The 47,617-nt window shown below is 70.7% G+C and carries 34 protein-coding genes; 13 read left to right on the top strand and 21 right to left on the bottom strand.

Features of this window, described 5'->3' with window-relative positions; translation table 11 throughout:
- The first annotated feature begins 246 nt into the window (after nt 1-246).
- The 6 genes from ABZ930_RS33890 to dnaK all read left to right on the top strand — a co-directional run bounded on the left by ABZ930_RS33890 (nt 247) and on the right by dnaK (nt 7,675).
- Nucleotides 247-672, top strand: a complete 426-nt coding sequence (locus ABZ930_RS33890) for an OsmC family protein (protein WP_361556671.1) — start codon at nt 247-249, stop codon at nt 670-672.
- Between the two features lie 249 nt (nt 673-921).
- The gene (locus ABZ930_RS33885) at nt 922-1,890 is read left to right on the top strand and encodes an ABC transporter permease subunit (protein WP_361556677.1); all 969 of its coding nucleotides are present in this window, start codon (nt 922-924) and stop codon (nt 1,888-1,890) included.
- Complete coding sequence (locus ABZ930_RS33880; protein WP_361556668.1) at nt 1,887-2,813, top strand: carbohydrate ABC transporter permease; 927 nt, start codon at nt 1,887-1,889, stop codon at nt 2,811-2,813. The genes ABZ930_RS33885 and ABZ930_RS33880 overlap by 4 nt, the downstream gene beginning before the upstream one ends.
- Before the next feature lie 54 nt (nt 2,814-2,867).
- Complete coding sequence (locus tag ABZ930_RS33875) at nt 2,868-4,520, top strand: hypothetical protein (RefSeq protein ID WP_361556665.1); 1,653 nt, start codon at nt 2,868-2,870, stop codon at nt 4,518-4,520.
- The gene (locus ABZ930_RS33870; RefSeq protein ID WP_361556662.1) at nt 4,517-5,698 is read left to right on the top strand and encodes a Gfo/Idh/MocA family oxidoreductase; all 1,182 of its coding nucleotides are present in this window, start codon (nt 4,517-4,519) and stop codon (nt 5,696-5,698) included. The genes ABZ930_RS33875 and ABZ930_RS33870 overlap by 4 nt, the downstream gene beginning before the upstream one ends.
- Nucleotides 5,699-5,797: 99 nt before the next feature.
- Nucleotides 5,798-7,675, top strand: a complete 1,878-nt coding sequence (gene dnaK, locus ABZ930_RS33865; protein ID WP_361556659.1) for a molecular chaperone DnaK — start codon at nt 5,798-5,800, stop codon at nt 7,673-7,675.
- 4 nt (nt 7,676-7,679) lie between these two features.
- Here dnaK and ABZ930_RS33860 read toward each other — a convergent pair whose 3' ends face one another.
- From ABZ930_RS33860 to ABZ930_RS33835, 6 genes are all read right to left on the bottom strand, one after another.
- Nucleotides 7,680-8,543 (bottom strand): helix-turn-helix transcriptional regulator, encoded by an 864-nt coding sequence (locus tag ABZ930_RS33860; RefSeq protein ID WP_361556656.1) that lies wholly within the window; start codon nt 8,541-8,543, stop codon nt 7,680-7,682.
- Between the two features lie 28 nt (nt 8,544-8,571).
- Complete coding sequence (gene narI, locus ABZ930_RS33855; RefSeq protein ID WP_361556653.1) at nt 8,572-9,294, bottom strand: respiratory nitrate reductase subunit gamma; 723 nt, start codon at nt 9,292-9,294, stop codon at nt 8,572-8,574.
- On the bottom strand, nt 9,291-9,881 hold the full coding sequence (gene narJ, locus ABZ930_RS33850; protein WP_361556650.1) for a nitrate reductase molybdenum cofactor assembly chaperone: 591 nt from the start codon (nt 9,879-9,881) through the stop codon (nt 9,291-9,293). The genes narI and narJ overlap by 4 nt, the downstream gene beginning before the upstream one ends.
- Nucleotides 9,881-11,491: a nitrate reductase subunit beta gene (narH, locus tag ABZ930_RS33845; RefSeq protein WP_361556647.1), complete on the bottom strand. Its 1,611-nt coding sequence runs from the start codon at nt 11,489-11,491 to the stop codon at nt 9,881-9,883. The genes narJ and narH overlap by 1 nt, the downstream gene beginning before the upstream one ends.
- 4 nt (nt 11,492-11,495) lie before the next feature.
- Nucleotides 11,496-15,182 carry a nitrate reductase subunit alpha gene (locus tag ABZ930_RS33840; protein ID WP_361556644.1) on the bottom strand — a complete coding sequence of 1,229 codons (3,687 nt, stop codon included), beginning with the start codon at nt 15,180-15,182 and terminating at the stop codon, nt 11,496-11,498.
- Nucleotides 15,183-15,308: 126 nt separating this feature from the next.
- Nucleotides 15,309-16,130, bottom strand: coding sequence for a helix-turn-helix transcriptional regulator (locus ABZ930_RS33835; RefSeq protein WP_361556641.1), 822 nt, complete (start codon nt 16,128-16,130; stop codon nt 15,309-15,311).
- A 38-nt stretch (nt 16,131-16,168) separates the two neighbouring features.
- On the opposite strand from ABZ930_RS33835, the gene ABZ930_RS33830 reads away from it, so the two are divergent.
- Complete coding sequence (locus ABZ930_RS33830; RefSeq protein WP_361556638.1) at nt 16,169-16,474, top strand: 4a-hydroxytetrahydrobiopterin dehydratase; 306 nt, start codon at nt 16,169-16,171, stop codon at nt 16,472-16,474.
- A gap of 1 nt (nt 16,475) precedes the next feature.
- Here the strand turns inward: ABZ930_RS33830 and ABZ930_RS33825 are convergent, their stop codons facing one another.
- The 5 genes from ABZ930_RS33825 to ABZ930_RS33805 form a co-directional block, all read right to left on the bottom strand.
- Nucleotides 16,476-17,180, bottom strand: coding sequence for a TetR/AcrR family transcriptional regulator C-terminal domain-containing protein (locus tag ABZ930_RS33825; RefSeq protein WP_361556635.1), 705 nt, complete (start codon nt 17,178-17,180; stop codon nt 16,476-16,478).
- Between the two features lie 10 nt (nt 17,181-17,190).
- A complete protein-coding gene (locus ABZ930_RS33820; RefSeq protein ID WP_361556632.1) occupies nt 17,191-18,414 on the bottom strand; it encodes a serine hydrolase in 1,224 nt (407 codons plus the stop codon).
- Nucleotides 18,415-18,511: 97 nt separating this feature from the next.
- Nucleotides 18,512-19,495, bottom strand: coding sequence for an aldo/keto reductase (locus ABZ930_RS33815; protein ID WP_361556630.1), 984 nt, complete (start codon nt 19,493-19,495; stop codon nt 18,512-18,514).
- Nucleotides 19,496-19,580: 85 nt separating this feature from the next.
- Entirely contained in the window at nt 19,581-20,087 is a 507-nt protein-coding gene (locus ABZ930_RS33810) for a hypothetical protein (protein WP_361556628.1), read from the bottom strand.
- Nucleotides 20,084-20,572: a hypothetical protein gene (locus ABZ930_RS33805; RefSeq protein WP_361556626.1), complete on the bottom strand. Its 489-nt coding sequence runs from the start codon at nt 20,570-20,572 to the stop codon at nt 20,084-20,086. Before ABZ930_RS33805 ends, ABZ930_RS33810 begins: the two co-directional genes overlap by 4 nt.
- 39 nt (nt 20,573-20,611) lie before the next feature.
- Here ABZ930_RS33805 and ABZ930_RS33800 point away from each other — a divergent pair, with 39 nt between their 5' ends.
- Both ABZ930_RS33800 and ABZ930_RS33795 read left to right on the top strand, forming a co-directional pair.
- Nucleotides 20,612-21,580 carry a YafY family protein gene (locus tag ABZ930_RS33800; RefSeq protein ID WP_361556623.1) on the top strand — a complete coding sequence of 323 codons (969 nt, stop codon included), beginning with the start codon at nt 20,612-20,614 and terminating at the stop codon, nt 21,578-21,580.
- Between the two features lie 64 nt (nt 21,581-21,644).
- Complete coding sequence (locus ABZ930_RS33795) at nt 21,645-23,510, top strand: rhamnogalacturonan lyase (RefSeq protein WP_361556620.1); 1,866 nt, start codon at nt 21,645-21,647, stop codon at nt 23,508-23,510.
- Nucleotides 23,511-23,574: 64 nt separating this feature from the next.
- Here the strand turns inward: ABZ930_RS33795 and ABZ930_RS33790 are convergent, their stop codons facing one another.
- From ABZ930_RS33790 to ABZ930_RS33780, 3 genes are all read right to left on the bottom strand, one after another.
- Nucleotides 23,575-24,369, bottom strand: a complete 795-nt coding sequence (locus ABZ930_RS33790; protein ID WP_361556617.1) for a hypothetical protein — start codon at nt 24,367-24,369, stop codon at nt 23,575-23,577.
- Nucleotides 24,370-24,434: 65 nt separating this feature from the next.
- Nucleotides 24,435-27,086: a cellulose binding domain-containing protein gene (locus ABZ930_RS33785; protein ID WP_361556614.1), complete on the bottom strand. Its 2,652-nt coding sequence runs from the start codon at nt 27,084-27,086 to the stop codon at nt 24,435-24,437.
- Nucleotides 27,087-27,195: 109 nt separating this feature from the next.
- Nucleotides 27,196-30,099, bottom strand: a complete 2,904-nt coding sequence (locus ABZ930_RS33780; protein ID WP_361556611.1) for a glycoside hydrolase family 48 protein — start codon at nt 30,097-30,099, stop codon at nt 27,196-27,198.
- 245 nt (nt 30,100-30,344) lie between these two features.
- On the opposite strand from ABZ930_RS33780, the gene ABZ930_RS33775 reads away from it, so the two are divergent.
- The 3 genes from ABZ930_RS33775 to ABZ930_RS33765 all read left to right on the top strand — a co-directional run bounded on the left by ABZ930_RS33775 (nt 30,345) and on the right by ABZ930_RS33765 (nt 34,654).
- Nucleotides 30,345-31,820, top strand: coding sequence for a cellulose binding domain-containing protein (locus tag ABZ930_RS33775; protein WP_361556608.1), 1,476 nt, complete (start codon nt 30,345-30,347; stop codon nt 31,818-31,820).
- A 50-nt stretch (nt 31,821-31,870) separates the two neighbouring features.
- Nucleotides 31,871-33,622: a glycoside hydrolase family 6 protein gene (locus ABZ930_RS33770; RefSeq protein ID WP_361556605.1), complete on the top strand. Its 1,752-nt coding sequence runs from the start codon at nt 31,871-31,873 to the stop codon at nt 33,620-33,622.
- A 120-nt stretch (nt 33,623-33,742) separates the two neighbouring features.
- A complete protein-coding gene (locus ABZ930_RS33765) occupies nt 33,743-34,654 on the top strand; it encodes a class I SAM-dependent methyltransferase (RefSeq protein ID WP_361556602.1) in 912 nt (303 codons plus the stop codon).
- A 70-nt stretch (nt 34,655-34,724) separates the two neighbouring features.
- Here the strand turns inward: ABZ930_RS33765 and ABZ930_RS33760 are convergent, their stop codons facing one another.
- The 7 genes from ABZ930_RS33760 to ABZ930_RS33730 all read right to left on the bottom strand — a co-directional run bounded on the left by ABZ930_RS33760 (nt 34,725) and on the right by ABZ930_RS33730 (nt 46,337).
- The gene (locus ABZ930_RS33760) at nt 34,725-35,516 is read right to left on the bottom strand and encodes an aldo/keto reductase (RefSeq protein ID WP_361556674.1); all 792 of its coding nucleotides are present in this window, start codon (nt 35,514-35,516) and stop codon (nt 34,725-34,727) included.
- A gap of 94 nt (nt 35,517-35,610) precedes the next feature.
- Nucleotides 35,611-36,360: an ABC transporter ATP-binding protein gene (locus tag ABZ930_RS33755; RefSeq protein ID WP_361556599.1), complete on the bottom strand. Its 750-nt coding sequence runs from the start codon at nt 36,358-36,360 to the stop codon at nt 35,611-35,613.
- Nucleotides 36,357-39,023 carry an ATP-binding cassette domain-containing protein gene (locus tag ABZ930_RS33750; RefSeq protein ID WP_361556596.1) on the bottom strand — a complete coding sequence of 889 codons (2,667 nt, stop codon included), beginning with the start codon at nt 39,021-39,023 and terminating at the stop codon, nt 36,357-36,359. The genes ABZ930_RS33755 and ABZ930_RS33750 overlap by 4 nt, the downstream gene beginning before the upstream one ends.
- Before the next feature lie 22 nt (nt 39,024-39,045).
- On the bottom strand, nt 39,046-40,299 hold the full coding sequence (locus ABZ930_RS33745; protein ID WP_361556593.1) for an ABC transporter substrate-binding protein: 1,254 nt from the start codon (nt 40,297-40,299) through the stop codon (nt 39,046-39,048).
- Nucleotides 40,300-40,387: 88 nt separating this feature from the next.
- The gene (locus ABZ930_RS33740; RefSeq protein ID WP_361556591.1) at nt 40,388-42,694 is read right to left on the bottom strand and encodes an FdhF/YdeP family oxidoreductase; all 2,307 of its coding nucleotides are present in this window, start codon (nt 42,692-42,694) and stop codon (nt 40,388-40,390) included.
- A gap of 76 nt (nt 42,695-42,770) precedes the next feature.
- The gene (locus tag ABZ930_RS33735; protein ID WP_361556588.1) at nt 42,771-44,597 is read right to left on the bottom strand and encodes a long-chain fatty acid--CoA ligase; all 1,827 of its coding nucleotides are present in this window, start codon (nt 44,595-44,597) and stop codon (nt 42,771-42,773) included.
- A gap of 255 nt (nt 44,598-44,852) precedes the next feature.
- Nucleotides 44,853-46,337, bottom strand: coding sequence for an MFS transporter (locus tag ABZ930_RS33730; RefSeq protein WP_361556585.1), 1,485 nt, complete (start codon nt 46,335-46,337; stop codon nt 44,853-44,855).
- A 130-nt stretch (nt 46,338-46,467) separates the two neighbouring features.
- On the opposite strand from ABZ930_RS33730, the gene ABZ930_RS33725 reads away from it, so the two are divergent.
- The gene (locus tag ABZ930_RS33725; RefSeq protein ID WP_361556582.1) at nt 46,468-47,442 is read left to right on the top strand and encodes an Lrp/AsnC family transcriptional regulator; all 975 of its coding nucleotides are present in this window, start codon (nt 46,468-46,470) and stop codon (nt 47,440-47,442) included.
- Nucleotides 47,443-47,617 lie beyond the last annotated feature (175 nt).

Here is a 47,617-nt window from a genome sequence, read left to right as displayed (position 1 = left end):
TACAAGATCGCCAATCCGACAGTGCTGTCGCGGATGCCGCGCGACGAACTCGGCCCCTGGACGAGCGGAGCTCGTTTCAGGGGCGCGGGGAACTGCGCGACCAGCCCCCACCGGGCCGCAGCCGACCGGCAACCCGACAACGGCGCGGGGCAACTGCGTGACCAGCCACGACGGATGTACCAGGACGGCGCGGCCCGGATGTGGTCGGATGGGGGGGCACCAGAACAGACACCGAGAGGAACCAACGTGGCTACCACGCGCTCCGCGCACACCGTGTGGGAAGGCGACCTGCTCAAGGGCAGCGGCACCGTCACCTTCGACTCGTCCGGCATCGGCGACCAGCCGGTGTCGTGGCCGTCCCGCGCCGAGCAGGCGAACGGGAAGACCAGCCCCGAAGAGCTGATCGCGGCCGCGCACTCGTCCTGCTTCTCGATGGCGCTCTCGAACGGTCTGGCCGGCGCCGGCACCCCGCCCACCAAGCTGGTCACCTCGGCGGACGTGACGTTCCAGCCCGGCGAGGGCATCACCGGCATCCACCTCATCGTCGAGGGCACCGTCCCGGGCCTGGACGACCAGGGCTTCCAGGCCGCGGCCGAGGACGCCAAGAAGAACTGCCCGGTCAGCCAGGCGCTCACCGGCACGACGATCACCCTCACGGCGAAGCTGAGCTGAGCCGGCCCGCTCCGACACGCCCCGGACCCACCCCTCGGGTCCGGGGCGTCGTCATGCCCGGAGGAGACTTTGTGATTGAAGCTGCAAGATTCGAGCCTCTTTCAAGCACCTATTGTCACAGTCGGCTTGAGTGGTGCAAGATTCAGCCAGCCTCGCGGGCCGGTGTCGGAGCCCCGCGGCCCCACCCCGCCACCCTCGATGCCGGAGGTGTATGTGACGTCGCCCGCGACCACATCGCCCGGCCGCGCCATCCCCAGGCCGGCCGACCCACCAGACGCACGGCAGGACCCCGATACCGGGTCCGGCACGCGTAAGCCCACGGTGCGGCAGCGACTGCGGCGCGACAGGACGCTGCTGCTCCTGTGCGTGCCGGGCATCCTGTACTTCGCCGTCTTCTGCTACCTGCCGCTGGCCGGCAACATCACGGCCTTCCAGGACTACCAGCCGTACCTGGGCTTCATGCACAGCCTCTGGGTCGGCGTGGACAACTTCCAGGCCCTGGTCCAGGAACCCGAGTTCTGGACCGCGGTGTGGAACACCCTGGAGATCAGCGCCGTACAGCTGCTGCTCTACTTCCCCGCGCCGATCCTGCTCGCGCTGTTCCTGAACTCGCTGATCAGCAGCAAGACCCGGCGCCTGATGCAGACCATCGTCTACCTGCCGCACTTCCTGTCGTGGGTCGTCGTGGTCAGCTTCTTCCAGCAGATGTTCGGCGGCGTCGGCACCATCAGCAGCGTGCTGAACGACCACGGGGTGCCCGTCGGCAACATCATGAACAACCCCGACACGTTCATGCTGCTCCTGACCTCGGAGTCGATCTGGAAGGACGCGGGCTGGGGAGCGATCATCTTCCTGGCCGCGATGGCCTCCATCGACCCAGGGCTCTACGAATCGGCCGCCATGGACGGCGCCGGATGGCTGCGCCGCATGTGGCACGTGACCCTGCCGGGCATCCGCCCCGTGATGGTCATGCTGCTCATCCTGCGCCTCGGCGACATCCTCTCCGTCGGCTTCGAACAGGTGCTGCTCCAGCGGGACATGGTCGGCGCGGACGCGTCGGAAGTGCTCGACACCTACGTCTACTTCCACGGCGTCGTCGACGGCGACTGGGGCATGTCCACCGCCGCGGGACTGATGAAGGGCGTCATCGGATTCGTCCTCATCGTGATCGCCAACAAGGTGGCCCACCGACTCGGCGAGCAGGGGGTCTACCAGTGAGCACCACCTTCGCGCCGCGCTTCCCGCGCCGCCCCCGCCGTGCGGACCGGCCCGCCTGGATGGAGCGGCCGAGCCCCGCCGGACAGACCCTGAAGCTGATCGTCATCCTCGCCATGATCGTGGCGGTCGGCTACCCGTTCCTGCTCGCGATCGGCACCAGCCTCTCCACCAAGGCCGAACTCGCCGCGAACGGCGGCTACGTCCTCATCCCGCAGCACCCCACCCTGGAGGCGTACCGGGTGGTCCTGGCCGGCGGCGTCGTCACCCGGGCCGCACTCGTCAGCGTCGGCGTCACCGTCATCGGCACCGCCCTCAGCCTGCTGTGCACGATCTGCCTGGCGTACGGCCTGTCACGGCCGAAGACGTTCGGCGGCAAGCCGCTGCTGCTCGTGGTCGTCGGCACCTTCCTCTTCACGCCCGGCGTCATCCCCAGCTACCTGGTGGTCCAGGAGCTCGGCCTGATCGACTCCTACGGCGCCATGGTCCTGCCGATCATGCTCAACGCCTTCAACGTCATCGTCGTACGGGCCTTCTTCCAGGGCATCCCCGACGAACTCCACGAAGCGGCCCGGCTCGACGGCGCGGGAGAGCTCACGATCATGTGCCGGATCGTGCTGCCGCTGTCCAAGGCGGTCATCGCGGTGGTCGGCATGTTCTACGCGGTCACGTACTGGAACAGCTTCTTCAACGCGATGCTGTACATCAACGACTCCAACAAGCTGCCGCTGCAGGTCATCCTGCGCTCGTACGTCATCCAGGGCGACACCTTCAACGCCAAGGCGCTCGGCGTGAGCGTCCTGCCGGCCACCACGGCGCTGTCCATGGCGGTGCTCATCCTCGCCGTGCTGCCGATCGTCGCGGTCTACCCCTTCCTGCAGAAGTACTTCGTCAAGGGCGTGCTCACCGGCGCCGTCAAGGCCTGACGGTCTCTCACCCCGCGTTTCTCCCAACCCTGTTCACCGCACCTTAGGAGAACCATGCCTTCCCGCAATCTCGATCGCAGAGGGTTCCTCGGCGCCGCCGGTGCCGCCGGACTGACCGTCGCGGGCGGCGGCCTGCTCACCGCGTGCGGCGACGGCGGGGCGCAGGCGGGCGGGTCGGAGGCGTCCGCCAAGCTGAAACTCCCCACGTACGTACCGGCGAAGGTCCCCGCACCCGATCTCGCGGGCAACGCCGAGGGCCTCGACCCGGCCTATCTGCGCTATCCGAAGGACCTGGTCAAGAGCGTGGCCAAGGCGCCGGGCGACGGCGAGGCGATCACCTGTCTGACGGAGACCTTCACGACTCCGGCGCCCGCGATGAACCGGAACGCCTACTGGCAGGAGCTGAACAAGCGACTCGGCTCCGAACTGCGGCTGACCATCGTCAACGGCCTCGGCGCGGACAGCGTCTACCGCGAGAAGTTCAACGCCACCGTCGCGGGCGGCGACCTGCCGGACCTCATGTGGTTCCCGCCGAACCAGGGCCTGAAGAACGTCCCCGACCTGCTCCGCGCGAAGTTCCACGACCTGACGCCGTACCTCTCCGGCGACGCCGTCAAGAAGTACCCGAACCTCGCCAACATCCCCGAGTACGCCTGGAAGACCGCCGTCATCAACGGCCGGATCTGGGGCTACGCCGTGCCGTACGGCCGCATGGGCCAGGTGTACGTCGCCAACGAGGACTTCTGGAAGCCGGTCGGCGGACCGCGGTTCGACAGCGCGCAGGACTTCCTCGACAAGGCGAAGGACCTCCTGGACACCAGGCGCAAGAAGTACGTCCTGGAGCCCGCGTACGTGAACCACGCCCAGCAGTTCGCCTTCTGGCACGGCGCGCCCAACGGATGGCGCCTCGAAAGCGGCAAGCTGACCCACTCGTTCGAGACCGACGAGTTCATGGCCGGCATCGAGTTCGCCCTCACGTGCCGGCGGGCGCAGCTCTTCTGGCCGGACCCCAACCTCACCACCACCCTGGAGAAGATGGAGGGCGGCTTCCTCGGCCTGCACGTCCAGTCCTTCCCCGGCTTCCTCAACGACAGCGCCATGTACGACTGGCCGGAGAAGGTCGTCGTCCCCTTCGCCGCCGAGCAGGGCATCACGCCCACCTGGGGCTACGGCTACGGCTCCGTCGGCTTCACCGCGATCAACAACAACGTCCCCAAGTCCCGTATCCCCACGCTCCTCAAGGTGCTCGACTACCTCAGCGCCCCCATGGGCACCGAGGAGCGGCTCTTCCTCGACAACGGCCTGGAGGACGTCCACCACACCCGGTCCGCGAGCGGCGACGTGTCGCTGACCAAGAATGGCAACGCCGAGGTGCTCACCACCCGGCAGGCCATCACCTTCTTCGGCAACGCGCCGGAGAGCCTCTACCTGCCGAACAAGCCCGACGTCACGCGCTCCATCCACGAGGCGCAGACCGAGCTGATGAAGATAGCCAGGGCCAACCCGACCACCGGCTTCTTCTCCGACACCTTCGCGCAGAAGGGCGCGTCCGCGAGCGACGAGGTCAACACGGCCATCAAGGACATCGTCGCCGGCCGCAAGCCCCTCTCCTTCTTCCGCAAAGAAGTCCTGCCCAAGTGGCGGCGCACCGCGGGCGACGCCATGCGACACGAGTACGAGCAGGCCATATCGAAGGGCACCAAGTGAGCGACGACCTCCGCATCGGCGTCATCGGCCTCGGCCTGCGCCGCAACCTCGCGACAGCGGCCCACCGCCCCGGCCGGGGCTCGGTGGTGGCGGCCGCCGCCGACCTCGACCCGGCGGTCCGGGCCCAGGTCCCCGAGTGGTACGAGGGAGCCGTCGCGGTCGAGGACCACCGCAGCCTCCTCGACAGCCCCGACGTCGACGCCGTCATCGTCGCCACTCCCGACGACACCCACGAGGCCATCGCCTGCGAGGCGCTGCGCGCCGGCAAGCCCGTCTACGTGGAGAAGCCGCTCGGCATCTCCGTCGAGAGCTGCGACACCATCCTGCGCACCGCGTACGAGACCGGCACCCGCCTCTACGTGGGCCACAACATGCGCCACATGGGTGTCGTGCGCACCATGCGCGACATCATCGCGCGCGGCGACATCGGCGAACCGAAGACCGTCTGGGTCCGGCACTTCGTCAGTTACGGCGGCGACTACTACTTCAAGGACTGGCACGCCGACCGGCGCCGCACCACGGGCCTGCTGCTCCAGAAGGCCGCGCACGACATCGACGTCGTGCACTGGCTGGCCGGCGGCTACACCACCCGCGTCAACGCGCTGGGCGACCTGATGGTCTACGGCGACCTGCCGCGCCGGGCGCCGGACACCCCGCGCCCCGACGGCTGGCTCCGGGAGTTCGACTGGCCGCCCACCGCCCGCAAGGACCTGCACCACGTGGTGGACGTCGAGGACGTGTCGGTGATGAACATGCGCCTGGACAACGGCGTCATCGCCGCCTACCAGCAGTGCCACTTCAGCCCCGACTACTTCCGCAACTACACCGTCATCGGCACCGAGGGCCGCCTGGAGAACTTCGGCGACCGACCCGGCGACGAGGTGCGGGTCTGGAACACCGGCCCGAGCGGCTACCGCGCCGACGCCGACGTCGTCCACCGGGTGCCGGACGCCTCGGGCTCGCACGGCGGCGCCGACGAGAGCATCATCGGCGAGTTCTGCCGCTTCGCCCGCGACGGCGGCGTCACCGACACCGATCCGGTGGCGGCCCGCATGAGCGTCGCCGCCGGCGCTCTGGCCACCCGCTCGCTCCGCGACGGCGGCACCCCGTACGACGTGCCCCCGCTCGATCCGGGCCTGCGCGCCTACTTCGCGGGCGGGCAGGCCGCCCGAGCCTGACCGCCCGGGCCCTTGACGTAGGCCCGCTCACGTTTTGTGCTGAAGAGCAGGACTGTCGGAGCGACGTGAGCGGGCCACGCAGGGGACAGGAGGCGCGTCATGGGGCGTGCGGTCGGTATCGATCTCGGCACGACGAACTCGGTGGTGGCCGTACTGGAGGGCGGTGAGCCCACCGTCGTCGCCAACGCGGAAGGCGCTCGGACCACCCCCTCCGTGGTCGCCTTCGCCAGGACGTCCCACGCGGACGTGCTCGTGGGCGAGGTCGCCAAGCGGCAGGCCGTGACCAACGTCGAGCGCACCGCACGCTCCGTCAAGCGCCACATCGGAGACGGGAGCTGGCACTTCCCGGAGAGCGGCACCGTCGACGGACACCGGTACAGCGCCCAGGAACTCTCGGCCCGCGTCCTGCAGAAGCTCAAGCGGGACGCCGAGGCCTATCTCGGCGAGGACGTCACCGACGCCGTCATCACCGTGCCCGCCTACTTCGACGACGCCCAGCGCCAGGCCACCAAGGAAGCCGGTGAGATCGCCGGTCTGAAGGTGCTGCGCATCATCAACGAGCCGACCGCGGCCGCCCTCGCGTACGGCCTCGACAAGGGCGACGAGCAGACCGTCCTCGTCTTCGACCTCGGCGGCGGCACCTTCGACGTCTCCCTCCTGGAGATCGGCGAGGGCGTCATCGAGGTCAAGGCCACCAACGGCGACACCCGGCTGGGCGGCGACGACTGGGACCAGCGCGTCGTCGACCATCTCGTCCGGCAGTTCAAGAGCGCGCACGGCATCGACCTCGGCGGCGACAAGATGGCCGTGCAGCGACTGCGCGAGGGTGCCGAGAAGGCGAAGATCGAGCTGTCCTCGTCCAGCGAGACGACGGTGAACCTGCCCTACCTCACGGCGTCCGCTGACGGCCCCCTGCACCTCGACGAGAAGCTGACCCGCGCCCGGTTCCAGGAGCTCACCGCCGATCTGCTCGACCGGTGCAAGAAGCCCTTCCACCAGGCCGTGAAGGACGCGGGCGTCGAGCTGTCCGCCGTCGACCACGTGATCCTCGTCGGCGGCTCCACCCGGATGCCCGCCGTCACCGACCTGGTGCGGGAGCTGACCGGCAAGGACCCGCACAAGGGCGTCAACCCCGACGAGGTCGTCGCCCTCGGCGCCACGCTCCAGGCCGGCGTCATCCGCGGCGACGTCAAGGACGTCCTGCTCCTCGACGTGACCCCGCTGTCCCTCGGCATCGAGACCAAGGGCGGCGTCATGACCCGGCTCATCGAGCGCAACACGACCATTCCCACCCGCCGTTCGGAGACCTTCACCACCGCCGCCGACAACCAGCCCTCCGTCGGCATCCAGGTCTTCCAGGGCGAGCGCGACATCGCCGCCTACAACAAGAAGCTCGGCGTCTTCGACCTGACCGGACTGCCGCCCGCGCCGCGCGGTGTGCCGCAGATCGAGGTGACCTTCGACATCGACGCCGACGGGATCATGCACGTATCGGCCAAGGACCTCGCGACCGGGCGCGAGCAGAAGATGACCGTGACCGGGGGATCGGCCCTGCCCAAGGACGAGATCGACCGGATGATGCGGGAGGCGGAGGCGCACGCGGAGGAGGACCGCAGGCGGCGCGAGGCGGCGGAGACCCGCAACGAGGCCGAACAGCTCGTCTACCAGACGGAGCGGTTCCTGCGGGACAACGCCGACCGGATCCCTCCGGAGATCAGGGGAGAGGTCGATACGGCCGTCGAGGAGCTGAAGACCACCCTGGCCGCCGAACCGCCGGACACGCGCGCCCTCCAGGACGGGGTGCGCAAGCTGGCCACCGTCAGCCAGAAGGTCGGACAGGCCATGTACGCGCAGGCGTCCGGCGGTTCGCGGCAGGAAGAGGCGCCGGGGCAGGGGACCTCCGAGGACGTCGTCGATGCCGAGATCGTCGACGACGACACCTACGACAAAGGTGATGACAAGGGAGGTGCCGCCTGACGGCCTACAGCTCCGCGCGCATCTTCCGCAGGATCTCCAGCGTCCGCTCCGCGCTCGCCGACTGGGCCGCCAGGTGGTCCAGGACCTCCAGGTGCATGCCGACCTCCTCGCGGGCGTCCAGGTACAGGGCGCCGGTCACGTACTCGCTGTAGACCATGTCGGGCAGCTCGCGGACCGGGAAGCGGAACAGGGTGAACGGGCCGAACGTCGCCGGGTGCGGGCCCGTCGCGAACTCCGCTATCTGGAGCGTCACATGGGGGAGCGCGGCCGTCTCGATCAGGCGGTCCAGCTGGCCCCGGAGGAGCGCCGCGTCGCCGGGCGGCGGGCGGCGCAGCGCCGTCTCGTCCATCACGACCCACAGGTGCGGGGCGTCCTCGCGGGTCAGCAGCGACTGGCGGGCCATGCGCAGCGACACGTGCCGGTCGATGTCGGCCGGGGTGGAGCGGCCCACCGTGCCGGCGTCGAAGACCGCCCGCGCGTACTCCTCGGTCTGCAACAGGCCCGGCACGAAGTGCGGTTCGTAGGAGCGGATCATCTCGGCCGCGCCCTCGAGGCTGACGTACAGGCTGAACCAGTCGGGCAGGACGTCGTGGAAGCGCTGCCACCAGCCGGGCAGGTTCGCCTCCTCGGCGAGCGCGACGAACGCCTCGATCTCCTGCTCGGGAACCCCGTACAGCTCCAGCAGCATCTGTACGTACGGGATCTTCAGCGCGACCTCGGCGGTCTCCATCCGGCGGATGGTCGCCGCGGTGACCCGCAGCGCGTGGGCCGCCTCGTCCCGCTTGAGCCCCACCGCCTCGCGCAGGTCGCGCAGACGTCTGCCGAGGACGACCTGGCCCACGGTGGGAGCGGGCCGACGTTCACTCACCTCTCCACGCCCCCAAAGGAATCAGGAATCAGGAGCCGGTGCGCTCCCACCCCCGTCGCTCCGGCCTGGCGGTCAGGCGCCGCGGATCGCGGCTGCGATAGACCACGTACGGACGGAACAGGTACTGCACCGGCGCGCTGAACATATGCACGAGCCGCGTGAACGGTACCAGCGCAATCAGTGACATGCCCACTACCGCGTGAATCTGGTAGAGCACCGGCACCCCGTGCATCAGGTCGATGTCGGGATTGAGTGTGAACAGGCTGCGGGACCACGGGCCGATCGACTCGCGGTAGTTGTAGCCGTTGCCCGAGGCGTGGGTGAGCTTGGCGGTCATGCCGAGCACGATGGCGGCGAGCAGCACGAGGTACATGAGCTTGTCGTTGCGCGTGGTGGCCTTGAAAACCGGGGCCTTGAAGCGGCGCCGGAACAGCAGCATGAAGATCCCGCAGACCGTCAGAACGCCCGCGAACGTGCCGCCGATCAGCGAGAACATGTGGTACGTGTGCTCGCTGACCCCCACCTTCTCCGTCCACGACATCGGGACGAACAGCCCGACGAGATGGCCCGCGAGGACGAAGAGGATGCCGTAGTGGAAGACGGGCGAGGCGATGTTCAGCAGTTTCGACTCGTAGACCTGCGACGAGCGGGTCGTCCAGCCGAACTTGTCGTAGCGGTAGCGCCAGATCGTGCCCGCGATCAGCAGGACGACGGCGACATAGGGCAGGACGCCCCAGATGAGGGTGGTCACGGGGCGTGCTCCTTCACCATCAGCGGCAGGGTCGCGAAGGGTTCGAGGCCGACCTCCTCGCGGGGCGGACCCGAGCGGGCGAGCGCGAGCGCCGCCGCCCGGTCCTTGGGCGAGGCGCCCGGCAGCGCCCGGCACACGGCGTTCAGCACGGTCGCGTACGGGGTGCCGTGCTCGGTGAGGGCCAGCCGCAGCAGCTCGATGCCGCTGCGGTGCTCCTCCAGGAGGAACGAGCCGGCCTGGGCCGAGAATTCGAGCACCGCGGGCAGGTAGTCCGGCAGTTCCTCGCCGGTGAACTCCAGGCCGTGCTCGCGGTAGATCTCCTTCATCTCCACCAGCGACATCCCGCGCCTGCGGGTGTCGCCGTCGCGCCACCACGTCAGGTACAGGCTGTGCCGGTTCTTGAAGTCGAAGACCTGGACGTAGTGGGCGGCCAGTTCCTGCACCGCGGTGGCCTCGGCGTGGTCGACGAACGGCGCGAGCTCCGGCGCGGCGGCGCGCACCAGCGGCAGCCGCTCGTACAGCTCCTCGTCCGGGTACGTGAGACAGAGCGCCGCCGCCTGGAACAGCAGGGAGGTCCGGTCGGTCATCAGGTCTCCTCCGGGTCGTCGGCGGTCTGCCGGCGCTTGGTCAGATGGAAGCTCTCCACGGAGACGACGGGCAGCAGCCTGCGGCCACCGGTCGTGGAACCGGAGTCGGCGCCGAAGGGGCCCTCGCCGCCCATGCCGGGCCCGTCCTCGTACTCCAGCGAGCAGGAGTCCGGCAGCGCGGACTCCTCCAGGCGCTGCGCGTCGCCGATGGCCGCGGTCGGGATGACGTAGCGGTCCTCGTACTTGGCGATGGCGAGGAGCCGGTACATCTCCTCGATCTCCACGGCCGACATGCCCACCTGTTCGGAGATCGCGGAGTCGGGCCGGTCGCCGAGGTTGATGGCCCGCATGTGCGAGCGCATCGCCGCCAGCTTCTCCAGGGAGGAGCGCACGGGCTTCACATCGCCCGCGGTGAAGATCTCCGCCAGGTATTCGAGGGGGATGCGCAGGGTGTCGATGGCGCCGAACAGGTTCGCCACGTCCTCCCCGTCGTGGCCGGTCTCGGTGAGCGCGTCGACGACGGGGGAGAGTGGCGGGATGTACCAGACCATCGGCATCGTCCGGTACTCCGGGTGCAGCGGGAGCGCCACCTTGTACTTGCTGATGAGCGCGTGGACCGGCGAGCGGCGGGCCGCCTCGATCCAGTCGAAGGGGATGTCGGCCTGCTCGGCCGCGCGCCGCACCTCCGGATCCTCCGGATCGAGGAAGACGCCCAACTGCGCCTCGTACAGGGCGTGATCGTCCTTGGTCTGGGCCGCTTCGGTGACCTTGTCGGCGTCGTAGAGGATGACGCCGAGATAGCGCAGCCGGCCCACACAGGTCTCCGAGCACACGGTCGGCAGGCCGACCTCGAGGCGCGGGTAGCACATCGTGCACTTCTCGGCCTTGCCGGTGCGGTGGTTGAAGTAGACCTTCTTGTACGGGCAGCCCGTCACGCACATCCGCCAGCCGCGACAGCTGTCCTGGTCGACGAGGACGATGCCGTCCTCCTCGCGCTTGTACATCGCGCCCGAGGGGCAGGACGCCACGCACGACGGATTCAGGCAGTGCTCGCAGATCCGCGGAAGATAGAACATGAAGGTCTGCTCGAAGGCGAACTTGACCTTCTCCGCTGCCTGTTCACGGGTCTTCTCCACCATCGGGTCGAGATCGCCGTACTGCGTCGCGCCGCCCAGGTTGTCGTCCCAGTTCGACGACCACTCGATCTTCATCGGCTTGCCGGTGATCTGCGAGCGGGGCTGCGCCACCGGGTAGTCGTCGCCGAGCGGGGCGTCGGTGAGGTTCTTGTAGTCGTACGTCCAGGGCTCGTAGTAGTCCTTGATCTCCGGCAGCTTGGGGTTGGAGAAGATGCCGAGCAGCTTCTTGAAGCGGCCGCCGCCCTTCAGCTGCAGGGCGCCCTTCTTGTTCAGCTCCCAGCCGCCGCGCCACTTCTCCTGGTCCTCGTAGCGGCGCGGATAGCCCTGCCCCGGGCGGGTCTCGACGTTGTTGAACCAGACGTACTCCATGCCGTTGCGGTTGGTCCACGCCTGCTTGCAGGTGACCGAGCAGGTGTGGCAGCCGATGCACTTGTCGAGGTTCATGACCATCGCGATCTGAGCCATGATGCGCATGGGTTCAGTACTCCACCTTCTGCGAGCGGCGCCGGATGACGGTCACTTCGTCCCGCTGGTTGCCCGTCGGGCCGAGGTAGTTGAACGCCCAGCTCAACTGGGCGTATCCGCCGATGAGATGGGACGGCTTGAGGATCAGCCGGGTGAGCGAGTTGTGGATGCCGCCGCGCTTGCCGGTCGCCTCGGCCTTCGGCACGTTGACCGTGCGTTCCTGCGCGTGGTGCATGTAGACCGTGCCGGCCGGCATCCGGTGCGAGACGATCGCGCGGGCCACGACCACGCCGTTCCTGTTGACCGCCTCGATCCAGTCGTTGTCCTTGACGCCGATGGAGCCGGCGTCCTGCGGGGACATCCAGATCGACTGGCCGCCGCGGGACAGGGCGAGCATGAACAGGTTGTCCTGGTACTCGGAGTGGATCGACCACTTGTTGTGCGGCGTGAGGTAGCGGACCGTCACCTCCTTCTCGCCGTCCGGGCCGAGGTTCGGCTCGCCGAAGAGCCGGTTCATGTCCAGCGGCGGCCGGTAGACGGGCAGCGCCTCGCCCAGCTCGTGCATCCAGTCGTGGTCGATGAAGAAGTGCTGGCGGCCGGTGAGGGTGTGCCAGGGCTTCAGGTGCTCGGTGTTGAGGGTGAACGCGGTGTAGCGGCGCCCGCCCGACTCGCTGCCCGACCACTCCGGCGACGTGATCACCGGCACCGGGGCGGCCTGGGTGTCCGCGTACGTGACGCGCTTGCCCTCGTGCTCGGCGGCCAGGTGCGCCATGCCCTGTCCGGTCCGGGCCTCGAGGGTGTGGAAACCCTGGGTGGCAAGCCGTCCGTTGGTGGTGCCGGACAGGGCGAGGATGGTGTTCGCCGCCTTCACCGCCGTGTCGAGGAGGGGCCGCCCGTCGGCCGGCCCGCCGCGCACCACGCCGTTGCGCTCGCGCAGCTCCTCGACCTCCTGGTCGGGCTTGAGCATGATCCCCTTGGCGGGCAGGCCGAGCCGCTCGACGAGCGGGCCCAGCGAGCCGAACTTCGCGCCGATCGCCGTGTAGTCCCGCTCGACGACCACCAGGTTCGGCAGCGTCTTGCCGGGCACCGGCTCGCACTCGCCCTTGCGCCAGTCGAGGACCACACCGCCGGGCTGCGCGATCTCGCCCGGGGTGTCGTGCTGGAGCGGCGCCGCGACCAGGTCCTTGCGGGTGTCCAGATGGCCCGCGGCCAGCGTGCTCAGCTTCTCCGCGAGCGCCTTGAACGTGTCGAAGTCGGTGCGGGCCTGCCACGGCGGGTCCACGGCCGGGGTGAACGAGTGCACGTAGGGGTGCATGTCGGTCGACGACAGGTCGTGCTTCTCGTACCAGGTCGCGGCGGGCAGCACGACGTCGGACAGCAGGGTCGACGAGGTCTGGCGGAAGTCGAGGGAGAGCAGCAGGTCGAGCTTGCCCTCGGGGGCCTCGTCCCGCCAGGTCACCGTCGTGGGCCGCTCCTCGGGCGCGGCCTCCTCGGCCCGCAGGGAGGAGTGGGTGCCGAGGAGGTGCTTGGTGAAGTACTCGGCGCCCTTCGCGGAGGAGCCGAGCAGATTGGCCCGCCACAGGGTCAGCACGCGCGGCCAGTTCTCGGGCGCGTCCGGATCCTCGCAGGCGAACTTCAGGCTGCCCGCCTTGAGTTCGGCGACGGTGTCCTCGACGCTCTGCTCGCCGAGGTCGAGGGAGTTGCGGTCGAACGTCGGGTACGACGGCATCCAGCCCGTACGGGCCGACAGGGCGAGGCAGTCGGCGCCCGTCATGCCCTCGAAGGCGCCCTTGCCGAGCGGCGAGGCGAGCACGTCCGCGCCGAACTTGTCGTAGCGCCACTGGTCGGTGTTGGTGAACCAGTACGCGGCGCCGATCATCTGCCGGGGCGGCCGCGACCAGTCGTTGGCGGAGGCCAGCGAGGCCCAGCCGGTCACCGGGCGGCACTTCTCCTGCCCCACGTAGTGCGCCCAGCCGCCGCCGTTCCTGCCCTGGCAGCCGGTGAGCTGGAGCAGGGCGAGGAAACCGCGGTAGATGGTCTCGGAGTGGAACCAGTGGTTGGTGCCGGCGCCCATGAGGATCATGCAGCGGCCGCGTGACTTCTCCGCGGTCTGCGCGAACTCCCGGGCGATCTTCACGCACTTCGCGGCGGGCACCGAGGTGTGCGCCTCCTGCCAGCCGGGCGTGCCCGGGGTCTCCCCGTCCTCGTACGACGCCGGCCACTGGCCCGGCAGCCCGTCGCGGCCGACGCCGTACTGGGCGAGCAGCAGGTCGAAGACGGTGGTGACCAGCGGCCCTTCGGGGCCGCCGAGCCGGGTCGCGGGCACCCCGCGCCGCACGGTGTCGCCGCGGCCCTGCCCGTGGGTGCCGCCGTCGGTGTCGAAGCGCGGCAGCAGTACCTCGACGCCGCGGGCGACGTCACTGTCGTGCAGGCTCAACTGTGGCTTGATGTTGCCCAGTTCGAGGTTCCACTTGCCGGCGCCCGACTCGGTCCAGCGGAAGCCCAGCGAGCCGTTCGGGACGACGGGCAGACCGGTCGCCTCGTCGAGCACGGCCGTCTTCCACTCGGCGCCCTCGCCGCCCTGGCCGAGATCGGCGGCGCGCAGGAACTTCGACGGGACGTAGGCGCCGTCGCGCTCGTCCAGCGTCACGAGGAACGGCAGGTCGGTGAACTTCTTGACGTAGTCCGTGAAGAACGGTGTCTCACGGTCGACGAAGAACTCCTTGAGGATGACGTGCCCCATGGCGAGGGCGAGCGCCCCGTCGGTCCCCGGGTGCGGGTGCAGCCACTCGTCGGCGAACTTGGTGTTGTCCGCGTAGTCCGGCGACACGGCGACGACCTTCTGGCCGCGGTAGCGGGCCTCGGCCATCCAGTGCGCGTCCGGGGTCCGGGTGACCGGGACGTTCGAGCCCCACATCATCAGGTAGGCCGCGTCCCACCAGTCGCCCGACTCCGGCACGTCCGTCTGGTCGCCGAACACCTGCGGGGAGGCGACGGGCAGGTCCGCGTACCAGTCGTAGAACGACAGCATCGGCGCGCCGATCAGCGACATGAACCGGGCGCCCGCCGCGTGCGACACCATCGACATCGCGGGAATGGGCGAGAAGCCGGCGACGCGGTCGGGCCCGTACGTCTTGATGGTGTGGACGTGCGCGGCGGCGACGATCTCCACGGCCTCGTCCCAGGTGGCCCGCACCAGGCCGCCCTTGCCCCGCGCCTGCTGGTACCTCGTGCGCCGCTCGGGGTCACCCTGGATGTCCGCCCACGCGAGCACCGGGTCCTTCAGCCGCGCCTTCGCCTCCCGGTACAGCTCCAGGAGCACGCCCCTGATGTACGGGTAGCGCACCCGCGTCGGCGAGTACGTGTACCAGGAGAACGCCGCTCCGCGCGGACAGCCGCGCGGCTCGTACTCGGGACGGTCGGGGCCCACGCTCGGGTAGTCCGTCTGCTGGGTCTCCCACGTGATGATGCCGTCCTTGACGTACACCTTCCACCGGCACGAACCGGTGCAGTTCACGCCGTGCGTGGAGTTCACGACCTTGTCGTGGCTCCACCGGTCCCGGTAGAAGACGTCCCCGTCCCTGCCGCCCTTGATCCGCACGCTGTGCAGGTCCTCGGCGGCCTTCCCGCGCCGGAAGAACCGGCCGGCCTTCAACAGCGCCACGTCCGGCTCGGCCGGGGTGCCCGTCGTGTCAGTCACCGTCTGCTCCCTCGGTATCCGTCCTTCGCACGCTAGGCGCGGGGCGGCGGGAGCACATGCGGTGAGGGCCGTACGGGTTGCCGGGGTGGTCGGATTCGGGCCGGACGGACTACGGCGTGTCCGCTGTCAGCCCGCGTTCCTCCGGAGATACTTCACGGTCGCCGGGTCGGCCGGGAGCAGCGTCTCGACGGCCAGCTCGGCGACGGTCACGTCCATCGGGGTGTTGAACGTCGAGATCGACGACACGAACGACAGCACGTGCCCATCGTGCTCGATGACCATCGGCAGCGCGAAGTAAGGGACGTCGCCCGCCGGCCCGGGGTCCTCGTCCCGCTCCGGCACCGGATAGGCGGCCACCTCGTCGTACAGCGCGCGCAGCGCCGTGGACCGGGCCAGTGCGATCTGCCGCTCCATCTGCGCCAGGAGATGCCCGCGCCACGCGCGCAGGTTCCTGATCCGCGGCGCCAGGCCCTCCGGGTGGAGCGTGAGCCGCATCGCGTTCATCGGCTCGGCCGCCAGCAGATGGTCCGGCAGCGACTCCATCAGGAGCGCGACGCCGCGGTTGGCCGCGATCACGTCGTACGTCGCGTCCACGATCAGCGCCGGATAGGGCTCGTAGCCGCGCAGCAGCTGGTCGAGGCCCGCGCGCAGCGCGCCCAGCGACGGGTCGTCGAGGGAGGTCTCGGCGAAGCGCGGCGCGTACCCGGCCGCCAGCAGCAGCGCGTTCCGCTCCCGCACCGGTACATCCAGGTGCTCGGCGAGACGCAGCAGGAACTCCTCGCTGGGGCGCGAGCGGCCCGTCTCCACGAAACTGATGTGCCGCGCGGAGGAGTCGGCACGCAGCGCCAGGTCCAGCTGGCTGACCCGCCGCTCCTCCCGCCAGCCGCGCAGCAGCCGGCCCACCTCGGAGGTGTTCGCGCGCCTCGCGGATATCGCCCGGGTCGTCATGAGGAGACCGTAACCGCAAGTGGTGGCAGGCTGGAGGCATGCCTACAGAGCCGCTTTCCCAGAAGGAGATCGAGGACCGTCTCGCCGAGCTGCCCGGCTGGTCGCTCGACGGCGCCCGGATCACCCGCACCTACCGCCTGAGCAGCCACTTCGCGGCGACCGCCCTGGTCGTGCACATCGCCCAGACGCAGGAGGAGCTGAACCACCACTCCGACCTGACCCTCGGCTACAACACGGTCGCCCTCGCCGTGCACACCCACGACGCGGGCGGCGCCGTCACCGAGAAGGACTTCGAACTCGCCCGCAGGGTCGAGAAGTTGGCGCCCGGGCACGGCGCCTCCTGAGTCAGCGCCGCGCCGCCCGCAGCTCCACCGCGTCCAGGAGCAGCGCCAGCGTCGTCTCGAACTGGTCGTCCTCGTCGGCCGCGGCCAGGTGCGGGGCCACCGCGGCCAGATCCGGATAGCGGTCCGGGGAGACGGCCAGGTACTCGCGCCGCCACGCCAGCCGGTCGCCCTCGCGGGAGGCGCTGCCCAGCGCGACGACCGAGGCCTCGTACGCGGCCAGCGCGAGCGAGGTGTCGACCAGGGAGCGGTAGTAGCGGGCCGCGTCCCGGTCCCCGAAACCGGCCCGGCGCAGGGCGCCGACGACCACGTCCGCGCCGTGGAACTCGGCGTCGCGCCGCGCCACCCGGGTGGCGACGAGCACGGCCACCCGCGGATGCGCCAGACAGGCCGCCCGCATCCGGCGGGCCAGCGACTCCAGCGTGTGCCGCCAGCCGTCGGACGGGGCGAAGCCGTCCATCGCCTCCGCGATCAGCCGCTCGGCGAGGCCGAGCAGGATCTCGTCCTTGCCCGCGAAGTGCCGCAGCACCGCGGTGTGGTTGGCGCCCAGGTCCGCGCCGAGCCGGCGCAGCGTCAGGGCGTCGGGGCCCTCGCGGTCGACGAGTGCGAGCGCGGCGTCCAGGATCACGCCCTGGTTGAGCGAGGTGGACGGCGGGCGGCCGCGCCGGGCCGGGGCCTGCGGTGCGGCTTTCGCCCGGGACGCGCTCATGTCCGTCATCCTAACGACCGGCGCCCGCCTCCAGGCGGGCCACCAGAGCGGTGAGCGCGGCCACCGTCTCCGCGTCCTTGTCCTCGTCCTCCGCCGTGTTCCACGCGCTGGTCTTCACCACGACGACGTCGGCGTCCGGGTCGACCCACAGGTACTGCCCGTGGATCCCGATCCCGGTGAACGACCGGCGCTCGCCGTCCAGCGTCCACCACTGGTTCGCGTACCCGTAGTGCCGGGGCAGGTCCGCCCCCAGCGCCCCGGGCGCCAGGTGCGCGAGGCCGGCGCCGCGGCTGCGCGCGACCCACGCGGCGGGCACGATCCGCCGCCCGTCCAGCTCGCCGCCGCGCGCCATGACCAGGCCGACCCGGGCCATGTCCCGCACCGCCGCGTTGAGCGAGCCGCCGCCGAGCGCGGTGCGCGGACGGCTCCGGGTGAGGAAGTAGTACGCGTCCCGCTCCGTGCCGATCCGGCTCCACAGGCGGCTGTGCGCGTACTGCGCGAGGGTCGTGCCGGTCGCCGCTTCGAGGATCCAGCCGAGGACCTGGGAGTCCACGGTCGAGTAGTTGAAGGTGCCGCCGGGCTCGGCCGCGCGGGGCAGCGACCGCACCAGCCCGAGCAGCGAGCCGCCGCCGGACACCGCCCGCTCGAACCGGGCGAACGACGACTCGGGGTCGGCGTAGTCCTCCACGAACTCCACGCCGCTGCTCATGTGCAGCAGGTCCTCGACGGTCGGCCCGTCGTACGCGCTGCCCACCAGCTCCGGAAGGTACGAGACGACCTTGTCGTCCAGCGCCTTGACCGTCCCCTCCTCCAGGGCGATCCCGAGGAGCAGCGACGTCACCGACTTGGTCAGCGAGAACAGCTGGAACCTCGCCCTCGGCGAGGCGAACCGGCCCGGGTACTCCTCGTGCACCAGGGCGCCGCGGTGCAGCACGGCGAACCCGGTCGTGTGGGTGCGCGCGTGCAGCTCCGCCAGGGTGCGCCGCGCGCCCCGGTGCTCGTACGTGAAGCCGCGCAGGCCCGGCTCGAACGGCAGGGGCCGCGACGTCGACGCGCGCGGCACGGTCTCCGAGGGCAGCACCGCGGACATGTGCGTGAACGCCCACTCGTTGACCGGCCGGGAGAACGCGACGGCCGCCTGATTCCGCCACAGCCAGCTCGCCCCGGCGCCCAGTCCCGCGACCGCCGCGCCGATCGCGAGCGCGCCGCCCGCCCGCCTCGTGCCCGTTCCCATACGTCCTCCGTCGTGCCGCCCGGTCATTTCGGACCGATGGTGACACCGGAGGTCGGACGAGGACAAGGGCCGGGCGGGAGCGCCTGGTGGGCGGGGCTCAGGCCGCGTTCAGCCGCGCCCGCTCCTCCTCGGTCAGCTCCAGGTCCACCGCGCCCAGGCTCTCCTCCAGCTGCGCGACAGACGACGCGCCGACCAGCGGCACCGCCGGCACGTCGGCGCCCAGCATCCAGGCGAGGACGACCTGGTTGACCGTCGCGCCGGACGACTTGGCGACCTCGCGCAGCGCCGTGCGCCGGGCCTCCCGGCTGCCGTGGTCGTGGCCCGCGCCCAGCGGCTTGTCCTCCCGCACGTACGCGCCGGTCAGCAGCGGCGAATAGGCGACGAGCGTGAGATCCCGCTCCGCCCGCACCATGCTGAGCAGATTGCCGTCGGCGGTGGCGGACACCCCGTCCGGGGACAGCTCGCTGGGCAGGTCGGTGCGGTGCCGCAGATAGCTGTGCTGGTACTGCAGCACCTCGTACCCGGCCAGGCCCTCGGCGCGGGCGATCGCCCGCGCCCGCTCCACCTGCCAGGCCCAGTGGTTGGAGACCCCGAGCAGCCCGACCGTCCCCTCCTGCACGAGAGCGCCGAACTCCCGCACGGTCTCGGTGAGTTCGACCTTCGGGTCCGGGATGTGCGCGTACAGCAGATCGAGGCGCTCGACGCCGAGCCGCGCCCTGCTGCCCTCCACGGCCGAGCGGATCGCCGCCGCGGACAGCCCCTCAGGGTTGTCGATGTATCCGGTGCCCGGCGCCAGCGGAGCCGCGCCCAGCTTCGTGGCGATGACGATCTCGTCGCCAATGCCGCGGCTGCGCCGCCAGTTGCCGAGCAGCGTCTCGCTCTCGCCGCCGACCGTGCCGTCGACCCAGAACGCGTAGTTGTCGGACGTGTCGACGAACGTGCCGCCCGCCTCCACGTACCGGTCGAGAATCGCGAACGACGTCTTCTCGTCGGTGGCCGTGCCGAACAGCATGGCGCCGAGGCTGAACACGCTGACCTCGCGGCGGCGCGCCGGGTCGGCGCCGATCGTGCGGTACTTCATGGGAGATCCCCCCTGTCGGGCGGTCCGGTCGCTGGATGCGCGCCGGACCACGACAGGGAGTCAACGTCTTCAAGTGCACGCGAAGTCAAGCAAGTTCGACGGAATCCGCCTGCCCGGTGGCGCGCCGGGTGAAGTCCATCGACCAGTTCGACAGCCACGTCGCGCCCTCGTCCAGGGAGAACGCCTGCTCCCAGCGGGCCGTCGTCGCGCTGATCCCGGACCAGGTGAACCGTGCCCGCACCTCCTCCCCGTCGTGGGTGTCGTCGCCGGTGAACTCGCCGATGAGCGGACCGTGTTCGTCTCGCGTGAACCGTCCGGTCACGGGCGGGAAGAGGCGGCCCGTGCGGTCGGTCGACCAGTGCAGGGACCACAGCCGGGTCGCCGGATCGAACAGGCGCAGGGTGAGACCGGTCCAGCCCTGCGCGGGCACCGGCATCTCGTCGATGTTCGCCGCCCCGCCGAACAGCGGCCGGCACCTGCTCGTCGCGTCGAACTCCTCCCAGCCGCTGTCCGGGTCGAGGAAGGAGCGGCGCCGGCGGTGCGCGACATCCCATGCGCCGAAGAAGAAGTCGAAGTCGTGGGCGGTGCTCATGAGCGTCCTCCGGTGGTGCCCTCGGGCAGGCTGTCGTGCACGTAGGCGTCGAGCGCGGGCCGGTCGGGGGCCAGCATGTGCCGTACCCAGGCGTCCCGTTCGTGCAGGAGGGGCGGCAGCTCCCACACACAGCCGATCCACGGCCGTCGCGACGGTTCCGTCAGGACGAAGTGGGCCGGGTCGAGGTCCGGGCAATCGAGCGCCGGTTGCCCCGCGGCGGCGCCCCGGAAGTGCAGGACGTTGTCCCACACCCAGCTGTACGCGTTCAGGTACGCGCCGTCGTCGCCGCCCCGGTGCAGCACGACGAACGTGGCGGGCGGGGTGCCGTCCGGCTCCGGCAGCAGCGACGGCAGGATCGCGTACGCCGCCTTCTCGACATCGGGCTCGATGCCGCGCGGGTCGGTGGTCACGTGGTAGCGCTTGATGCGACGGCCCGCCACCTCGATGGGCGGAGGGACCGTCAGCAGCTTCTCCTCGAAGGTCATGGCGGGACGCTAAGGCCGCTTCACTGACATCCTGTGTCAGTGAAGTCCCGGCGTCTCGTCTCGATCCTGCTCCTGCTCCAGACGAGGGGGCTGATGACGGCCGCCCAGCTGGCCGCCGAACTGGAGGTCTCCGTCCGTACCGTCTACCGGGACGTCGAGGCGCTGCACGCGGCCGGGATCCCGCTGTACGGCGACTCCGGGCACGCGGGCGGCTACCGCCTGGTCGACGGCTACCGCACCCGGCTGACCGGCCTGACCGGCGAAGAGGCCGAGGCCCTCTTCCTCGCCGGGGCGCCGGGGCCCGCCGCCGACCTCGGGCTCGGACCGGTGCTCGCCGCCGCGCAGCTCAAGGTGCGGGCCGCGCTCCCCGCCGAGCTGCGGGCGCACGCCGACCGGATCAGCGCGCGCTTCCACCTGGACGCGCCCGGCTGGTACGCGCAGGAGGAGGCGACGGAGCATCTGCCGGCCGTGGCGTCCGCCGTGTGGGAGCGGCAGGTGCTGCGGGTCGTCTACCGCCGCTGGCGCGAACCCACGGAAGTGGAGCGGACGCTGGAGCCGTACGGGCTCGTCCTGAAGGCCGGCCGCTGGTACGTGGTGGCGTCCGCCGGAAGCGGCCCGCCGCGGACCTACCGCGTGGACCAGATCCTCGAACTCCACTCCACCGACAGGGAGTTCACGCCGCCCGATGACTTCGACCTGGCCGCGTACTGGACGGCGTACCAGGAGGACTTCCACCGGCGGCTGCACTCCGGCGAGGCCGTGGTGCGCCTGGCGCCCGGCGCGGCCGACCGCCTCACCGGCGCCGCCGCTCGGGCCGCCCGCACGACAGGTCGCACCGAGGGCGACGGCTGGACCCGTGCCGTGCTGCCCATCGAGTCGATCGCGCACGCCCACGACGAGTTCCTCCGGCTCGGCGCGGACATCGAGGTGGTCGAACCGGCCGAGCTGCGCGGGCGGATCGCGGCGACGGGGAAGAGGCTGGCCCAGCTGTACGCGAGCGGCAACTGATCTCCGTACAGCGGCGACTGACTGGGCGACAGCACCCGCACGTTCCTCCCCCAGGAGCCCACCTATGGCCCGCACCCACCGCAGACGCCCCCGCCTGCTGATCGCGACCGCCGCGGCCGCCGCCCTCGCCGCGGCCGGGATCACCTTCCTGCCCGGCGACGACGCCTCCGCCGCCACCGCGCGGCAGGCCGAGAAGCTGGACCGCGGACTGGTCAGCGTGCACACCGACGCCGGCAACCTGGTCAGCTGGCGCTGGCTCGGCACCGACCCCGACAGCGTGTCGTTCAACGTCTACCGGGCCGGTACGAAGGTGAACGCGACGCCGGTCACCGGCTCGACGAACTTCTTCCACTCCGGCGCCCCCAACTCCGCCGACTACACGGTCCGCGCGATCGTGAACGGCGTCGAGCAGGCCGACTCGGCGCACGCCGTCCAGTTCCGCACCGGCTACAAGGACGTCCCGATCACGCCACCGGCCGGCGGCACGACCCCCGACGGCGTCGCCTACACCTACGAGGCGAACGACGCCTCCGTGGGCGACCTCGACGGCGACGGCGTCCTGGAGTTCGTCCTCAAGTGGCAGCCCACGAACGCCAAGGACAACTCCCAGTCCGGCTACACCGGCAACACGATCGTCGACGCGGTGAAGCTCGACGGCACCCGGATGTGGCGGATCGACCTGGGCCGGAACATCCGCTCGGGCGCCCACTACACCCAGTTCCAGGTGTACGACTACGACGGCGACGGCAAGGCCGAGGTCGCCATGAAGTCGGCCGACGGCACGGTCGACGGCAAGGGCGCGGTTATCGGCAGCGCCTCCGCCGACCACCGCAATTCCAGCGGCTACGTCCTCTCCGGCCCCGAGTACCTGACGATGTTCAACGGGCAGACCGGCGCCGCGATGGGCTCCGTCGACTACGTCCCCGCGCGCGGCACCGTCTCCTCGTGGGGCGACTCGTACGGCAACCGCGTCGACCGCTTCCTCGCCGGCACGGCCTATCTGGACGGCTCCCGCCCCTCCCTCATCGAGGCCCGCGGCTACTACACGCGGACCGTGATCGCGGCCTGGGACTGGCGCGGCGGGCAGTTCACCCGTCGCTGGACCTTCGACACGAACTCCTCCACCAACTCCGGCAAGGGGTACGACGGTCAGGGCTCCCACAGTCTGTCCGTCGGCGACGTCGACGCGGACGGCAAGGACGAGATCGTCTACGGCGCGATGGCGGTCGACGACAACGGCAGCGGCCTGTGGACGACGAAGACCGGCCACGGCGACGCCCAGCACCTGGGCGACCTGGACCCGTCCTCGCCCGGACTCGAATACTTCAAGGTCTCGGAGTCCGCGTCGCAGCCGGCCGAGCTCTACATCGACCCGTCGAACGGCACGGTCAAGTGGAAGCTCGCCGCCTGCTGCGACAACGGGCGCGGTGTCGCGGGCGACATCTACGCGGGCAACGACGGCGCCGAGGTCTGGTCGGCGTCCGACACCTCCATCCGCGACGAGGCGGGCGCGACCAAGGGCCGCGAGCCGTCCTCCGTCAACTTCCTCTCCTGGTGGGACGGCGACACCACCCGTGAACTCCTCGACGGCACCCACATCGACAAGTACGGCACCTCGTCCGACACCCGCCTGCTGACCGCCTCGGGCGTCCACTCCAACAACTCCACGAAGGCCACCCCGTCGCTGTCCGGCGACATCCTCGGCGACTGGCGCGAGGAGGTCGTCTGGCCGACGACGGACAACACGGCCCTGCGCATCTACTCGACCCCGATCGAGACGAGCACCCGCATCACGACCCTGCTCCACGACACGATGTACCGCACGGGCCTGGCCTGGCAGAACACCGCCTACAACCAGCCTCCGCACCCGAGCTTCTTCATCGGCAACAAGATGCCGACGGCGCCGCGGCCGGTGATCACGACGCCGTGAGGCACCGGGCCGGGCAGGGCGCGGAGACCACCGGCCGTCGAAACGGCCGGTGGTCTCCGTGCCCTCACGCGTCGCCCTTGCGCGCCTCGGGTTCGTGGATCCGGTCCGCCCAGTCGCGGCCGAGCCGAGCGCCGAGGCCGCGCAGGGCGTCCTCGGTGCGGCCGTACGCGCTGAACATGAAGCCCCCGCTGCCGGGATCGAGGCACACGAGGGTGTCGGGACCGCCGAAGTACTCGGCGCGGGACGTCAGTTCGCGCCAGGGCAGCAGTCCCAGCGGCCGGAGAACCTCGCGCACCGCCGCCTCGGCCGGGCGGGAGATGCGGCTCTCGAAGGCGCCCCAGCCGAAGTGTGCGGGCAGCCGGGTGACGGCCAGCTGGAGGAAGAATTCCGAGACGGAGGGGCTCTGCAGCACCCAGCTCTCGTCGCCGTCCTCGTCCAGGGCGTCGACGACCACGGGCGGATCCGGCAGACCGGCGCGGGCCGCCGGATAGCCCCAGGTGTTGCCGTACTCGTACTCCGCCATGAAGACGCACACCCGCTGGTCCTCGTCCGCGCCGACGAACGGATTGCCGGGCGGCAGCGGGCCGTACTCGTCCGTGGGCGGCCACTCGTCCTCGGTCCAGTACAGCCGGGGCCGGTCGGCGAAGGAGTTGAACGGCAGGTCCCACCACTCCCGCAGCGCCGCCGGCACGGGAGACGCCGTGACCAGGTCGCCGGGCCTGGTCAGGGCGGGGCTGCCGGACGGCACATATCCCCACTCCTCCTGGAACCGGCGCAGCAGCTCCCAGCGGGCCGCCGTCCCCCCGGCGCGCGCCGCCTCCAGCCGGGTGTGGAAGTGGCCGTAGTCGATCTCCGTCATGCGCCGAGCCTAGGGGGCCCGCACCATCATCCGTGCGGGCCCCCAGGAGTCCGGCTCGGCCCACGTCAGGTCACCGCGCAGGTCTGCCCGTCCAGCGTGAACGCCGTAGGCTTCGCGTTCGCCGTCCCCGGGCGTGACCCCGTGAACCCGAACGCCGCCGAACTCCCGGCCGCCACCGTCCCGTTCCAGCTCGCGTTCTTGGCCGTCACCGTCGCGCCGGACTGGGTGTGCGACGCGTTCCACAGCTGGGAGACCTTCTGGCCGTCGGCGAACGACCAGGTGAGGGACCAGCCCGACCAGGGGGCCGTGCCCGTGTTGGTCAGGGTCACGTCCGCCTGGAAGCCGCCCGACCACTCGTTCGTCACCTTGTACGTGACCGCGCAGGCCGCCGTCGTGCCGGGCGGGCCGCCGCCGTCGCCGGGGACGTCGGCCGTGTCGCCGTAGACGACGCCCCGGCCGTTCGTCGACACGTACACCCGGCCATAGACGCGCGGGTCACCGGTGATCGCCGCGCCGGTCCAACCCCACTGGTGCGCGTCGTCGTTGACCCGCGTCCACGTGACGCCCGCGTCCGTCGAGCGGAAGATGCCGCGTACGCCGCCGATCTTCGCGCTCGCGTACAGCGTCTGGTAGGTCGCGCCGGGCGCGGCCTTGCCGAAGCCGATGGTGTCGGCCTGCTGCACGCCCGACAGCTTGGTGAACGTGGCGCCGCCGTCCGTCGAGTGCCACAGCCCGTACGCGCCCGACGCCGAGCCCCCGGCCAGCCAGATGTCCCCCTTGGTGCCCGGCACCGCCTTGAAACGGACCGGCCCGTCCGTCGGCAGCCCGCTCGACGCCTTCGCTGTGAAGGTCTTCCCGCCGTCCGAACTGGCATAGAAAGTGCCCGACTTGAAGGCGTAGAAGACCGAGGCGTCCGCGCGGTCCGACTCGACGACCGCGCCCGCCGGCACCCCGTCCGCCGCCGTCCACGACGCCCCCGTACCCGTCTGCACCCCCGCGCCGTCCGGGCTCCACACCAGCCGCCCGCCGTCCGCCGACACCGCGACCGTGCCGCCGCCGGTGACACCCGACGGATCGGTGCCGGCCGCGTACCAGTTGGCGCCGTTGTCCTGGGAGACGGCCACGTGCGCACCCGAGTCGACGTTCCCCGACCGCACCACCACGTCCGGCTTGCCCTCCGCGAAGTCCAGGCTCGTACTGGAGGTGAAGTTCGGGGAGGTGTACATCATCGACGGCACCTTGGTCAGGTCCGTGTGCCGGAAGCCGCCGATGTCACCGAGTGCGGACAGGAGCGGCGCGCCGGAGGGCGGCGAGACCAGATCGTTGACGGCCGTCTCCTCGAGCCCCTTGACCATGGGGGAGATCGTGAACGTACCGCCGCTGTCCCACTGGCCGAGGTCCTCGGTCCCGTAGACCGTCGCGCCCGTCCCGTACATCATCCGGTCCGAGTCGAACGGGTCGATCTCCAGCGCCTCCGTCATCCACCCCAGCTTCGGCGTCTGCTCGGGCGGGGACGGGTTCGCGCCCCACGTCAGCCAGGGCACCGACGACACGTCCATGGTGTAGCGGTTCGCGCGGTCGGGGTACGACGTGTAGTCCCACGCCTTCGTCCAGGTGCCGCCGCTGTCCGTGGAGCGGAAGATGAGCGTGTCCGGCCACCAGGAGCTGTACCCCGACACCATCACCGTGCCGGGGTGCTGCCGGTCGAGCGTGAGACCGCTGAAGCCGTAGTACGTGTCCGCCTCGGCGACGGGGCTGATGTCCTTCCACTCACCGGTCTTCGTCGCGTACCGCCACACCTGGCCCTTGCCGCCGTCGTAGGGCCCGCCCTTGTCGCTGTACGCGACGTACAGGTAGCCGTTCTCGGCGTCGAGGACGCTCTTGTGCGGGAGGTACCCGGTGGGCTGGCCGGCCACCCGCTCCCAGGTCGCGCCCGCGTCCGTCGAGCGGTAGACGGAGTTGTCCTGGTCGGCGACGCCGGCGTAGAGGGTCCTGGTGCGGTCCGAGCCCGTCGCCGACGACTCGTCGAACGTCACCCACACCACGCCCTGGTTGTCCGAGGCGTAGCCGGAGGTGTCCGACGGGTCCTGGCGGTACGTGCCCGGGTTGGGGAAGGACGCGACCTGCGACCAGGTCACCCCCGCGTCCGTCGACCGCCACAGGCCCTTGCCGCTGGGCGCGCCCAGGTAGAGGACCTTGTCGTCGTGCGGGTCGATCGCGAGCCGCTCGCCCATGCCGCGGCCCGGCATGTTGCCGCCGAGCTTGAAGGGCAGGTCCGTCTTCTTCCAGGTGGCGCCGCGGTCGGCCGAGCGCAGGACCGCGCCGTTGCCCGGATCCCAGTCGTTCGTGTACGTGCCGACGGCCGCGTACACCTTGTCCGGGTCGACGGAGTCGCTGGCGAGGGAGGCCACACCCGTGTGCCCCCAGTCGTCCCAGCCGACCGAGTCCAGGAGCGGGGTCCAGGACTTCGTGTCCTGGGTCCAGCGGTAGGCGCCGCCGATGTCCGTGCGGGCGTAGGCGAGGTTCTTCTCGGAGCGGTTGAAGACGATGCCGGGGACGAAGCCGCCGCCGTCGATGCGGGCGTTCTTCCAGGTGTAGGTGTCCGCGGCGAGACCGGCCCGCGGCTCGGCCGCAGTAGCTGCCTGAGTGCTCGTCAGCAGGCCTGCGGTGAGGGCGAGTACGGCGCTCAGGAGAAGACGTGTACGTGGTCGTGGCATGGAGGGTCCCGGGGGTGAGAGTGGGGAGAGGACGTGCGGTGGCCGGGCGGCCTCCGGGGAGGGAGGCCGCCCGGCTCCTCTGTGCACGGAGCCGCTGCCGGGCGGGGCGTTACTCGAGCAGCTCCGCGTACGAACCCATGGCGAGCGCGATGTCCGCCTGGGCCCAGAACCGGTGGTACGTGAACGTCGGTGCCGCGCCGCCGGCCAGATAGGCCTCGACCTTCGACCAGTTGGGGTCGTCCTGGTAGAAGGAGCGCAGCGAGGAGAAGGTCGACGAGGAGTTGATCGCATCGCCGTTCGGCATGGTGCCGGTCCAGCCGGACGGCACGTACACCGGGTCGTCGAACCGGCTGTAGTCGGCCCGCGTCTCGGGCACCGCGATGCCGAGCGCGTCCTGGTCGTGCTCCCACATGCCGTCGAGCAGCGCCTTCGCCGTCGACTTCGCCTCCGTGTCACCGGACCTGGCGGCGTAGTACGTCAGCGTCTTCGCGTACGCGGCCGCCACACCCACGTCGTTGGTGTAGTCGGCGACGGAGACGTGAAGTGACGCGTTCGCGCCGGGACTTGACGCGTTCCAGGTGTCGGGCTTGCCCGACCACGTGAGGGTGGAGGGGATCCGGAAGGTGCCGTCGGGGTTGACCGTCGTCTCGGACAGGGCCCAGTCGACCCACTTGTCCAGGACCGCCTTCGCGTCGGCGTCGCCCGACTGCTGGTAGTACTCGGCGACGCGCTCCATCGACCACGCCTGGAAGCCGAACCACTGGTTCGACGGCGGGTCGTGGTAGACCGGCGCCTCGTCGTAGTACATGCCGTAGAAGGTCGGCGTGCCGGACGGCGGCGTCGCGTACCGCCCCTGCCAGCTGTTCGTCGCACCACCGGCGATGGCGCCCTCGTCGGACTGCAGCCAGCGGTAGAACTCCAGCTGCCGGTCCAGCGACTTGGCCCAGTCCTGTTGCCCTGTCGCCGACTTGGGCTTCAGGTCGGCGGACGAGGAGAGGGCGTACGCGGCGAGCGGGTTCTGGTACCCGCCGTGCGTGTGGCTGGAGCCGATGCGCCAGGCCCAGCCCGCCGAGGTGTCGGTGGCGCCGCCCCACGCGTAGTACCAGGACAGCAGATAGTGCGAGGCGTCCTTGCCGGTGCCGGCCGGGCAGCTGCTCGCGCCGGCGCAGTCGCCCACCTTCTTGAAGTACTTGTCGTACATGGCGTAGCGCAGATAGTCGCCCATCTTCGCGGCCTTGCCGACGGTGGCCGACACCTCGGAGCTCTTGCCCTGCTCCTTGGCCCACACGTCCGCCCAGTACGCGGCCTGCACGGCACGCGCGTCGGCGTCCGGCGCGTTCGTGTACTTCCACTGCTTCGCGTACGAGGAGTCACCCGTGAAAAGGTCCAAGTACCCGTTCTTCCCGCCGTACTTGAAGGCGTCGCAGGTGGGCTGCGGAACCGTCTCCCACACCGACTCCTGCGCGCCGCGCTGGAAGGTGTTGATGTAGGACGGGCCGGTCGCCGTCGGGCCCGCCTCGCACTTTCCGGGCTCGTTGCCGAAGCCGTACGTGTTGTCGACGTCCTGGAGCCAGTGCATGCCGTAGACGTCGTCGGTGCCGTACGCGCTCTTCAGCTCGCCTGCGATCGGGTCCGTGCCGACGGGCACCGACGGGTCCAGCTTCGCCGGGTACTGCGACGGCAGATCCTCCTCCGGCGCGTACGTCGCGGGCTTGGACGCGTTGTAGAAGGAGTTCGTCGGCTGGTCCGCGTGCGTGGGGATCATGTACTTCTCCATGATCTCCCAGGCGCCGTTGAACTTGGACCAGTCGCCGCTGACCTTCCCGTACATGGCCTGGAGCCACAGCAGGTACGAGTACGCCTCGGAGGTCGTCTCATGGCCCTGGTCCGGCGCCTCGACGATCAGCGTCTCCACCGAGTGGTACGGGATGCCCTCCGGCGAGAAGTAGCCGTTCGCCGGGTCGGTGATCTTCCCGTAGAGGTCGAGGAAGCGCGTGTCGTACTCCGTGCCGGCCGCGAGCTGGGTGACCGTGACCGTCGCCTTGGCGTGCCCGGGCGCGCTGACCGTGAACGTGGCGGCGCCGGTACCGGAGGAGTCCGCCGCGACGGTCACCTTCTGCGCCGTGTCCCAGTTCGACGGCGTGAAGGTGAGGCTCGCGCCGGAGGAGACGGACAGGCCCGTGTTGCCGCCGGAGCGGGCCGTCGTGACGGTCGTGTTCGCCGCCGGTTTCGTGGACAGCTTCACGTCGAAGGTGCCGGACTTGCCCTGCTGGACGCCGAGTTGGGACGGCGTCGCCGTCACGGCGGGGCCCGCCGCGACCGTGATGCCGACCGGCGTCGACTCGCCGGACGCGCCCTGCCCGTCGTACGCCTTCGCGTAGAGCGAGTGCGTGCCGGCCGTCAGGGAGTCCGTGCCGAGCGCGTACGGGGACGTGGTGTCGGTGCCGAGCAGTGTCGTGTCGTCGTAGAACTCGACCTTGGCGATGTCCGCCCCGTCGGCCGCCGCCGCGGTTGCCGCGAGGGGCACCGTGTCACCGGCCGTGTAGACCGATCCGGCCTGGGGGCTGGTGAGCACCGTGACCGGTGGCTGATGGGCTCCGGCGCAGGTCGTGCCATTGATCGCGAAATTCGTGGGGGCTGAATTCGAGCCGCTGTACGTGAATTGCGCGCCGGTGCTCGCGGCGGCGCCCGCCGCGATCTTCCCGTTGTATCCGGCGTCCTTCACCGTGACGTTCCGGCCGGATTGCGACCAGGTGCCGTTCCAGCCATTGGTGAGTTTCTGGTCACCGGCGTAGGAGTAGGTGAGGGTCCAGCCGTCGATCGCCGCGGAACCGCGGTTCGTGATCGTCAGATCGGCCGTGAAGCCGGAGCCCCAGTCGTTGGTCTTGTAGTCGACGCTGCACTCAACTGCCGCTGCCTGAGCGGAGGTTGGGAGTGCTGCGAGGGTGGCGAGCGGTAGTGCGAGTGCCGCCGCGACAGCGGTCCATGGCCGCCGGGCCCGTCTCTTGGGCATGCCCTGGTCCTTCTCTTGGTGGGGGTGAACCTGTGAACCAGTGGGAGCGCTCCCAGGATGATGAGGAGTCAAATGGGGGTCAAGAGACTTGAAGAGTCGAATTAATTCGACAGTACTTTTCCGTAACGCCTCTGTTGCTTGACGGCAGTTCCTTCTCTACAGTCCACCCAGCAACCAGTGGGAGCGATTCCATCAGTCGACGCGCCGGCTTTCCGCCGTCGCGCCCGAGCTGCAAGGAGTCGCTCATGCGACACCCCCCGCGCTACGTGTCACTCTGGGCGTGCGCCGCACTAGCGGCGGCCGCGCTCGTTCCGCTGACCGGATCCGCGTCCGCGGCCGCACCCGCCTGCTCGGTGGAGTACTCCGTCACCTCGCAGTGGAACAGCGGCTTCCAGGGCGCCTTGAAGGTCATCAACAACGGTGCGGCGAAGGACAGTTGGAGCCTGTCCTTCGACTTCGCCGACGGACAGAAGGTCACCCAGGGCTGGAGTGCCAAATGGTCCCAGTCCGGCACGACGGTGACCGCGGCCAACGAGTCGTGGAACGGTGCGCTCGCCTCGGGCGGCAGCGTGTCGGCCGGATTCATCGGGTCGTGGTCGGGCGCCAACACGGTGCCCAAGGCCTTCAAGCTGAACGGCGTCACCTGCGACGAGGACATCACGGATCCGACCGATCCCACTGATCCCACGGACCCCGGTGACGGCACCGCCCCGGCCCTGAAGGCGTCGGGGAACAAGCTGGTCGACGCCACCAGCGGAGCCACCCGCCGGATCCTCGGCGTGAACCGCTCCGGCGGCGAGTTCATGTGCGTCCAGGGATACGGGATCTTCGACGGCCCCGTGGACGACGCGTCGGTGAAGGCCATCGCCGACTGGAAGGCGAACGCCGTCCGCATCCCGCTCAACGAGGAGTGCTGGCTCGGCCTCGACAACATCAAACCCGAGTACGGAGGTGCCAACTACCGAACCGCCGTCAAGGACCTGGTCACCAAGGTCAAGGCACACGGCATGACGCCGATCCTCGAACTGCACTGGTCCTACGGCCAGTACACCGGGAACTCGGCCGGCTGCTCCGACATCCACGCCACCTGCCAGAAGCCGATGCCGGACGCCCAGTACACGCCTGCCTTCTGGTCGTCGGTGGCCAGTGCCTACAAGGACGACCCGACGGTCGCCTTCGACCTGTTCAACGAGCCGTACCCGGACCGCGCCACCTCCACCCTGGACCAGGCATGGTCCTGCTGGAAGGACGGCGGCACCTGCCCCGGGATCGGCTACGAGGTCGCGGGCATGCAGGACCTCGTCGACGCCGTCCGCACGGCCGGAGCCGGCAACCTCATCCTGATCGGCGGCCTCGCCTACTCCAACGACCTGCGGCAGTGGCTCGCCCACAAGCCCACCGACCCGGCCGGCAATCTCGCCGCCGCCTACCACGTCTACAACTTCAACACCTGTGCCGGTGAGGCCTGCTGGGACGAGCAGCTCGCACCGGTGGCGGCCCAAGTGCCGCTGGTGGCGGGGGAGATCGGCGAGAACACCTGCTCCCACGCCTTCATCGACCGGGTCATGAAGTGGTTCGACGACCGCGAGCTGTCGTACCTCGGCTGGACCTGGAACACCTGGGACTGCGCCTCAGGGCCCTCACTGATCAGCGACTACGACGGCACACCGACCGCCTTCGGCGCCGGTCTGCGCGACCACCTGCAAGCCGTCAACGGCTGACCCGAGCCATCGACAGCCGAACCATGGGACAAGAAAGGGACACCCCCACCATGAGCCGTACCGTGAACAGCCGTACCAGACTGAGAGGCAGCACCGCGCTCGCCGCGGCGCTCGTCCTCTCCGGGGCCGCCTGCGTCGGCACCGCCGTCGCCGCCCCCGACAGCGCCGCCGCGGCCGCCTGCACCGTGGACTACAAGGTCCAGAACCAGTGGGACACCGGCTTCACCACCTCCGTCTCCGTCACCAACAACGGAGCCGCGGTGAGCAGTTGGAACCTCACCTGGTCCTTCGCGGGCAACCAGAAGGTCAGCAGTGGCTGGAACGCGGACATCTCCCAGTCCGGCACCGCCGTCACCGCCAAGAGCCTCTCCTACAACGGCACCCTCGCCACCGGCGGCTCCACCTCCTTCGGCTTCAACGGCACGTACAGCGGCACCAACGCCGTGCCCACCGCGTTCAAGCTGAACGGCGTCACCTGCAACGAGGGCTCCACCGACCCGACGGATCCGACGGACCCGACCGATCCCACGGACCCGACCGACCCGAGCGGCCGCGTCGACAACCCGTACGCGGGCGCCAAGGTCTACGTGAACCCCGAATGGAAGGCCAAGGCGGCCGCCGAGCCGGGCGGCAGCGCGATCGCGAACCAGCCCACCGGCGTCTGGCTCGACCGGATCGCCGCGATCGGCGGCGTCGGCGACGGCATGGGCCTGCGCGACCACCTGGACGCGGCCCTCGCCCAGAAGGGCAGCAACGAGGAAGTCGTCCAGCTCGTCGTCTACGACCTGCCCGGCCGCGACTGCGCCGCGCTCGCCTCCAACGGCGAACTCGGCCCGAACGACATCGACAAGTACAAGAGCGACTTCATCGACCCGATCGCCGCGATCCTCGCCGACTCCAAGTACGCGGGCCTGCGCATCGTCACGACCATCGAGATCGACTCGCTGCCCAACCTCGTCACCAACGTCAGCGGCCGCCCCACGGCCACCCCCAACTGCGACACCATGAAGGCCAACGGCAACTACCAGAAGGGCGTCGGCTACGCCCTCGACAAGCTGGGCGCCATCCCGAACGTCTACAACTACATCGACGCCGGCCACCACGGCTGGCTCGGCTGGGACGACAACTTCGGCGCCTCCGCCGAACTGTTCAAGACGACCGCCACCAGCAACGGCGCGCAGCTGTCCGACGTCCACGGCTTCATCGTGAACACAGCGAACTACAGCGCCCTCAAGGAGGACCACTTCGGCATCGACGACTCGGTCAACGGCGTCTCGGTCCGCCAGTCCAAGTGGGTCGACTGGAACCGCTACACCGACGAGCTGTCCTACGCCCAGGCCATGCGGACCAAGCTGGTCTCGCTCGGCTTCGACCAGAACCTCGGCATGCTGATCGACACCTCCCGCAACGGCTGGGGCGGCTCGGCCAGGCCCACCGCGGCGGGCGCCAAGACCGACGTGGACACGTACGTCGACGGGGGCCGCTACGACCGCCGCATCCACCTCGGCAACTGGTGCAACCAGTCCGGAGCCGGTCTCGGTGAACGTCCGCAGGCCGACCCCGCCACCGGCATCGACGCGTACGTGTGGATGAAGCCGCCGGGGGAGTCGGACGGTTCCAGCACCGCGATCGACAACGACGAGGGCAAGGGATTCGACCGGATGTGCGACCCGACGTACACCGGTAACCCGCGCAACAACAACCACATGTCCGGGGCGCTGCCGAACGCTCCGGTGTCCGGGCACTGGTTCTCCGCCCAGTTCCAGGAGCTGCTGAAGAACGCCTACCCGCCGGTCCAGTAGGCCGCGGCCCGCGGGCCCCGCTTTGCGCTTTCGGCAACTCGACTTGCCCGGCGCGGCGGGGCCCGCGCACGCTGGACGTACCACCGGCACCACAGCGGGACGAAGGGCGGCGACGCACACATGGCACACGGCCACGACCACGGGCACGAGCAGGGCCACGGGCACGGACACGGTCACGCGCACGAGCACGCGAAGGACATGGACTGGTCCCAGATGATCCCGCACCTGGAGCGCGGCGCGGAGGTCTACGCCCCCCTGTACACCGAGGCCCTGTCCTGGCTGCGCGCGTCGCGGCCCGGCGGCACCGGCCTGATCGTCGACGCGGGCGCGGGCCCCGGCGCGATCTCGCTGCAACTGGCGACGGCGTTCCCGGACGCGCGGATCATCGCAGCCGACCCGGAGGAGGCCCTGCTCGCCCGGGCCACCGAGCGGTTCGCCGCGGCCGGTCTCGCCGACCGCACGGGCACCCTGCGCGTGGAGCTGCCCGACACGGTGGACGAGCTGCCGGACGCCGACCTGATCTGGGCGGCGCGGTCCCTGCACCACGTCGGCGACCAGCGGGCCGCGATCGCCGCGCTCGCCGACCGCCTCAACCCCGGCGGCACCCTCGCCCTCGTCGAGGGCGGCCTGCCGCTGCGCAGCCTGCCCCGCGACTTCGGCTTCGGCCGGCCGGGCCTGGAGACACGGGCGGACGCCATCGAGGACGAGTGGTTCGACGCGATGCGCCGCTCCCTGCCCGGCGCCGAGCAGCACGTCGAGGACTGGCCGGCCCTGCTCACCGCCGCCGGCCTGAAGGGCGCGCGGTCCCGCACGTTCCTCCTCGACCTCCCGGCGCCTCTGTCGGCGGCCGGCCGCGAGATGCTGGTCGACATGTGGCAGCGCCGCCGCGGAGTCTTCGAGGAGGCACTGGCCGCCGACGACATCGCGGCCCTCGACCGGCTCCTCGACCCGGAGGACGAGCTGGGCCTGCACCGCCGCGAGGACGTGTTCCTGCTGGTGGCGCACACGGTGCACATCGCCGTGAAGGGCTGACACGACAGGGCCCCCGGTGCGGGCACACGAAGTGCTCGCGCCGGGGGCCCCGTGCGTCCACGGCGGGAGATCAGCTGACGTCGAACTCCGCCGGGTTCGCGCCGAGCCGCCGGTCCTCGTTGAGCGCCGAGATCGCGCCGAGGTCCTCGGTGTCCAGCTCGAAGCCGAACACGTCGATGTTCTCCGCGATGCGCGACGGCGTCACGGACTTCGGGATCACCACGTTGCCCAGCTGGACGTGCCAGCGCAGGACGACCTGGGCCGGTGTACGGCCGTGCTTCTGGGCGATCGCGACGATGGCCGGGACCTCCAGGAGACCCTTGCCCTGGCCGAGCGGGGACCAGGCCTCGGTCGCGATGCCCAGCTCCGCGTGCCGCTCGCGCGAGACGCGCTGCTGGAGGTGCGGGTGCAGCTCGATCTGGTTCACCGCGGGGATGACCGAGGTCTCGACGGTCAGCCGGTCCAGGTGCTCCGGCAGGAAGTTCGAGACGCCGATGGCCCTGGCGCGGCCGTCCGCGTAGATCTTCTCCAGCGCCTTGTACGTGTCCACGTACAGGTCCTTGGAGGGCAGCGGCCAGTGGATCAGGTACAGGTCCACGTGGTCGAGGCCCAGCCTGGCCAGGGACTGGTCGAAGGCGCGGAGCGTCGCGTCGTGGCCCTGGTCCGCGTTCCACAGCTTGGTGGTGACGAAGAGCTCCTCGCGGGGCACGCCCGACGCGGCGATCGCCCTGCCGGTGCCCTCTTCGTTGCCGTAGACCGCGGCGGTGTCGATGCTCCGGTACCCGGCCTGAAGCGCGGTCGCGACGGCCCGCTCGGCCTCGTCGTCCGGCACCTGCCACACGCCGAAGCCGAGCTGGGGCATCTCGACGCCGTTGTTCAGGATGATCGGGGGAACCTTGCTCACGAGGTGTCGTTCCTTCGGGTCGAGTCAACAGTCGTACGGCCATCGTCAACGATCACGGCCGTACGCGCATTCCTGAATCCCGCCGATTCTGCTCCGCTCCCAGGTACGCCTCACGCACCCTGCGGTCCGCCCGGACCGTCTCCGGGGCGCCCTCGGCGAGCACCGCCCCGAGGTCCAGGACCACGACCCGCGAGCACAGCTCCATCACGAACGCCACATTGTGCTCGACGAGCAGCACCGCGCACCCGGACTCCTCCGCGAGGCCGCGCACCACGGACGCGAGCAGCTCCCGCTCCCCGGCCGTCATGCCCGATGCGGGTTCGTCCAGGAGCAGCACCCGCGGGCGGTCGGCGGCGGCCCGCGCCAGTTCCACCATGCGGGCCCGGCCGACCGGCAGCGTGCCCGCCCAGGTGCCGGAGACGTCGGTGAGACCGCACGCCGCCAGCAGTCCGTCCGCGTGCCCGGCGTCCGCCCCGCCGCGCCGCCACTCCTGCGCGACGCGCAGATTGTCCGCGACGGTGAGCTGTCCGAACAGCTGCTGGCGCTGGAACGTGCGGCGCATTCCGTGCCGCGCCCGCCACACGGGGGAGCGGCGGGTGATGTCCGTGCCGTCGAGCAGCACCCGGCCCGCGTCGGGCCGCCGGATCCCCGAGACGACGTCGAAGAAGGTCGTCTTGCCCGCGCCGTTCGGGCCGATCAGACCGCACACCTCGCCGGCCGCGAGCCGCAGGTCCACGCCGTCGAGGGCGCGGACGCCGCCGAACCGCACGCCGACGCCCTCGACCTCCAGTGCGTGACTCATGAGCGCTCCGCCTCCCTGGCCGCGGCGATCCCGAGGTACGCGTCGGTGAGCCGCTCCGTCTCGACCTGGGCGCGCGGCCCGCACCAGGTGACCCGCCCCTGCGCGAGATACGCCACGGTGTCCGCGACGCCGAGGATCTCCGACGCCTTCTCCTCCACGAGCAGCAGTCCCGTGCCCGCGTCGCGGAGTTCGGCGAGCAGCCGGTACACCTCGTCGACGACGCGGGGCGCGAGCCCGAGCGACGGCTCGTCCGCGATCAGCACGCGCGGCGGGGCGTGCAGCAGCGGCGCCAGCGCGAGCAGCTGCTGTTCGCCGCCGGAGAGCGAACCGGCGGCCACCTCGCGCCGGTCGGCCAGCCCGGAGAAGCGGTCGTACACCGCCGACCGGTCCTTCCTGAGCGGCAGCCGCAGGGCGAGGTTCTCGTCGACCGTGAGGGACGGGAAGATGCCGCGGCCCTCCGGCGCCAGTACCACTCCGGCCCGCGCCCGGCGCACCGCCCCCTGCCGCCCGGCCGCGGCCCCGGCGACGTACACCTGTCCGTGCGCCGGTACCAGCAGGCCCGCCGCCACCTTGCACGTGGTCGACTTCCCGGAGCCGTTGGGCCCGAGCAGCGCCACGATCTCTCCCGGGCGCACGGTGAGGCCGACGCCCTGGAGGACCGGTGCGCCGTCGTATCCGGCCCGTACGTCGACGAGCTGGAGCGCGGCATCCGGATCCGGGCCGCCGCCGGAGACCGGCGCCCCGCTCACCGTGACGGTCTCGCGGCGCCGGTGCCTGCGCACGGAGAACGCCGCGCAGTACCCGTCCGGGTCGTTGGCGAGCGCGAGACCGGCGAGGCCGAAGAGGATCACCGGGAGCTGCGCCGACTCGGTCACGTAGTCGCTGATGAGATGGGGGACGACGGCGAAGGTGAGCCCGGCGACCACCGCGAACTGCGGCCGCCGCACCCCGGCCGCGACCACCACCGCGAGCCAGATCAGCCCGGTCATCGCCGTGAAGTCGGTCGCGGTGATGCGGGTGTTGTACGACGCGTACATCACGCCGCCGAACCCGGCGAGCCCCGCCGAGAGCGTGAACAGCAGCAGCTTGGTGCGGACGACGGACACCCCCGACGCCATCGCCGCCGCCGGTGCCGAGCGCACCGCGAGCATCGCCCGCCCGGCCCGCGAGCCGCGCAGCGCGCCGAGCCCCGCCACGGCCGCGGCGCACAGCACCAGCATCGCCACGCCCATCGCCCGGTCGTCACCCAGGTCGACGGGTCCGATGACGGCCCGGGGGATCTCCCACCCGGTGTCGCCGTTGCGCAACCAGCCCATCTGGAACAGGACCTGGTCGGCGAGGAAGGCGAGGGCGAGTGTGGCCAGCGCCAGCGAGCGCCCGCCCAGCCGCAGCGCGGGGAGCGCCACCAGGGCGCCGAGCACGGCCGCCGCGCACGTGCCGATCAGCGCCGCCCCGAGGAACGGCACTCCGTGGCTCATCAGCAGCCCGGCGACCAGTGCCGCGCCCGTCACGAAGGTGGCCTGCGCGAGCGAGACCATCGCGCCGAGCCCGGTGACCACGGTGAACGACATGAACACCAGGGAGATCGCCAGGCCTTGGGCGAGGATCCCGCTCCAGAAGGGCGTCGTGACGGTGTAGAAGGCGAGGCCCAGCAGCACGCCCGCCACCGCCCACGGCCCCCACCGCCGCGCCCACGACTTCCCCGCCAGATAGTCCACGGGCGGCGCGTCCACCGCGGCCGTGCCCGCCGTGCGCTGCCGCCGGGTGAGCAGTAGCAGCCCGGCGAACAGGATCAGGAACGGCACCGCCGTCCGGAACCCGGTGATCTTCTCGGCGAACGACGCGTACCCCGCGACCAGGTTCTGCAGCACGCCGAGCGCGAGCCCGCCCGCGAAGGCGAGCGGCACGGACAGGAACCGGCCCAGCACCGCGGCCGTCGCCGACACGAACAGGAAGAGCGTGAAGTCGTGCGAGGAGAGGCCGAGCAGGGGAGTGGCGAGCACCCCGGCGAGCCCCGCGAGGCCCGACGACAGCATCCACGCCACCGACGAGAGCCGGTCCGCGCTGAGCCCGCGCAGCTCGACCAGGGAGCGGTTGTCGACGGTGGCCCGCAGCCGGAGCCCCAGCGTCGTGCGGCGCAGCAGGATCCACAGGCCCAGCGCGACGACGGCGGTCGTCACCCAGGTGATCAGCTGGTCGGAGTCGATGCCGACGCCGTCCATGAGCGGCCAGTTCTTCGCGGGGCTCGGCCCGACCCCGGGCAGCCCGAACTGGTTCTCCGCGGGCAGCACGGCCGCCCCCGCGTCGTCGAGGAGTTCGACCGCCCACAGGCCGAGCGCGGGCAGCGCCACGAGGAGCCCGATCGTGGCGACGATCTGCGCGGTCTCCCCGACCCGGGCCAGCTTGCGGAACATCAGCCGGTCGAGTCCCCAGCCCAGCGCGGGCGCCACGACCAGGACGAGCAGCAGCGCGGTGGGCACCGCGGGCCAGCCGAAGCCCGAGTGCAGCTCGTAGAAGGCGAGCGCGCTGAGATAGGCGGTGGCGCCGTGCGCGAAGTTGAACAGTCCCGACGCCGAGTAGGAGAGCACGAGCCCGGTGGCGAGCAGCGCGTACAGCGCCCCCGACACGAGCCCGCTCAGGACGAAGGCAAGCAGGTCGGTCATGCGGACACCCCTTCAGGCGGACCTACTTGAACGGGATCGGCTCGTAGCACTTGAACGGCGACGACACCGTGTACGCCCCGCCCTTGAGCTGCACCAGCGCTCCGCAGCCGAACGACTCCTTCTGCCCGGCGGGCAGCCGGCGGTTCCCGACCAGCGTCCCCGAGTCCGAGAACCCGTTCGCCGCCTTCTGGAACGACGCCACGGTGAGGTCCTTGCCGGCCTTCTGCGCGACGGCGAGGAAGAGGTCGGCGCTCATGTACCCGGTGACCATGTGCATGTTCAGCGGGACCTTCTTGCCCGCGGCCTTCTCGATGTCGGCCTTGAACTGCTTCATCTTCGGCGACGCCGACTCGAACGGCTCGAAGGACAGCAGCACGTGCACGCCGTCGAGCGCCTGCTTCGTCGCGCTCTTCGCCAGCAGTCCCGGGTCGTAGTCCGTCGGATCGGTGAGCACTCCCTTGAAGCCGGTGCGCTTGACGGCCGTGAACAGCCCGATGTTGTACGGGGTCTGCATGACGGAGACGACCACGTCCGGCGCCTTGCCGCCGTCGCTGCGCAGCAGTTCCTTCGTGTACGCGGACCAGTCGCTCGGCACGGACGTCGCGGGCACCGACGCCTTGGCGTACGTCACCTTGTAGCCCGCCGACGCGAACGACTGCCGGTAGGTGCGGATGGCGAAGGTTCCCGCGTCGTTGTCGTTGGCGAGGATCGCGACGGTCTTCCCCTTCGAGCCGTCGGTGACGTTCTTCAGGCCCTCCGGCCAGGTCTGCGAGATGGTGCCGCCCGGCATCGGCACCATGCAGCCGCCGTAGCCGTAGATGTAGGTCGGCCCGCAGAACGAGGGCAGGGTGCCCCAGCCGAACGTCGGCACCTTCTGCTTCTGCAGGAAGTCGGCGCCGGAGAACGTCACCGAGCTCATCGGCGCGATCGCGAACACCTTCTCCTGCTGGACGAGTTTGCGGGCGGCGGCCAGGTTCTTCGCCGGGTCCTGCCCGTCGTCCTCCGCGCCCAGATAGTCGATCGTGCGGCCGCCCACCCCGCCCTCGGCATTGGCCCGCTCGAAGCGGGCCTTCGCGCCCAGGTCGGTGTCCTTCTTGCTGTAGCCGCTCGCGGTCGTCATCGAGACGATGCCGCCGACCTTGATGGAGTCGTCGCTCACTCCCCGTACCGAACTGCCCTTGCCGTCCGGCGAGGAGCTGGTGGCGGTGGAGTTGCAGGCGGTGGCGAGCAGGAGCGCCGCCACAGTGGCGGTGATGGCGCGGATCGGTCGCGACACGGTCGGGCCCCCTCCGTCGAAGTGAGGGTGATTCTGTGTCCGACCTGATGAACCGTCAATAACTGACGCATCGGTAATTGATGAACCGTCAGTTCCGTTGTCGCCGCACCTCGACCGCCAGGTGCTTCATCAGCGGCTGATCGCTCTGCGGGCTGAAGTCGCCGATCGCGCACAGGACGTTCAGCTCCGGCATGTAGCCCACGGCGCAGCCGCGCGGCACGTCGTACGTCACCGCACGGTAGCCGTGCACCGACCGCCGTGAACCGTCCCGCGCCACCGAGGTGATGTCGACGAGGTCCATGTCCGCCAGACCGCGCTCGCGCATGTCGTCCGCGTTGAGGAAGACCAGGGTCCGCAGGTTGCGCACGCCCCGGTAGCGGTCGTCGGAGGAGTAGATCGTGGTGTTCCACTGGTCGTGCGAGCGGACCGTCGCCAGGGTCAGCAGGCCCGCGCCGGGGCTGGGGTCCGGCAGCGCCGCGAGCGAGAACCCGGCCCGCCCGGACGGCGTCTGGAAGATCCGCTCCCGGGCCGGCTGGCGCAGCCGGAACCCGTGCGGGCCGCGCACCCGCCGGTTGAAGTCCTCGAACCCGTCCAGCGCGCGCTGCATGGTGTCGCGGATCCGGTCGTAGTCCCCCGTGTACTCCTCCCAGGGCGTCGCGGAGTCGGGCAGCGCGGCCCGCGCCATCCGGGCGATGATCGCCGGCTCGGAGAGCAGGTGCGACGACGCGGGCCGTTTCATGCCCCGCGACAGGTGCACCATGCTCATCGAGTCCTCGACCGAGACCGCCTGCGGCCCGGCCTCCTGAAGGTCCTTCTCGGTGCGGCCCAGGCACGGCAGGATCAGCGCCCTGCGCCCGTGCACCAAGTGCGAGCGGTTCAGCTTGGTGGACACCTGGACGGTCAACTCGCAGTTCCGCAGGGCCTCTTCGGTGTACGTGGGGTCGGGGGCGGCCCGCACGAAGTTGCCGCCCATGCCGACGAACACCGTCGCCTCACCGGCGTGCATCGCCTCGATGCCGCGCACCGTGTCCAGGCCCGGCTCGCGCGGCGGGTCGATGCCGCACGCCTCGGCGAGCCGGTCGAGGAACTCCTTCTTCGGGCGGTGGTCGATGCCGCAGGTGCGGTTGCCCTGCACGTTGCTGTGCCCCCGGATGGGGCAGGGGCCCGCGCCCTCCCGCCCGATGTTGCCGCGCAGCAGCAGGACGTTGACGATCTCCCGGACCGTGTCGACTCCGTGCTCCTGCTGCGTGATGCCGAGACACCAGCTGATCACCGTGCGGTCGGAGCCGAGATACACCTCGGCGGCCTTCTCCATGGCGTCGCGGCTCAGACCGCTCGCCGCCTCCAGATCCGCCCACTCGGTCCCCGCGCACAGGTCCCGGTACGCCTCGAACCCTTCCGTGAAGCGGTCGAGGAACTCCCGGTCGACCGCCTTCGGGTCCCGCTCGGCGCGCTCCAGAACGTGCTTGGCGATGCCGCGCAGCAGGGCGAGGTCGCCGCCGATGCGCGGCTGGAGGTTCAGGGTGCCGGTCCTGGTCGCCTTGAAGGTCGCCATCGCGGCGAACTCGTGCGGCACGATCGTGCGGCCCGCGGCCGCCTCCACCAGCGGGTTGATGTGCACGATCTGCGCGCCGCGGTCGTAGGCGTGGGCGAGGGTGGTGATCATTCGGGGGACGTTCGACGCGGCGTTCACGCCCATCACGAACAGCGCGTCCGCCTGGTCGAGGTCGTTCGGGTCGACGGTGCCCTTGCCGGTGCCGAGCGCCGCGGTCAGCGCCCGGCCGCTCGCCTCGTGGCACATGTTCGAGCAGTCGGGCAGATTGTTGGTGCCGAACTCGCGGGCGAGGAGCTGATAGAGGAACGTCGCCTCGTTGCTCAGCCGGCCCGAGGTGTAGAACAGCGCGCGATCGGGGGAGTCCAGGCCGCGCAGCGTCTCGCCGACGGTCGCGAAGGCGGTCTCCCACGACACCGGCACGTAGTGGTCGGTCCCGGCGTCGTACGCGAGCGGGCCGACAAGACGGCCCTGGTCCTCCAGATCGAAGTCCGGCCACGTCGCCAGCTCGGTCACCGTGTGCCGGGCGAAGAACTCGGCGCCCGCGCGCTTCGGCGTCATCTCCCAGGTGGAGTGCTTGATGCCGTTCTCGCACAGGTCGAGCGTCAGCCCGTGCTGGTCGTCGGGCCAGGCGCACCCCGGACAGTCGAAACCGCGGTCCGGGTGGTTCATGGTCGTCATGATCCGCGCGCTGTTGACCGGCTCCTTCGCCTTCGCCAGCACCTTGCCCACGGACTTCGCCGCTCCCCAGCCCGCCGTGGGGTGGTGGTACGGCGTGTGCGAGGGTTCGCCGCCGGACGGCCCGTAGCCGCCGCTGGGGGTCGCGGGGGGTGCGCTGCTCATCGTTCGGCCTTCCGCAGGTTCCGGGTGCCTCACTGACGAACGTACGGGAAGGTCCGCCTCCGTGCCTGCCGGGCGGTCAGCCGCGGTAGAGCGCCTCGACCTCCGCCGCGTAGGCCGTCTCGATCGCCTTCCGCTTCAGCTTCAGGGACGGCGTGAGCAGGCCGTGCTCCTCACTGAACTGGTGGGCCAGTATCCGGAAGGTGCGGATCGACTCGGCCTGCGAGACCAGGGTGTTCGCGGCCACGACCGCGCGCCGCACCTCCATCTCCAGGTCCGGGTCGCGCACCAGCTCGGCCGGGTGCATCATCTGTTTGCCGCGCATGCCCAGCCAGTGCTCGACGGACTCCGCGTCGAGCGTGACGAGCGCGGCCACGTACGGGCGGTCGTTGCCGACGACGATGCACTGGGCGACCAGCGGATGGTCGCGCACCCGCTCCTCCAGCTGCTGCGGCGAGACGCTCTTGCCGCCGGAGGTCACGAGGATCTCCTTCTTGCGGCCGGTGATCGTCAGATAGCCGTCCTCGTCGAGCGCGCCCAGGTCACCGGTGGCGAGCCAGCCGTCGTGCAGGGTGCCGTCGGTCGCCTTCGGGTCGTTGAGATAGCCCTGGAAGACGTTGCCGCCGTAGAGCCACACCTCACCGTCGTCCGCGATGTGCACGGTGGTGCCCGGGATCGCCTGGCCGACCGTGCCGTAGCGGGTCTGCTCCGGCGGATTGGCGGTGGCGGCGGCGGTCGACTCGGTCAGACCGTAGCCCTCGTAGATCGCGACGCCCGCGCCGGCGAAGAACAGGCCGAGCCTGCGGTCCATGCCGCTGCCGCCGGACATGGCGTGCCGGATCCGGCCGCCCATCGCCTCGCGCACCTTGGAGTAGACGAGCTTGTCGAAGACGGAGTGCTGCATCCGCAGCGACGCGGACGGGCCCGAGCCCGTGCCGAACGCCTTCGCCTCCTGCGCGTCCGCGTACTTCACGGCGCACTCGACGGCCTTGTCGAACGCACCCGATCTGCCTTCCTTCTCGGCCTTCCTGCGGGCCGCGTTGAAGACCTTCTCGAAGATGTACGGGACCGCGAGGATGAACGTCGGCCGGAACGCCTGGAGGTCCGGGAGGAGCGCGGCCGCGTTCAGCTGCGGCTGGTGGCCCATCTTCACCCCGCCTCGCACCGCCGCCACCTGCACCATCCGCCCGAAGACGTGCGCCAGCGGCAGGAACAGCAGGGTGGACGCCACCCGCTCCCGCTTGGAGGCGAACACCGGCTCCCAGCGCGCCACCATGGTGTCCGCCTCGAACATGAAGTTCGCGTGGCTGATGACACAGCCCTTGGGGCGGCCCGTCGTGCCCGAGGTGTAGATGATCGTGGCGGTGGAGTCCGGGGTCACCGCCTTGCGGTGCCGGTGCACCGTCTCGTCGTCGATGTGGGTGCCGGACGCGCTGACCTCCTCGACCGCGCCGCCGTCCAGCTGCCACAGCCGGTGCAGATGGGGAAGCTTGTCGATGACCGTGGCGATGGTCATCGCGTGGTCCTCGTGCTCCACCACCGCCGCCGACACCTGGGCGTCGTACAGCGTCCAGAAGACCTGCTCGGCCGAGGACGTCGAGTAGATGGGGACGACCTGGGCGCCGATGGTCCACAGCGCGAAGTCGAACAGCGTCCACTCGTAGCGGGTACGGGACATGATGGCGACCCGGTCGCCGAATCTGATGCCCTGCGCGAGCAGGCCCTTGGCCAGCGCCAGGATCTGGTCCCGGAACTCGGCCGAGGTCACGTCGCGCCACTGGCCCTCGGCGTCCTTGCGCCCGAAGGCGACATGGTCGGGGTCGTCCAGCGCATGGTCGAACACGGCGTCGGCCAGGCCGCCCACCGGCGGTGCCGACGCCAGAGCGGGGGTGGTGAACTCACGCAATGTTGCTCCTTGTGGCGCTCCGCACAGCGTCGGCGACGGTACCGGACCGCGCGCCCCGGCGGGAGAGGGTCCGTCTCACCGGTGGCGCGCGGAATATGCACAGGTCAGCCGTTTAAATGCGGCCACAAGGGAAGCGGCGGGACAGAATACTTACCTTTCAGTAAGTTTCGGTGGCGTAATCTCCCGGCGCTCTTCACCGTTCGTCATCGGTCTCCCATCCGTCTCCACCGAATCTGTACGGGGAGGGCACCGGGGTCACCGCGGCGACGGGTCCATTTCTTTGGACGGAGCGGTCGGTTCCACTATCGGCGCCTCGGGGGACCGTACCAGGACGAGCACCAGGAATCCCGCGCCGATCGCCACACAACCGGCCACCACCGAGGCGGAATTGAGCCCGTGCGCGAACGCCGTGTGCAGCGCCCGCCGCGACACCTGCCCGCGCAGCCCGTCCGCCCCGCCGCCCGCGAGCGCGTGCGCCGCCCCGCGCGGCAGCGTCCGCTGCATCCGCGAGATGACGACGGTGCCGAAGACCGCGATGCCCAGCGCGTATCCCAGCTGCCGGAACGTATTGAGGGAGCCGCCCGCCATCCCGGCCCGCCGGGGCTCCACGGCGGCGAGCGCGGCGCCCGCGATCCCGGGCGAGACCAGTCCCACGCCCACCCCGGCGAGGAGCAGTCCGGGGATCAGCGCGGTCCAGGTCGAGCCCGCGCCGAGCACCGCTTGGCAGCAGGCCCCGACGCCGACGAGGAGCAGCCCGCCGCCCACCGTGATCCGGGCCGGCACCCCGTGCAGCAGTCTGCCCCCGATGATCGCCACCACCATCGAGGCCCCCGACAGGGACAGGAAGACCAGACCGGCGTGGACCGGGCTCATCCCCAGCAGCGTCTGCAGCCACAGCGAGGTGTACGGCAGCACTCCGAACGCGGCCGCGTTAAACGCGAAGGCGCCCACCATCACCCCCACGAACGCGGGCCGGCGCAGCAGCGCGAGGTCCAGCATGGGGTGGGCGCAGCGCCGTTCGACCAGCACGAAGCAGGCCAGCGCCACGGCGGCCGTCACGAAGGAGACGACGGCACCCCGGTCGCCCCAGCCGCGCTCGCCCGCCCGGATCACGCCGTACGTCGCCGAGCCCGCGAACGCCGCGAACGCCGCCGTCCCCGTCCAGTCGATCCGCCGCTCCCTCGGCCCGCGCGACTCGGGCACATGGCGCAGAGTCAGCCACACGGCGGCGACGCTCACCGGCAGATTGACCCAGAAGATCCACCGCCAGCCCGGCCCCTCGGTGAGCAGCCCGCCGAGCACCGGCCCGATCGCCGCCGCCCCGCCGCTGACCGCGCCGAACGCGCCGAGCGCCACGGACCGCTGCCGCCCCTGGTAGACGGCGCCGATGATGGGCAGGGTCGTCGCGAACATCGCGGCCGCGCCCAGACCCTGCACGACCCGGGCCGCGACCAGCGTCGTGGGCCCGCCCGCGAGCCCGCACGCCAGCGAGGCGGCGGCGAAGACGACCACGCCGACCACGTGCACGCGCCGCCGTCCCAGGATGTCGGCGGCGGCTCCGGTGCCGAGCAGCAGGGCGGCCAGCGCCAGCGCATAGCCGTCCATCACCCATTGCAGATCACTGAGCGAGGCGTGCAGCGCGCCCGCCATGTCGGGAAGCGCGACGACGGCGATCGTCACGTCGAGCAGCAGCATGAAGGTGCCGAGGCAGACCGCTGTCAGGGGCCCCCAGGTACGCATGGTGGTGGTCACCTTTCGTCTTGATTCTCATCGAACGTCGTGGTGCTCCGTACGATGGGCGGGGGGCGGCCGACCGGCGTGATCATCCGTCCCGAAGCGACGGAATCCGACATCCAGGCGAGGTCAGGTCATGGAATCCACCCCGTTCGACGATCTGGACCTCGGTATCCTCCAGGCCCTGGAGGCGGACGGGCGGGCGCCCTTCAGTCGCGTCGCGGAGGTGCTCGGCGTCTCCGACCAGACCGTGGCCCGCCGCTACCGCAGGCTCGTCGCGGACGGCGGCCTGCGCGTCGTCGGCCTCCAGGACAGCCAGGTCCTCGGCCGCGACAACTGGATGCTGCGGCTGCGCTGCGCCCCGGAAGGGGCCGAGACCATCGCCGCGGCGCTGGCCCGCCGCCCCGACACCTCCTGGATCGGCCTGACCTCGGGCGGCACCGAGATCGTCTGCGGCACGGTGCCGCGCACCCCCGGGGACCACGACGACCTGCTCCTCGGCAAGCTGCCGCGCACCCCGCACATCGTGGAGATCAGGGCGCACCAGGTGCTGCACCGCTTCTTCGGCGGGCCCGAGGGCTGGCTGCGCAAGTACGGCCCGCTCGCCCCGGACCGCATCGCGGCGCTGCGTCCGCCGCGCCCCGCGCCGGAGCCGGTGTCGATCACCCCGGAGGACGCCCCGCTGCTGGCGGCCCTCCGCCGCGACGGCCGCGCCACCTATCCCGAACTGCAGCGCGCCACGGGCCGCTCCGAGTCGGCGGTCAAGCGCCGCCTGGGCCAACTGCTGGCGTCCGGTGCGCTGTTCATCGACGTCGAGTACGACACCGCGCGGCTGGGGTACGGGGTCACCGCGATGCTCTGGATCACCGCGGCTCCCCGCCACCTCGACGCCGTCGGGCGAGCACTGGCCGACCACCCGGAGATCGCCCACGCGGCGGCCACCGCCGGTCCGTCGAATCTGGTGGCGACGGCGCTGGCCCGCGACACGGCTGACTTCTACCGGTACGTCAGCGGCAAGCTGGGGCATCTGGAGGGCGTCGAACACGTGGAGACGGCGCCGTACCTGCGCCGCGTGAAGCAGCTGACCTACCGGCCTCCGGCCAGGGGGTAGCGGGTCGGCTGCGCCGCCGTCGTGGCTGGTCGCGCAGTTCCCCGCGCGCCCCTGAAGGCATGCGCCGCGCGCGCCTTCCCCTGGGCCCGGACGACGAGCTCAAGGAGCTGGCGGACACCTTCGACGAGATGCTCGACCGCCTGGAGCGGGCGTTCACCGCCCAGCAGCGCTTCGT

The sequence above is a fragment of the Streptomyces sp. NPDC046716 genome (assembly GCF_040645755.1).
Taxonomy (GTDB): Bacteria; Actinomycetota; Actinomycetes; order Streptomycetales; family Streptomycetaceae; genus Streptomyces.
The sequence above is the reverse complement of the archived record's forward strand: the minus strand, read 5'-3'. Positions and strand labels throughout refer to the sequence as shown.

What these genes read in the sequence shown, in the direction of transcription:
- ABZ930_RS33765 (WP_361556602.1), top strand. Translation starts at nt 33,743, where the DNA reads ATGGCACACGGCCACGACCACGGGCACGAGCAGGGCCACGGGCACGGA.
- ABZ930_RS33730 (WP_361556585.1), bottom strand. Translation starts at nt 46,337, where the DNA reads ATGCGTACCTGGGGGCCCCTGACAGCGGTCTGCCTCGGCACCTTCATG.
- ABZ930_RS33875 (WP_361556665.1), top strand. Translation starts at nt 2,868, where the DNA reads ATGCCTTCCCGCAATCTCGATCGCAGAGGGTTCCTCGGCGCCGCCGGT.
- ABZ930_RS33750 (WP_361556596.1), bottom strand. Translation starts at nt 39,023, where the DNA reads ATGACCGACCTGCTTGCCTTCGTCCTGAGCGGGCTCGTGTCGGGGGCG.
- ABZ930_RS33740 (WP_361556591.1), bottom strand. Translation starts at nt 42,694, where the DNA reads ATGAGCAGCGCACCCCCCGCGACCCCCAGCGGCGGCTACGGGCCGTCC.
- ABZ930_RS33770 (WP_361556605.1), top strand. Translation starts at nt 31,871, where the DNA reads ATGAGCCGTACCGTGAACAGCCGTACCAGACTGAGAGGCAGCACCGCG.
- ABZ930_RS33810 (WP_361556628.1), bottom strand. Translation starts at nt 20,087, where the DNA reads ATGAGCACCGCCCACGACTTCGACTTCTTCTTCGGCGCATGGGATGTC.
- ABZ930_RS33755 (WP_361556599.1), bottom strand. Translation starts at nt 36,360, where the DNA reads ATGAGTCACGCACTGGAGGTCGAGGGCGTCGGCGTGCGGTTCGGCGGC.
- ABZ930_RS33785 (WP_361556614.1), bottom strand. Translation starts at nt 27,086, where the DNA reads ATGCCACGACCACGTACACGTCTTCTCCTGAGCGCCGTACTCGCCCTC.
- ABZ930_RS33835 (WP_361556641.1), bottom strand. Translation starts at nt 16,130, where the DNA reads ATGACGACCCGGGCGATATCCGCGAGGCGCGCGAACACCTCCGAGGTG.
- ABZ930_RS33820 (WP_361556632.1), bottom strand. Translation starts at nt 18,414, where the DNA reads ATGGGAACGGGCACGAGGCGGGCGGGCGGCGCGCTCGCGATCGGCGCG.
- ABZ930_RS33775 (WP_361556608.1), top strand. Translation starts at nt 30,345, where the DNA reads ATGCGACACCCCCCGCGCTACGTGTCACTCTGGGCGTGCGCCGCACTA.
- ABZ930_RS33795 (WP_361556620.1), top strand. Translation starts at nt 21,645, where the DNA reads ATGGCCCGCACCCACCGCAGACGCCCCCGCCTGCTGATCGCGACCGCC.
- ABZ930_RS33815 (WP_361556630.1), bottom strand. Translation starts at nt 19,495, where the DNA reads ATGAAGTACCGCACGATCGGCGCCGACCCGGCGCGCCGCCGCGAGGTC.
- narJ (WP_361556650.1), bottom strand. Translation starts at nt 9,881, where the DNA reads ATGACCGACCGGACCTCCCTGCTGTTCCAGGCGGCGGCGCTCTGTCTC.
- ABZ930_RS33780 (WP_361556611.1), bottom strand. Translation starts at nt 30,099, where the DNA reads ATGCCCAAGAGACGGGCCCGGCGGCCATGGACCGCTGTCGCGGCGGCA.
- ABZ930_RS33760 (WP_361556674.1), bottom strand. Translation starts at nt 35,516, where the DNA reads ATGCCCCAGCTCGGCTTCGGCGTGTGGCAGGTGCCGGACGACGAGGCC.
- ABZ930_RS33825 (WP_361556635.1), bottom strand. Translation starts at nt 17,180, where the DNA reads ATGAGCGCGTCCCGGGCGAAAGCCGCACCGCAGGCCCCGGCCCGGCGC.
- ABZ930_RS33725 (WP_361556582.1), top strand. Translation starts at nt 46,468, where the DNA reads ATGGAATCCACCCCGTTCGACGATCTGGACCTCGGTATCCTCCAGGCC.
- dnaK (WP_361556659.1), top strand. Translation starts at nt 5,798, where the DNA reads ATGGGGCGTGCGGTCGGTATCGATCTCGGCACGACGAACTCGGTGGTG.
- narH (WP_361556647.1), bottom strand. Translation starts at nt 11,491, where the DNA reads ATGCGCATCATGGCTCAGATCGCGATGGTCATGAACCTCGACAAGTGC.
- ABZ930_RS33790 (WP_361556617.1), bottom strand. Translation starts at nt 24,369, where the DNA reads ATGACGGAGATCGACTACGGCCACTTCCACACCCGGCTGGAGGCGGCG.
- ABZ930_RS33830 (WP_361556638.1), top strand. Translation starts at nt 16,169, where the DNA reads ATGCCTACAGAGCCGCTTTCCCAGAAGGAGATCGAGGACCGTCTCGCC.
- ABZ930_RS33805 (WP_361556626.1), bottom strand. Translation starts at nt 20,572, where the DNA reads ATGACCTTCGAGGAGAAGCTGCTGACGGTCCCTCCGCCCATCGAGGTG.